The organism is Caballeronia sp. GACF4, assembly GCF_023631025.1.
In the GTDB taxonomy this organism is placed as follows: Bacteria; Pseudomonadota; Gammaproteobacteria; order Burkholderiales; family Burkholderiaceae; genus Caballeronia.
This window is the reverse complement of the sequence record NZ_JALQDW010000015.1, coordinates 56,773-114,443: the sequence shown is the minus strand read 5'-3', so window position 1 is coordinate 114,443 and position 57,671 is coordinate 56,773. Positions and strand designations below refer to the sequence as shown.

Annotated in this window: 48 protein-coding genes (2 of these 48 only partly in view); 15 read left to right on the top strand and 33 right to left on the bottom strand. The window is 62.0% G+C overall.

All coding sequences use genetic code 11. From position 1 onward, the window contains the following. Both NCR40_RS14465 and NCR40_RS14460 read right to left on the bottom strand, forming a co-directional pair. On the bottom strand, positions 1–3,250 hold the 5' portion of the coding sequence (locus NCR40_RS14465; RefSeq protein ID WP_250509795.1) for a DUF748 domain-containing protein. It extends 455 nt beyond the left edge of the window; the window shows 3,250 of its 3,705 coding nt (coding positions 1–3,250); its start codon is at positions 3,248–3,250; its stop codon lies off the left edge, out of view. A 97-nt stretch (positions 3,251–3,347) separates the two neighbouring features. Next, a complete protein-coding gene (locus NCR40_RS14460) occupies positions 3,348–4,811 on the bottom strand; it encodes a DUF1254 domain-containing protein (RefSeq protein WP_250509794.1) in 1,464 nt (487 codons plus the stop codon). A gap of 249 nt (positions 4,812–5,060) precedes the next feature. Here NCR40_RS14460 and NCR40_RS14455 point away from each other — a divergent pair, with 249 nt between their 5' ends. Both NCR40_RS14455 and NCR40_RS14450 read left to right on the top strand, forming a co-directional pair. Beyond that, complete coding sequence (locus NCR40_RS14455) at positions 5,061–5,708, top strand: FMN-binding negative transcriptional regulator (RefSeq protein ID WP_250509793.1); 648 nt, start codon at positions 5,061–5,063, stop codon at positions 5,706–5,708. 163 nt (positions 5,709–5,871) lie between these two features. Then, positions 5,872–8,046 carry a heavy metal translocating P-type ATPase gene (locus tag NCR40_RS14450; RefSeq protein WP_502800984.1) on the top strand — a complete coding sequence of 725 codons (2,175 nt, stop codon included), beginning with the start codon at positions 5,872–5,874 and terminating at the stop codon, positions 8,044–8,046. Here NCR40_RS14450 and NCR40_RS14445 read toward each other — a convergent pair. The 4 genes from NCR40_RS14445 to NCR40_RS14430 are packed head-to-tail and all read right to left on the bottom strand — an operon-like array spanning position 7,986 to position 11,378. Then, the gene (locus NCR40_RS14445) at positions 7,986–8,474 is read right to left on the bottom strand and encodes a thioesterase family protein (RefSeq protein WP_250509791.1); all 489 of its coding nucleotides are present in this window, start codon (positions 8,472–8,474) and stop codon (positions 7,986–7,988) included. The genes NCR40_RS14450 and NCR40_RS14445 overlap by 61 nt on opposite strands. 13 nt (positions 8,475–8,487) lie before the next feature. Beyond that, the gene (locus NCR40_RS14440; RefSeq protein ID WP_250509790.1) at positions 8,488–9,435 is read right to left on the bottom strand and encodes an L-carnitine dehydrogenase; all 948 of its coding nucleotides are present in this window, start codon (positions 9,433–9,435) and stop codon (positions 8,488–8,490) included. 30 nt (positions 9,436–9,465) lie between these two features. Beyond that, complete coding sequence (gene cdhC / locus NCR40_RS14435; protein WP_244829055.1) at positions 9,466–10,395, bottom strand: 3-dehydrocarnitine:acetyl-CoA trimethylamine transferase CdhC; 930 nt, start codon at positions 10,393–10,395, stop codon at positions 9,466–9,468. A gap of 23 nt (positions 10,396–10,418) precedes the next feature. After that, positions 10,419–11,378, bottom strand: a complete 960-nt coding sequence (locus NCR40_RS14430; RefSeq protein WP_250509789.1) for a choline ABC transporter substrate-binding protein — start codon at positions 11,376–11,378, stop codon at positions 10,419–10,421. Positions 11,379–11,600: 222 nt separating this feature from the next. Here NCR40_RS14430 and NCR40_RS14425 point away from each other — a divergent pair, with 222 nt between their 5' ends. Continuing rightward, on the top strand, positions 11,601–12,566 hold the full coding sequence (locus NCR40_RS14425) for a GlxA family transcriptional regulator (RefSeq protein ID WP_244829053.1): 966 nt from the start codon (positions 11,601–11,603) through the stop codon (positions 12,564–12,566). A gap of 11 nt (positions 12,567–12,577) precedes the next feature. On the opposite strand, the gene NCR40_RS14420 is transcribed toward NCR40_RS14425, so the two are convergent. After that, positions 12,578–13,762 (bottom strand): porin, encoded by a 1,185-nt coding sequence (locus NCR40_RS14420; RefSeq protein WP_250509788.1) that lies wholly within the window; start codon positions 13,760–13,762, stop codon positions 12,578–12,580. Positions 13,763–14,084: 322 nt separating this feature from the next. Between NCR40_RS14420 and NCR40_RS14415 the strand changes: the two genes are divergently transcribed. Next, a complete protein-coding gene (locus NCR40_RS14415; RefSeq protein WP_250493052.1) occupies positions 14,085–15,401 on the top strand; it encodes a glycosyltransferase family protein in 1,317 nt (438 codons plus the stop codon). 10 nt (positions 15,402–15,411) lie between these two features. Here NCR40_RS14415 and NCR40_RS14410 read toward each other — a convergent pair whose 3' ends face one another. Continuing rightward, positions 15,412–16,359, bottom strand: a complete 948-nt coding sequence (locus NCR40_RS14410; RefSeq protein ID WP_250509787.1) for a choline ABC transporter substrate-binding protein — start codon at positions 16,357–16,359, stop codon at positions 15,412–15,414. Positions 16,360–16,401: 42 nt separating this feature from the next. Beyond that, positions 16,402–17,937 carry a choline-sulfatase gene (gene betC, locus NCR40_RS14405; RefSeq protein ID WP_250509786.1) on the bottom strand — a complete coding sequence of 512 codons (1,536 nt, stop codon included), beginning with the start codon at positions 17,935–17,937 and terminating at the stop codon, positions 16,402–16,404. Positions 17,938–18,066: 129 nt separating this feature from the next. On the opposite strand from betC, the gene NCR40_RS14400 reads away from it, so the two are divergent. Together NCR40_RS14400 and purU are read left to right on the top strand one after the other, a co-directional pair. After that, complete coding sequence (locus tag NCR40_RS14400) at positions 18,067–18,975, top strand: choline sulfate utilization transcriptional regulator (RefSeq protein WP_250509785.1); 909 nt, start codon at positions 18,067–18,069, stop codon at positions 18,973–18,975. Positions 18,976–19,095: 120 nt separating this feature from the next. Further along, on the top strand, positions 19,096–19,971 hold the full coding sequence (gene purU / locus NCR40_RS14395) for a formyltetrahydrofolate deformylase (protein ID WP_250509784.1): 876 nt from the start codon (positions 19,096–19,098) through the stop codon (positions 19,969–19,971). A 59-nt stretch (positions 19,972–20,030) separates the two neighbouring features. On the opposite strand, the gene NCR40_RS14390 is transcribed toward purU, so the two are convergent. From NCR40_RS14390 to NCR40_RS14345, 10 genes are all read right to left on the bottom strand, one after another. Beyond that, positions 20,031–20,885 carry a glycine betaine ABC transporter substrate-binding protein gene (locus tag NCR40_RS14390; protein WP_244829046.1) on the bottom strand — a complete coding sequence of 285 codons (855 nt, stop codon included), beginning with the start codon at positions 20,883–20,885 and terminating at the stop codon, positions 20,031–20,033. 107 nt (positions 20,886–20,992) lie between these two features. Next, positions 20,993–22,192, bottom strand: coding sequence for an FAD-binding oxidoreductase (locus NCR40_RS14385; RefSeq protein ID WP_244829739.1), 1,200 nt, complete (start codon positions 22,190–22,192; stop codon positions 20,993–20,995). Between the two features lie 23 nt (positions 22,193–22,215). Next, entirely contained in the window at positions 22,216–23,511 is a 1,296-nt protein-coding gene (locus NCR40_RS14380) for an aromatic ring-hydroxylating oxygenase subunit alpha (RefSeq protein WP_250509783.1), read from the bottom strand. 73 nt (positions 23,512–23,584) lie between these two features. Continuing rightward, entirely contained in the window at positions 23,585–24,343 is a 759-nt protein-coding gene (locus NCR40_RS14375) for an adenine nucleotide alpha hydrolase family protein (protein WP_250466431.1), read from the bottom strand. Then, on the bottom strand, positions 24,340–25,500 hold the full coding sequence (locus NCR40_RS14370; RefSeq protein WP_250509782.1) for an electron transfer flavoprotein subunit alpha/FixB family protein: 1,161 nt from the start codon (positions 25,498–25,500) through the stop codon (positions 24,340–24,342). Before NCR40_RS14370 ends, NCR40_RS14375 begins: the two co-directional genes overlap by 4 nt. Before the next feature lie 4 nt (positions 25,501–25,504). After that, the gene (locus NCR40_RS14365; protein ID WP_250509781.1) at positions 25,505–27,418 is read right to left on the bottom strand and encodes a (Fe-S)-binding protein; all 1,914 of its coding nucleotides are present in this window, start codon (positions 27,416–27,418) and stop codon (positions 25,505–25,507) included. Between the two features lie 15 nt (positions 27,419–27,433). Then, the gene (locus NCR40_RS14360) at positions 27,434–29,497 is read right to left on the bottom strand and encodes an NADH:flavin oxidoreductase (protein WP_250509780.1); all 2,064 of its coding nucleotides are present in this window, start codon (positions 29,495–29,497) and stop codon (positions 27,434–27,436) included. A 36-nt stretch (positions 29,498–29,533) separates the two neighbouring features. Next, on the bottom strand, positions 29,534–30,073 hold the full coding sequence (locus NCR40_RS14355) for a DUF5943 domain-containing protein (protein ID WP_250509779.1): 540 nt from the start codon (positions 30,071–30,073) through the stop codon (positions 29,534–29,536). Between the two features lie 25 nt (positions 30,074–30,098). Beyond that, positions 30,099–31,070 carry a dipeptidase gene (locus NCR40_RS14350; RefSeq protein WP_250509778.1) on the bottom strand — a complete coding sequence of 324 codons (972 nt, stop codon included), beginning with the start codon at positions 31,068–31,070 and terminating at the stop codon, positions 30,099–30,101. A gap of 19 nt (positions 31,071–31,089) precedes the next feature. Continuing rightward, on the bottom strand, positions 31,090–32,364 hold the full coding sequence (locus NCR40_RS14345; RefSeq protein WP_250509777.1) for a serine hydroxymethyltransferase: 1,275 nt from the start codon (positions 32,362–32,364) through the stop codon (positions 31,090–31,092). Between the two features lie 447 nt (positions 32,365–32,811). Between NCR40_RS14345 and NCR40_RS14340 the strand changes: the two genes are divergently transcribed. Then, a complete protein-coding gene (locus NCR40_RS14340; RefSeq protein WP_244829037.1) occupies positions 32,812–33,813 on the top strand; it encodes a GlxA family transcriptional regulator in 1,002 nt (333 codons plus the stop codon). Positions 33,814–33,878: 65 nt separating this feature from the next. Here NCR40_RS14340 and fdhA read toward each other — a convergent pair whose 3' ends face one another. Continuing rightward, entirely contained in the window at positions 33,879–35,075 is a 1,197-nt protein-coding gene (gene fdhA / locus NCR40_RS14335; RefSeq protein ID WP_250509776.1) for a formaldehyde dehydrogenase, glutathione-independent, read from the bottom strand. A gap of 216 nt (positions 35,076–35,291) precedes the next feature. On the opposite strand from fdhA, the gene betI reads away from it, so the two are divergent. The 5 genes from betI to NCR40_RS14310 all read left to right on the top strand — a co-directional run bounded on the left by betI (position 35,292) and on the right by NCR40_RS14310 (position 40,754). Beyond that, positions 35,292–35,879 carry a transcriptional regulator BetI gene (betI, locus tag NCR40_RS14330; RefSeq protein ID WP_244829035.1) on the top strand — a complete coding sequence of 196 codons (588 nt, stop codon included), beginning with the start codon at positions 35,292–35,294 and terminating at the stop codon, positions 35,877–35,879. A 27-nt stretch (positions 35,880–35,906) separates the two neighbouring features. Further along, the gene (betB, locus tag NCR40_RS14325; RefSeq protein WP_250509775.1) at positions 35,907–37,367 is read left to right on the top strand and encodes a betaine-aldehyde dehydrogenase; all 1,461 of its coding nucleotides are present in this window, start codon (positions 35,907–35,909) and stop codon (positions 37,365–37,367) included. A 10-nt stretch (positions 37,368–37,377) separates the two neighbouring features. Continuing rightward, positions 37,378–39,120 carry a choline dehydrogenase gene (betA, locus tag NCR40_RS14320; protein ID WP_250509774.1) on the top strand — a complete coding sequence of 581 codons (1,743 nt, stop codon included), beginning with the start codon at positions 37,378–37,380 and terminating at the stop codon, positions 39,118–39,120. A 275-nt stretch (positions 39,121–39,395) separates the two neighbouring features. Further along, a complete protein-coding gene (locus tag NCR40_RS14315) occupies positions 39,396–39,533 on the top strand; it encodes a hypothetical protein (RefSeq protein ID WP_244829032.1) in 138 nt (45 codons plus the stop codon). A gap of 33 nt (positions 39,534–39,566) precedes the next feature. Continuing rightward, the gene (locus tag NCR40_RS14310; protein WP_250509773.1) at positions 39,567–40,754 is read left to right on the top strand and encodes a porin; all 1,188 of its coding nucleotides are present in this window, start codon (positions 39,567–39,569) and stop codon (positions 40,752–40,754) included. Between the two features lie 16 nt (positions 40,755–40,770). Here the strand turns inward: NCR40_RS14310 and NCR40_RS14305 are convergent, their stop codons facing one another. The 9 genes from NCR40_RS14305 to NCR40_RS14265 all read right to left on the bottom strand — a co-directional run bounded on the left by NCR40_RS14305 (position 40,771) and on the right by NCR40_RS14265 (position 51,448). Continuing rightward, on the bottom strand, positions 40,771–42,360 hold the full coding sequence (locus NCR40_RS14305) for a glycerol-3-phosphate dehydrogenase/oxidase (RefSeq protein ID WP_250509772.1): 1,590 nt from the start codon (positions 42,358–42,360) through the stop codon (positions 40,771–40,773). A gap of 198 nt (positions 42,361–42,558) precedes the next feature. Next, a complete protein-coding gene (locus tag NCR40_RS14300; protein ID WP_244829029.1) occupies positions 42,559–43,977 on the bottom strand; it encodes an MFS transporter in 1,419 nt (472 codons plus the stop codon). 126 nt (positions 43,978–44,103) lie between these two features. Beyond that, positions 44,104–44,367 (bottom strand): hypothetical protein, encoded by a 264-nt coding sequence (locus tag NCR40_RS14295; RefSeq protein WP_250509771.1) that lies wholly within the window; start codon positions 44,365–44,367, stop codon positions 44,104–44,106. An 11-nt stretch (positions 44,368–44,378) separates the two neighbouring features. After that, positions 44,379–44,813, bottom strand: coding sequence for a dihydroneopterin aldolase (locus tag NCR40_RS14290; protein ID WP_250509770.1), 435 nt, complete (start codon positions 44,811–44,813; stop codon positions 44,379–44,381). Further along, positions 44,810–45,463, bottom strand: coding sequence for a sarcosine oxidase subunit gamma (locus tag NCR40_RS14285; protein WP_250466411.1), 654 nt, complete (start codon positions 45,461–45,463; stop codon positions 44,810–44,812). Before NCR40_RS14285 ends, NCR40_RS14290 begins: the two co-directional genes overlap by 4 nt. Continuing rightward, positions 45,453–48,455: a sarcosine oxidase subunit alpha family protein gene (locus NCR40_RS14280; protein ID WP_250509769.1), complete on the bottom strand. Its 3,003-nt coding sequence runs from the start codon at positions 48,453–48,455 to the stop codon at positions 45,453–45,455. Before NCR40_RS14280 ends, NCR40_RS14285 begins: the two co-directional genes overlap by 11 nt. Continuing rightward, complete coding sequence (locus NCR40_RS14275; RefSeq protein ID WP_244829024.1) at positions 48,452–48,754, bottom strand: sarcosine oxidase subunit delta; 303 nt, start codon at positions 48,752–48,754, stop codon at positions 48,452–48,454. Before NCR40_RS14275 ends, NCR40_RS14280 begins: the two co-directional genes overlap by 4 nt. Before the next feature lie 23 nt (positions 48,755–48,777). Continuing rightward, a complete protein-coding gene (locus tag NCR40_RS14270; protein WP_250509768.1) occupies positions 48,778–50,022 on the bottom strand; it encodes a sarcosine oxidase subunit beta family protein in 1,245 nt (414 codons plus the stop codon). A 31-nt stretch (positions 50,023–50,053) separates the two neighbouring features. Further along, positions 50,054–51,448, bottom strand: a complete 1,395-nt coding sequence (locus NCR40_RS14265) for an L-serine ammonia-lyase (protein ID WP_250509767.1) — start codon at positions 51,446–51,448, stop codon at positions 50,054–50,056. A 395-nt stretch (positions 51,449–51,843) separates the two neighbouring features. On the opposite strand from NCR40_RS14265, the gene NCR40_RS14260 reads away from it, so the two are divergent. The 3 genes from NCR40_RS14260 to NCR40_RS14250 all read left to right on the top strand — a co-directional run bounded on the left by NCR40_RS14260 (position 51,844) and on the right by NCR40_RS14250 (position 54,173). Continuing rightward, complete coding sequence (locus NCR40_RS14260) at positions 51,844–52,158, top strand: hypothetical protein (RefSeq protein WP_250466403.1); 315 nt, start codon at positions 51,844–51,846, stop codon at positions 52,156–52,158. A gap of 113 nt (positions 52,159–52,271) precedes the next feature. After that, positions 52,272–53,360 carry a GlxA family transcriptional regulator gene (locus tag NCR40_RS14255; RefSeq protein WP_250509766.1) on the top strand — a complete coding sequence of 363 codons (1,089 nt, stop codon included), beginning with the start codon at positions 52,272–52,274 and terminating at the stop codon, positions 53,358–53,360. A gap of 48 nt (positions 53,361–53,408) precedes the next feature. Next, positions 53,409–54,173 carry a class II aldolase/adducin family protein gene (locus NCR40_RS14250; RefSeq protein ID WP_250493036.1) on the top strand — a complete coding sequence of 255 codons (765 nt, stop codon included), beginning with the start codon at positions 53,409–53,411 and terminating at the stop codon, positions 54,171–54,173. A 3-nt stretch (positions 54,174–54,176) separates the two neighbouring features. Here NCR40_RS14250 and NCR40_RS14245 read toward each other — a convergent pair whose 3' ends face one another. From NCR40_RS14245 to NCR40_RS14230, 4 genes are all read right to left on the bottom strand, one after another. Continuing rightward, positions 54,177–55,112 carry a choline ABC transporter substrate-binding protein gene (locus tag NCR40_RS14245; protein WP_250509765.1) on the bottom strand — a complete coding sequence of 312 codons (936 nt, stop codon included), beginning with the start codon at positions 55,110–55,112 and terminating at the stop codon, positions 54,177–54,179. A gap of 91 nt (positions 55,113–55,203) precedes the next feature. Further along, positions 55,204–56,196 carry a GlxA family transcriptional regulator gene (locus NCR40_RS14240; protein WP_250509764.1) on the bottom strand — a complete coding sequence of 331 codons (993 nt, stop codon included), beginning with the start codon at positions 56,194–56,196 and terminating at the stop codon, positions 55,204–55,206. Between the two features lie 7 nt (positions 56,197–56,203). Further along, entirely contained in the window at positions 56,204–57,106 is a 903-nt protein-coding gene (gene choW, locus NCR40_RS14235) for a choline ABC transporter permease subunit (RefSeq protein ID WP_250509763.1), read from the bottom strand. After that, on the bottom strand, positions 57,099–57,671 hold the 3' portion of the coding sequence (locus NCR40_RS14230) for a quaternary amine ABC transporter ATP-binding protein (RefSeq protein ID WP_250466396.1). 606 nt of this gene lie beyond the right edge of the window; 573 of the gene's 1,179 nt are visible here — the last part of the coding sequence; the start codon falls outside the window, past its right edge — the gene reads right to left on this strand; its stop codon occupies positions 57,099–57,101. The genes choW and NCR40_RS14230 overlap by 8 nt, the downstream gene beginning before the upstream one ends.

The following is a 57,671-nucleotide window of genomic DNA, read 5'->3' as shown; positions in this document are numbered from 1 at the left end:
TCGACGGCTTATCCGCGAGCGCCTTCGAAATCGTCTCCAGCTTCTTCTGCGCGGCATCGTTGAGCGTTGCCGAGCCTGCGTCGAATTCGACGTAATTCAGCTCCTCGCCACTGCCGCCGAACGCATGCGCGAGCAGCGAGAACGGCGCGGTCACCGCCTTTTGCACCAGATTCAATATGGCTTGCCAGACGAGCCCGCCAATAGAAAACTCCGGATTCGAAAGCGATCCCGAAATGGGAATGTTCACGTCGATCTCGCCGCGCGAATTCTTTAGCAACGACACGGCGAGCCGCACCGGCAGCTTCGTCGCCGTCGAATTGTCGACGTGATCGCCGAACGTCAACTGGTCGATGAACAGGTGATTGTTCGCCGTGAGTTTGTCGTCGCCGAGCATGTAATGCAGATCGACGTTGAGCTTGCCCTTCGTGATCGGATAGCCCGCATACTTCGACGAATACGGCGTGAGGTTGGTGAGCTCTACGTCGTGCGCGCTCGCGGTCAAGTCGAGGGCGGGCTTTTCGATGAGCGGATTCACCTGTCCCTTGATCGAAACCGGTCCGTTCGCGGCGAGCTTGGCGGCAACATCGACGGGCGCGGGCGTCGTCGAATGCGTGCCGAATGCGCCGATGGTCCCGTTGATCGACACGAGATTCGCCGTGAAGTTGGGCTTGATGAAGTTGTCGGTGTAGGTCACACGGCCGTTCTGCAATACGAGCTGGCCGAAGCGCATGTTCACCGGAGGACCGGAGGCCGCCGCCGTCTTGACCGGCGCACTCGCCGCGACCGCCGCGGATGCCGCCGCCAATGCCTCGGGCTTCGACTGATCGCGCGTCACCGATTGCCGCGGGCCGTTGTCGCTTGCCACGACGCTCTTCAGGTTCAGCTTGCCTTGCGCGTCGAGCAACACGCGGCCGTAGAAGTTCGCGAAGGTCACGCGCGCCGCGTCAACGTCCGTGCCGCGCTCGCCATAGTTCACCTTTACGTTAGTGAGGCCGAGCAGTTTCCAGCCGGCGAAACGGTCGGACGTCGCTTTGTCCTGCATGCGCACGTCTGTCAGCGAAACATCGCCCTTGTAGGAAGCCGCGAGCGTCTTGCCACTGCCCGACAAGCCCACATCGCCATTGGCGTTGAGGAACGCGCTTGCGATATCGACGTTGAGCTTGTCGCCGAAATACGGTTCGAAGGCGGCGGCATCGACCTGATCGCCCTTCACATGCAGCGCGAGCTTGAGCGGTGTGACCGTGACCGTGCCATTTATATCGAGCGCGCCACGCCCGTTGAGCGTGAGCTTGCCGGTAACATCGAGCGGTTTCGAGAGATCGTCGCTGAACTGCTTCACGGCTACCGACATCGGCGCAATGCGCAGCTTCACGGGCGTCGTGGGCGTCAAGTCGGTAACATTAGCCGAGGCGTTATCGAGCGCGATCTGGCCAATTTGATAGCGCCACGCCGGTCCCGCTTCCTGCGCCTTCTGAATCTTGCGCGTCGCGCTCGGCTCCGGCGCAACCTCATGCGCTCCAGCGAGCGCGGCCAGGTCGATACTGCCGTCCTTGCGGCGCGTGGCATCGAGCGAAAGTCCCTTCAACTGCACGCTGTCGAGCGCGACCTGACGCGCGGGCACATCCACCTTGACGATCTTCGCGAGCGCGGCATCGAGCTTGATGGGTGCGGCGGCATCCGCGCCATTCGATGCATTCGGCACGAGCGTGAGCGCGTCGAGTTTCACATCGCCCGCGCCGACCTGCACGTTGGCATCCGGCTTAGACCAATCGACCGACACCGGCAGATTCGCGCCGAGCGTGCCGCTCGTCACGCGCGCCGCCAGCGAATTCGCGATATAAGGCTGCAACGGCGGCAGCGCCAATGCTTCGAGCGCCAACTTGACGTCGGCGGTCTTGGCGGCGAGCGCGACGTTGCCGGAAGCGCCGAGCGAACCGCCGTGACCGAACGCCGTCTTGAGCGTGTAGCGCGCGGGCGCCTTGTCGAGCGTCGAAAAACCATCGAGCGTGACGGCTAGACCTGTCAGCGTTTCCTGCACGCGCTGCTTCATCAACTGGTCGTCGAACGCGATCTTGCCGTCGTCGATGGCAACGTGCTTGATGGCCAGATCGAGCGGCGGCGCGTCCTTCGCTTCGGGCTTCTTCACCTCGGCCTTCGCGGGCGGCGGCGCGAGTTTCTGCACGTTGAGCGTGCCGGACGGATCGCGCGCGAGCCGTACATCCGGGCCCGCAAGCGTCACTTCGTCGAGATGATAGATATCGCGCAACGGCTCGGCGTTGGCAATCTTCACATGCAACGCGCGCGCGGCGACGAGCGGTGCGTTCGCTTTATCGGTGACGGCGAGATCGGCCAGATCCGCAGTGCCGTCGATACGAATAGTCGGTGCATCGCCGGCAATGGCAAAGCGCACGTTGAGGTCGGTCGTGAGCTTGCCGCTCTTCACCGCGACGGGCACGGAAGCCGGCGCGTAAGACGCCATCTGCGGCACGTCGAGTCCGTCGAGCGTGAGCGCGATCTCCGACTCGCGCGACTCCGAAAACGGCTTCGTGCGGCCCTTCACGACGAGCGGCGAGCCGTCGATGTGCGCCTGCAATAACGGCGTCACGAAGATATCGGTGGCCGACGGCAGCGTCGCGATGAAGGGGATACCGAGCGCGAACTGGTCGATGGTGTGCTTCGCCTTCAGGAGCCGGTCGTCGAACACGATCCGGCCGTTCTCCACGCGAATGTTCGACACGGAGAAGCGCGCCGGCTTGTCCGATGGCGGCGACGAAGGCTTCGAGAATTTCTCGATCAGATCGGAGAAATTGAAATGCTCGCCGTCGAAACGCACGATGCTGATGCGCGGCGAATCGATCTTCAGTTCATTGACGACGGGCGCGAGCCGGAAGATGGACGACCACGACGTGCGCACGACGAGCCGCGACACATCGACGAAACCGGCCGCCGCGCCGGGCGCTTTCGCGAGATTCGCGGGCGCTTCGCCGATATGCACGTCATCGGCTTCGAAATCGAGCGAATAGGGATTGAGCCAAATGCGCCGGATGGTCACCGGCCGGTCGAGTTGCTTGCCAAGCTGTTGCTCGGCGATATGACGAATGACCGGCGGCGCGACGAAGAAGCCGAGAAGGCCGATGACCACCATGAAGACGATCAGGCCAATCGCGAATTTCCGCGTACGCCGTGCATGCACGACGCCGCGCAGGGTTTGCCCGGCCGAGGCCAGTGAAGACTTGGTGACGCTTGCCATTCGATGCGCGCTGCGACGCGCGGCGGCGCATCGCCCTGTCAGGTAGAGGATGCTTCGAGTATACGACGAGGCATCGCGCAAACGTTCATCAAATGCTTCACTGCCGTTCGACGGCCGGCGGCGTCCACGTGCCGTCGCTTGCCTGCGGTTTGGGCGCGTAGAGGCGCATCGTCAGCTGAAAGTCGCCGTCGGGCGCGGGCAGCCAGTTCGATGCGCGCGCACGCGGCGGTGCTTCGGCCGATACGGTGACATCGACCGAACCGTCGCGGTTTTTCTTGAGGCGGTCGTGGTCGCTTAGCGACAGACGCGGCAGCTTGCCGTTGGCGAACGCGCCATCCTTCGTGTAGGCCGCGAGCGTCCAGAAACCGCGCACCGGCGGCAACTGGTTCGGCGCGAAGTGCAGCACGTAGGTGTTCGCGCCGTTGAGCGGATGGCCGTCGCTGTCCACGCGCGCAACCGGCTTCGCTTCGCCCGCCTTCGTCCCCGAAAACGGCTGATGGCGCGCGAGATAAGCCCGCAGAATGTAATCCGTGCCGTAGTTGCCGACATCGTCGCCGAACCACGTCCAGCCGTTCTTCGTGATCGCGTTCGATGGCGCCGTCGCGAGATGCGCGCGGCCATCCGCGACACCGGACGCCAGAAGCGGCGCATCGGCCTTCTTGAACTGCACCGGTTCGCCCGGCTTCACGCCGAGATCGGCGAGGCGGGACATCGCGGGCGCATCGTCGGCGGCGGGCGGATTGTCGTCGAGCGAGCGGGCAAGGCGCGCGAAAAACGCGTTGGCATCGAGCGCTTCGGCCTGCGCGCCGGGCGATGCCGTCGGCGCCGCGCTCGGCAAAGGCGGCACGCTAGGCGTCTGGCCCGTGGCATTGCCCGGCCACGCGCCCGTCACGGTCGAAGTAGGATCGGCGAGCGAGCCCTTGGTGGGCGTAAGCGTATCGATGCGCATCGACGTCTGCAGCTTTCTGACTTCGCGCACGTCGCGCATGCCGTTCACCCGCACGCGCACCGAAAGCCAGACGTAGCGCGTGCGCGTTTCGACGCGCGTTGCACCGGCGGGCAGCGTGCCCGTAAAGCCGGCGGGCACGAAGGCGATGAGCTGCGCCTTCGGAAACGGCGTCGTGTCCGCGCTCGAATACAGCGCGTTGCTCCATGCATCGAACGCGCGGGTATCGAGATAGCGTGCGCGCGGCGCGGCGGGCACGGTCACGATCACGGGATCGGCGGAGACATCGAGCCACGCGGAGGAATCGAGCGTATCGACGCTCGGCCAGCCGGTCGCGCCCGCGGGCGGCAACGCGATGGCGTGGCGGAACGTGTTGAGCGGCGCCTGACCCGGCCGCGCCGCCCCGCTTGCACGTTCCCGCGCGATGTCCGACGCGACGAGCGGAAAGCCGAACGTGTAGGCATCGACGACCTGGTTTTTCACCCAGCCGCCCGTATTTGCCGCCTCGGGCGTCGCGGTTCCCGCGCAGCCGGCGAGCAAGGCCGCGGCAGAAAGGCTCGTGCTGACCCATAAAGCGGCGTTGAGCGGAAGCGTCCAGCGTCGGTGCTTATTCATTCGAATGGAAATCCGGTTTTATTTCGATGGGTTCGCAGACGAGCAGCCCGCCGCCGTCCTGATCCCCGAGGTAGCGCGCCGAAAATTCGATCTCGAAATTGGGGTTTTAACGTATCCGCTGATGATAGGCAAGACAACACGCATAAAAGGCGCTACTCGTCGCGCAAATACGTCTGACCACTCGTCGAGACTCGCTTCACGGCATCGCGTAACATGAATGTTTTGGAACCTTTCGAACGAGTCCGACGCATGTATATTCCCGCCCATTTCGAGGAAAACCGCCCGGAAGCCCTACGCGCGCTGATCGCCGCGCATCCTTTTGGCGCATTGGTCACGCATGGCCCGAATGGGCTCGACGCTAATCACATTCCTTTCGAACTCGATCCCGCCATCGGCGAACACGGCACCTTGCGCGCGCACGTGGCACGTGCAAATCCCGTGTGGCGCGAAGTCGGGGCGCGCGAGGACGTGCTGGTGATCTTTCAGGGCGCGGAAGGTTATATCTCGCCGACTTTCTATCCGAGCAAGCAGGAGACCCACCGTCAAGTGCCGACGTGGAATTACCTCGTCGTGCATGCGCATGGCCGAATCACCGTGCGTGACGACGAAGCCTACGTGCGCGGCGTCGTTGCGAAACTCACGCGCAAGATGGAAGCGGGCGAAGCAATGCCGTGGAAAATGGGCGACGCTCCGCGCGATTTCATCGATCAATTGCTGGGCGCGATCGTCGGCATCGAAATCGAGGTGACGCGGCTGGTCGGCAAGGCAAAGCTTTCGCAGAACAAGGCTGAAGCAGACCGCATCGGCACGGTCGAGGGCTTGCGTCAGCGCGGCGGTGAGGAAGCCGGCGCGCTCGCCGACGCCATGTTCGGCTCGATCGAACCGCCTCGCGACTGAAATGCGCTCTTGACCTTCCAATCGTTGGAAGGTCGATACTGGCTTCATGCGTGGCCAGAAGGAGCGTTTCATCATGTCATCGGCACCAGTCAATCAAACCAGAACCGCGGTATTCGCCGTGAGCGGCATGACGTGCGCGTCGTGCGTCGCGCGCGTCGAGAAAATGCTCGGACGCGTGCCGGGCGTGGAATCGGTCGCCGTGAATCTCGCGACCGAAAAAGCCACCGTCCATACGAACGATGCCGTCACCGACCAACAACTGGTCGCGGCCATTACGAAAGCCGGTTACGAAGCGGCGAAGGTCGAGCCAGACGCGCCGCCTGTCGATGCGAAAACGCCGCAAGCGCTCGATGCCGAACTCGTCGCGGTGGTCGCGAGCGCGCTCGTCACGCTGCCCTTGCTTGCGCCGATGTTCGGCGCAGCGCTCTCGCCGTGGCTGCAACTGGCGCTCGCGAGCATCGTCCAGTTTGGCTTCGGCGCGCGTTTCTACGTCGGCGGTTATCGCGCGCTGCGGGCGTTCGCGGGCAACATGGATTTGCTCGTGGCGCTGGGGACATCGGCGGCGTGGGCGCTGAGTGTCTATCAGATGTTCGCGCACGGCGGCATGCCGATGCATCTGTTCTTCGAGGCATCGGCGGTCGTCATCACGCTGGTGCGCTTTGGCAAATGGCTGGAGACGCGCGCCAAACGCCAGACCACCGACGCCATCCGCGCCCTGAACGCGCTGCGTCCGACCACGGCGCGCGTGCGCGATCGCGCCGATCCTTCGCATGAAAGCGAGATTGCGCTCGCCGATGTGCGCGTGGGCGACATCGCCATCGTGCGGCCGGGCGAGCGCGTGCCGGTGGATGGCATCGTGCGCGAGGGACGCACGCATGTCGACGAATCGCTGATCACGGGCGAGAGTCTGCCGGTTGCGAAAGAGCCGGGCGCGCGCGCGACGGGCGGATCGATCAACGGCGAAGGCGTGATCGCGATCGAAACGACGGCCATTGGCGCGGAAACGACGCTCGCGCGGATCATCCGGCTGGTCGAATCGGCGCAAGCGGAAAAAGCGCCGATCCAGCGCCTGGTCGATCGCGTGTCCGCCGTTTTCGTGCCGGCAATTTTGGTAATTGCGCTCATCACGCTGGCGGGCTGGCTTCTGCATGGCGCGGATGCCGAGACCGCCTGGCTCAACGCGGTCGCCGTGCTCGTGATCGCCTGCCCGTGCGCGCTCGGCCTCGCCACGCCGACCGCCATCATGGCCGGCACGGGCGTCGCGGCGCGTCACGGCATCCTGATCAAGGACGCGGAGGCGTTGGAACAGGCGCATGCCATTAGCGTCGTTGCGTTCGATAAGACCGGCACGCTGACGGCCGGCCAACCGAGTCTCGTCGCGTTCGAAGCCGCGCCGGGATTCGAGCGCGCGGAAGCACTCGCGCTGGCGGCGGCGGTGCAAAGAATGAGCGAGCATCCATTGGCGAAAGCGGTAGTCGGTTTCGCCGATAGCACGCCGGACATTGCGCGATACGAGGCGACGTCGGCGAAAGCAATTGCCGGACGCGGCGCGGAGGCTTTCATCGGCGCGCGCAACGTGGCGATAGGCAGTGCGCGCTGGGTCGAGGAATTGCATGCGGCCGTGCCCGAAGCGCTTGCCGTCGAGGCGCGCAACCTCGAAGCGCAGGGCAACACGGTGTCATGGCTCTTGGACCGCGCTGACGGCAAGGCGACCGTCCTCGCCCTGCTCGCGTTCGGCGACACGATCAAGCCGACGGCGCGGGCCGCCATCGAAAGACTCGCGCAACTGGGCGTGAAGGCCGCGCTCGTTACGGGCGATAACGCGGGTAGCGCGCAGGCGGTTGCGCGCGCGCTGGGCATTCCGTCGGCGCTGGTTTTCTCGCAGACCTTGCCCGCGGACAAGGCGCGCGTGATCGCGGAATTGAAGGCATCGAACCACGGCATCGTGGCGATGGCGGGCGACGGCATCAACGACGCACCCGCGCTCGCCGCCGCCGATGTCGGCATCGCGATGGGCAGCGGCACGGACGTGGCGATCGAAGCGGCGGGCATCACGCTCATGCGTGGCGACCCGGCGCTCGTGGCGGATGCCATCGACATTTCGCGCCGGACGTATCGCAAGATTCAGCAGAATCTTTTCTGGGCGTTTGTGTACAACCTGATCGGCATTCCGCTTGCCGCATTCGGCATGCTCGACCCAATGTTCGCCGGCGCGGCGATGGCGTTTTCGAGCGTGAGCGTGGTGGCGAACGCGTTGTTGTTGCGGCGCTGGCGTGCTCAGGCGGGAACCGAGGTGCCAGCGGAACGCGCGGGCAAACCAATCACCCGCCCCGCATAACGCGCATCGCACGGGGCAATCACCGCGTGCATATCGATACTTCGCGCCACGTCTTCATCGAACGAAGCCGACTTCGGCGCGCCGCTCGAATCGATGTGCATCATCATCTGCTCGCATGCCGATACCGGCGCCGCCTCGTCCGCTTCGAACATCTCTAGATAAAGATGCACGCGCTTCTTGTCGCGCGCGACAACCCACGCGTCCACTCGCACCGCCGCGCCTTCCTTGATCTCGCGCAGATAGCTCACATGGGCTTCGAGCGTGTAGAGCGTGCGCTGCCGCGCGCGTCTGCCCGCGTCGTCCAGACCGATGCCGTCCATGAACGCATCGGTCGCGAGGCTAAAGATCAGCATGTAGTACGCGTCACGCAGATGGCCGTTGTAATCGACCCATTCGGCCTTCACGGTGTCGCGATAAATCGTGCTCATGAATCTCGCCCCGTTAGTCTTCGATACCGTGCCGTGCCTTCGCCTGCGCAATCGCCTCGATCACGCTCGTGATGCAGTCGTCGCGATACCGCTCCAGTTCCTTGATGCCGCGTCCGTTCGTCTGCCGCGACGTGCCGTCCACCACGCGGTCGATGAGTTCATCGGTGAGCGTCGGCGCAACGAGCTTCGTCCATGGCAATTCGAGCGCGGGGCCGAATTGCTGCATGAAGTGTCGCATGCCCGCTTCGCCGCCCGCCAGCGTATAGGTCAGGAACGTGCCCATGAACGACCAGCGAATGCCCGCGCCGTACCGAATTGCATCGTCGATCTCGCCGGTCGTCGCCACGCCTTCGTTCACCAGATGCAACGCCTCGCGCCACAACGCTTCGAGCAATCTGTCCGCGATAAAGCCCGGCACTTCCTTCTTTACGCGAAGCGGCCTCATGCCGATGGATGCGTAGAAGCTCATCGCGGTATCGAGCGCGTCGCCGGAAGTCAACTCGCCGCCAAGCACTTCGACGAGCGGCAGAAGATAAACCGGATTGAACGGATGCCCGACCACGCAGCGCTCGGGATGTACGGCGCGTGCGTAAAAATCGCTGGGCAGAAGGCCCGAAGTGGATGACGCGATAATCGCATCGGCCTTCGCCGCGCGGCTCACGCGTTCGTGCAGCGCGAGCTTCAGTTCCTCGCGTTCGGGCGCGCTCTCCTGAATGAAATCCGCATCGGCGACGCACTCCTCGACAGTTTCCACCACGCGCAGGCGATCCTGCGACGCGCCTTTCGCCAGTCCCACGCGTTCCAGCGCCGGCCACGCATTGGCGACGTTCGCGCGTAACTGCGCTTGAGCGCCAGGCGCCGGGTCCCACGCGGTGACATCTAGCCCATGCGCAAGCGCGCGCGCCACCCAGCCGCTGCCGATCACACCCGCGCCGAGCGCGGCGAATTGCCTGACTTGCATATCGTCCATCCGATTGTAGTGATCCTGATCCTATGCCAACTGCCCGAGCGCGCGACGCTCCAGCAAGCGTTCGCCGCGCGCCGGCAAACCGAGCTTGCGACGCCCTTCCGCCGGCGTGAGCGCGCGTCCGCCAAGACGTTCGATGATCTCCACCGCGCGCTGCACGAGCGAACCGTTGCTCGCATGCACGCCGCGATCGAGCCACAGATTGTCTTCGAGACCCACGCGCACATGACCGCCGAGTAGCATGGCTTGCGCGACCATCGGCATCTGCATGCGGCCGATACCGAAGCCCGCCCAATGCGCGCCAGGCGGCAAGTTATCGACCATGGCCTTCATGGTGCCCGTGTCGGGCGGCGCGCCCCAAGGAATGCCCATGCAAAGCTGAAAAAGCGGCGGCGCATCGAGCAGGCCTTCCTTCAGCAACTGATTCGCGAACCAGAGATGACCGGTATCGAAAATCTCGAGTTCCGGCTTCACGCCAAGCTGCTGGATGCGCTTTGCCCCGGCTCGGAGTTGCGCGGGCGTCGAGACGTAGATGTAGTCGCCATCGCCGAAATTGAGGGTGCCGCAATCGAGCGTGCAGATTTCCGGAAGCAGTTCCTCGACATGCGCAAGACGCGTGAGACCGCCGACGAGATCGGTGCCCTTGCCGAAGCGCATCGGCTCTTCGCCCGCGCCGATTTCCAGATCGCCGCCCATGCCCGCCGTCAAGTTGATGATGACATCGACATCCGATGAACGAATGCGATCCACTACTTCGCGATACAGCGCCGGGTCGCGGCTGCCGCGCCCGGTTTGCGGATCGCGCACATGGCAATGCGCCACGGTCGCGCCCGCACGCGCGGCCTCGATAGCCGCTTCGGCAATCTGCCTGGGCGTGACGGGTATTGCCGGATGTCTGGCCGTTGTGTCGCCTGCTCCCGTTACCGCGCAGGTCACGATCACGTCATGGTTCATGGTGGCGCTTGTCCTTATTCAGTTCAAAGTCCGAGGTATTGCTTCACCGCTGGCAGACCATCCTTGCCATCGACGGTCTTCACGCCCGCAAGCCATGAATCGAGCACCTGCGGATTCTTCTTGAGATACGCCTTTGCCGCTTCGGCGGGGCGTTCCTTGTTCATCACCGGTTCCATGAGACGGTTTTCGAGATCGGTATTGAACTTGAGATTCGATACGAACTTGCCGGCGTTCGGGCAGCGTGTGAGAAAATCGGTATTCGTGAGCGTGTAGACGCGCGCTTCGCCATAGTTGGGGCCGAAGACTTCATCGCCGCCAGCGAGATAGTTGATCTTCATCTGAATGTTCATGGGATGAGGCTCCCAGCCCAGAAACACGACCGGCTTCTTGTCGCGAATGGCGCGTTCCACCGTCACCAGCATGCCCGCCTCGCTCGATTGCACGAGCTTGAATCCGCCGAGCCCGAACTGATTCGTGTCGATCATCCTCTGAATCTTGGCGTTTGCGCTGCTGCCCGGTTCGATGCCGTAGATCTTGCCGTCGAGCTCATCGCGATGCTTGGCGATATCCGCGAACGACTTGATGCCCGCGTCATACGCATAGCTCGGCACGGCAAGCGTGGCCTTCGCGCCAGAGAGATTCGGCGGATCGAGCTTCTGAATGCTCTTCGATTCGAGGAACGGCTCGACCGCCTTTTCCTGCACCGGCCACCAGTAGCCGAGCGACACGTCGATCTGCTTGCTCTTCAGACCCGCGAGCGAAATGGGCACGGAGGCGACCGTGGTCTTCGGCGCATAACCGAGCCCTTCGAAGACGACGGAAGCGAGCGCGGTCGTCGACGTGATGTCGGTCCAGCCGATATCCACGAAGCGCACGTTGCGGCAGCTCGCATCATCGGCGGCAAGCGCGAAGGCGCCGTGAGTCAGTGCGGTCGCGGCACAGACGCCGGTCAGGAGCAGTTTCGAAACCAGGCGATGTCTCATGGCGTGCTGTTCCGGTGAGGGTTCATTGGATGCCGGTTCGTCGTGCCGGCGTGCATCAAAAGTAACGCCGCATAAAGGCGAACGAACGACCGCTTGCGACCGCGACTTGACCGCATGCGACGTGCTAGAAGAAAGGCCTGCGAATACGGGCCACGCCGGATTGCGCGGGCTTTTTGTGCTTGCTAGCGTGGAGCGTTCGTCCAAAGCGCCACACGCCATTCGATGCCCGTTCCCCAAGACTTCCACTTCCTGCTGCTGCCCGAGTTCTCGTCCATTGGCTTCATGTCGGCGATCGAGCCCTTGCGGGTTGCGAATCGCTTCAGCGGCGAGTTGTATCGCTGGCATATCCTGTCGCCCGATGGCGGGCCGGTGGCCGCGAGCAACGGCATCTCGCTGAATGCGGAAAGCGCGTTCGACAGCGTGACACATGCGGATACCGTGTTCGTCGTATCGGGATTCGAGCCGCTCGCGCGCTATACACGCGGCATCGGCGAGTGGTTGAAGCGGCTGGATCGCGCGGGCGCAACGCTTGGCGGCATCGATACGGGCAGCTTCATACTCGCCGAAGCCGGCCTGCTCGCGGACAAGCGCGCGACGTTGCACTGGGAAGCGGCGGCGGCCTTCGCCGAGCGCTATCCCGCGATAGAAACGAGCCAGGAGTTGTTCGAGATCGACACGCGGCGCATTACGTGCGCGGGCGGCACTGCGTCCATCGACCTCATGCTGGATCTGATCGCGCGCGATCATGGCGCGGAACTCGCGGCGCAAGTGTCGGAGCAGTTCGTGCTGGGGCGCATCAGGCAGCGCTCGGACCATCAGCGCATGAAGATCGCGGCGCGCTATGGCATTCACAATCGCAAGCTGATTCAGGTGATCGGCGTGATGGAGCAGCATATGGAAGAGCCGCTCTCGCCCGATGAGCTCGCGCAATCCATCAGCGTCACGCGACGTCAGCTCGAACGCCTGTTCTGCACCGCGCTAAAGGACACGCCGACGCATTTTTATCTCGGGCTGCGTCTCACGCGCGCACGCGAGCTGCTGCAGCAAACCGATATGTCGATACTCGCCGTGTGTGTCGCGTGCGGATTCGAATCGCCGTCGCACTTTTCGCGGACGTATCGCGCGCGCTTCAATGCGAGTCCGCGGCAGGACCGCAGCGCGTTGCGCGCCGTGCCTGCCGCCGCATGATCTTCGTCTCGCTAGAACGAGTGCCGCATGCCGATGCGCACATCCGACTGCGTATTCGAAGTCGACGGCGTGAAGCTATAACCGATGACGGCATCGATCGGACCCGACGCACGCAGATAATCGCCGGAAACATAGACGTCGGTACGCTTCGAAAGCAGATAGTGCAGTCCGAGCGAACCCTGGTTCCAGTGATTGCCTTCGAAGCGCGTGTGCTGATAACCGCCGTAAAGCGCGAGATCCGGCCTGAACGAATACGACGCGCCGCCTTCGTAGACTTGCATATGCGAGGTCACGCCGAGGCCCTTGATGGTCGTGTACGTGACGTTGCCCGAGAGCATCAGGTCGCCGAGCGTCCACGCGCCGCCGACTGCAAAGGCGCCTTGTTTGTCGACGGGAAACGAATTCGTGCTGTAGAGGTCCGTGACTGCGCCCGTGGCCGGATCGACCGATACCGTCGGCTGGCCCAAGAACGTGCGCGCGCCGATCATCGCGTAGGGATCGAACGCGTAAATGCCGAACGGGTTGTTCAATTGCGTATAGGCCGCGCCCACGTTGAAGGTGTTGGCCGCATAGTGCGCGCCCACGCTCCACGCGCTGTTGCGATGAAAGTCGCCCGCGTTATTGCCGAACGAATACATGCCCCCGAAGGTAAAGCCCGCGATATTGTTCGAGAGGAACTTGACCGAGTTCGGCAAGCGGTCGCCGTTCATCCGATCGAAGTCGCCCTGGTGGATGGCATAGCCGCTTCCCCATGCCGAGATGTTGTAGAGGTAGACCATCTCCTCGGTCATATCGAGCTGATTACCGAACGAGATTTGCCCCCACGGGTTCTTGAGGCCCACATAGGCTTGCCGTCCAAACTCCGCGCCGCCGAATGCATAGCGCCCGGTCCCGAGGCGGAAGCCCGATTCCAGCGCGAAGATCGCCTGCAGTCCGCCGCCCAAATCTTCCACGCCACGAAAGCCGATGCGGTTGCCGTAGGACACGCCATCGTCGAACTTCACGACATGCGAGCCACCGGTGTTGTTCACATAGGTGATGCCTGCATCGAGAATGCCGTAGAGCGTCACGCTGCTCTGCGCGTGCGATAGGGCCGGCGCGCCTGCCGCGCTCGCCGCGAGCGCGAGTCCCGCAAGACTGGCACGACGGCCGCGGGCGAGTCTCGAAACGCTTCGTGCGGCATGTCCTCTTCTCATCTGCTGCTCCTCTTCTTGTGGATTGTCGTGTCGTTGAAGGTTGCTGATCGTTCGTCGTGTCCTGCTGAAAGTGCTGAAAACTGCCGCTGAAACGCTGCATTTCGAAGCATCGGCGTGCGTGCGCCAACGTCGTAAAAGTAAGGCCACATATAAGCCACGGCTCGACCCGGTGCGACGCAAACATGTCCAGTTGCGACTCGCGCTCATTTGCAGCCCTTCTATTTCGGACATGCCCGATATCGGATTCCTCTGTCCCTACCCATACTTCTGAATCTGTAAAAAAGCGCTACATCGCAACATCTGCATCAACCACTGATCGAACATGACCACTCGCTGCCTGAGCATCTTCCACGTCGACGCCCCTCACGTTCTTGCCAATCACAAGCACTACAGCTCTCGCATGGGCTATGAGCACACCGCCGTTTCCATGGCGGGTATGCAGGGCAAAGCCCAACGAACGCTTCTCAAGTACGAACTCGTGCTGCATCACTTGCGGCAGATGCCTGAAATGGCTTTGCTCGTCTGCTTCAGCGAAGACTGCCTCGTGCTGAACATGTATCCCGTCGAACCCATGGCCGAAGGAAGGCAACATCTGCTTCCTTCACTCAACGGCAACACGGGCAGTCATCAGGCCGCCGTGCAGGTCTGGCGTAACACGAAGGACATTCGCAACTTCATCGTTCGTTGCATCGGCGAATGCAAGATCGGCGGCGCAACCGATGACGAAGAAACCTTGCTCGCCCCGCTCGACGTCATCGAACCGATGGGCGAGCGCGGTGGTGTCACGTGCGCCATGTTCTGCAATCCACGCTTCACGCCTGTCTGGGCTACGTATCCGAATCTGTGGACCATCGTGATGGACGAAGAGAAGATGTACGGCTACATTCATCCGAGCTTTCGCAACGCGCTCGCCGAGCACATCAACGATTGCCAGCAAAAAGGCGCGCGCCTGCTCGATTTTTCAGCCCATGCGAATGTGCCCGCCGAACCCTTCAGCGTCTACAACCCCGGCCAGCCCATCGCGCTCGTGACCTACTACACGGCTAACGTGCGCGAGTACGGCGCAATCGCCGAATTGAACTTCAAGCGTTATTGCGAGCGTCACGGCTACACGCTCTACGTCTATCGCGATACGCCCGCCGAGGTGGAACCAGGCACGACGGGCACCTGGCTCAAGCCATGGTTCCTGCGCAAATATCTGCCGCATCACGAATGGGTCATGTGGGTCGATGCCGACATTCTTTTCGTCGATCAATCCAAGCCGCTCGAACCGCTCTTCGCGAATCGCGATCTGCTCGCCGCGCACGACATCGGTCCTTGGATCATCAATGCAGGCGTGCTCGGTTTCAAACGCACGGACCACAATGTCGAGTTCGTCGAAGAGATTTATCGCGCCGTGAGCGCCGCGCCCGACAAGTCGAGCACGTATGCGAACGGCGGCGATCAGACGATCATTGCAAACCTCTTGCGCGAACGTCTCGACTGGGCGCTCGAGGACGGACTGGACTGCATCGGCATCAATACGCCGTGGTATTTTCAGCAGCCTTCCAGCCTGATGGTCCACTTCCTCGCCATCCAGTCGCCCATGCGCGCCATGCTGATGTCGCAGCAGGAACGCGTCAGCTTGCAACTCAACTGATCGCTTTCGATCACTTCACCCCGAGCGCGGTCTGAACGGCTTCCAGGCCGTTCCCGCCGCTCGCAGTCGTCACACCATCGAGCCACGTCTTCAGCAGTTCCGGATGCCGTTTCAATGCGTCCGTGGCGGCTGTATCGACGCGCGTCTTCTTCTCCAGCACGTCGGTTATCACGCCGTTTTCCAGATCTACGTTGAACGCCATCTGCTTGAACAGGCGGCCGACGTTCGGGCATTGCTGCTCGTAGCCGTTACGAGCCACCGTGTTGACCGTCGCGCCGCCGAAGTTCGGGCCGAAGTATCGATCCCCGCCATCGAGGTAGGCGAGCTTGAACTTGGTGTTCATGAGATGCGGCTCCCAGCCCAGAAACACGATCCACTTCTTGTCCCGCACCGCGCGATCCACTTGCGTGAGCATGCCCGTCTCGCTCGATTCCACGAGCTTCCATCCGCCCAGCCCAAAGGCTTTGTCGTCGATCATGCGTTTGATGTTCTGATTCGCGGGCGCGCCCGGCTCGATACCGTAGACGCGGTCATCGAACTTGTCGGCGTTCTTCGCGAGATCGGCGAACGAATGCACGCCGGCTGCGGCGACATAGTCGGGCACGGCCAACGTGAACTTCGCGTTGGATAGATTGGCGCGCAACACCTGCACCGATTTGTCGTCGATGAACGGCTTCACGAGCGGCGCCTGCGCCGGCATCCAGTTGCCAAGGAACACGTCGATCTGGCCGTTCTTGAGGCCTTGATACGTGATCGGCACAGACAGGTTCGCCACGTTCTGCCTGTAGCCGAGCGCTTTCAGAATGACGCCGCTCATCGCATTGGTGGCGTCGATGTCGGTCCATCCCGGACCTGCCATGCGCACCTGCGTGCAGGTCGAGGAATCGGCGGCGAATGTGGGCGAGACCACGGCGACGAGCGCGGCAACAATGAGCGCATGAAACAAGGGCTTTTTCATGGGGCGTTCCTGTCGTTGGAGTTGCTGGTGACTAGCGCGGGACTAGCGCTCGACCGCTGGAAAGCGCGCCATGGCTTCGAGCGTATCGAGGTCGATGTGATTGCGCATGTAGCGCTGGCTCGCATCGACATGCGGCTGCCAGTCCCACGACTGGATCGCACCTTGCGTGGTCGCGGCGAAATGGAAATGGCGGCGGCGCTGACTCTTGAGCACATCGCGATGCAGCGCTTCCAGGTCCCAGCGTCGCGCGATCTCATCGCGGAACGCGGTGACCTGCGACGCGTGCCGCGCATCGCTCGCGAGGTTATTGCGTTCGAGGGGATCGGCGGCGACATCGTAGAGTTGATCGGGATCGACACTCGTATGGATGAACTTGTAGCGCCCCCGCCGGATCATCACGATAGGCGCGATTGCACCTTCCGCGAGGAACTCGCCGATGGCTTCGTCATGGCCGTCCGCGCCCGCGAGATGTGGCACGAGGCTTTGCCCGTCGATGCTATCCGGCCACGCTGAAGGCGCATCGCCGCGCGCAAGTTCGACGAGCGTGGGCAACACATCGAGATGCGATACCGAAGCGCTCACGCGATGCGCATCGAAACGCTTCGGCGCATGCACGATCAAGGGCACACGGCAGCCGCCCTCGAAAAACGTCATCTTGTACCAGAGGCCGCGCTCGCCGAGCATCTCGCCGTGATCCGACGTCACGACGATGGTTGTGTCATTTGCGAGACCCGCCTGTTCCAGCGCTTCGAGTATCGATGCGAATTGATCGTCCACGTACGACACCGCGCCGTAATACGCACGGCGAGCATTGCGAATCTGTCTCTCGGTTGGCGGCGTGCGATCCGTCTCGCAGACATGACGCAGGCGCTGCGAATGCGGATCGCTGGCTTCGAGCGAATCGCGATACGAAGGCATGTCGATGTCGTCATCGCCATACAGGTCCCAGTATTTTTTCGGAATGGCATACGGGTCATGCGGATGCGTCAGCGACGCGACCATCATGAACGGTCGTACGTCTTTGCCCGCATTGCGCTCGCGCGCGATATCGAACAGCTTCTGACGCGTGGTGAAGGTCACTTCGTCGTCGAAGTCGAGTTGATTCGTGCGCACGCACGGACCTGCGTCGATCACGGAACTCATGTTGTGATACCACGAGGGACGCGCCTCGAAATTCTCCCAGTCGGGCGTCCAGCCGAAATCGGCGGGATAGATGTCGGTCGTCAGCCGCTCCTCGAAGCCGTGCAACTGGTCCGCGCCGCAGAAATGCATCTTGCCGGAAAGAATCGTGCGATATCCCTCGGCACGCAAGTAGTGCGCGAACGTGAGCGTCTCCGAAGGGAACTCGGCCGCGTTGTCATAAGCGCCGATTTGCGAAGGCAGCTTACCCGCGAGCAACGAAAAGCGTGACGGCGCGCAGAGCGGACTCGCGCAGTAGGCCGATTCGAACACCACGCCTTCACGCGCGAGCGCGTCGATGCACGGCGTCTTCGTCACTCCGTTGCCGTATGCCGCAAGCGCGAACGGCGTGAGCTGATCGGCCATGAGAATAAGGATATTTTGTTTTGTCTCAAGCATGAATGCATACCTCGAATAGAATCGACAGCGGACACGCGCATGGCGATGCGGGTTCGCTTCATGTGACTATTGCCGTTCAAATGGCCGCTGTGAAGAGAGCAAATCGTTATGCGCCCATAAGGGGGATTTATGCCGCGCCAGGACCGTCTACCGCCCATGCAGGCGCTCTCGATGTTCGAGTCCGCCGCGCGTCTCGCGAGCTTCACTGCCGCCGCGCGTGAACTAGGCTCGACACAGCCCGCCGTGAGCCAGCGCGTGGTGCAACTCGAAGAAGCGCTCGGCGTGCCGCTTTTCGAGCGCGGGCACCGGGGCGTCACCTTGACTGAAGACGGCGTGCGTCTCTTCGAAGCGGTCCGTCAAGGTCTCGATATCATCCGCACGGCTACCGGCGAGATTCGCGCGCGTAACGCTCAGCGCACGCTCACGCTGTTGACCGATTTCGGCTTCGCGACTTACTGGCTCATGCCGCGCCTGCCGCAATTCAAGGCGCTGATGCCCGATGTCGACGTGAAGATCGTCACCTCGCAAAATGTATCGGATGCCGACGGCGAACCGGCGGACGTGGTGATCGCATTCGGCAGCTCGCGCGCGCAGTGGAGTTCGCCGCACGCCATCCGGCTCTTTCCTGAAAGCGTCGTGCCGGTATGCAGCCCGGCGCTCGTGGCACGCAACAAGCCGTCGAGGGCGGCCGATCTGCTCGACTTGCCGCTCTTGCATCTGCAGGCTACGTTGCCCGAACGCTGGCTTTCATGGGCCGGCTGGTTCGAGGCGCATGGGCTGAGCGCGCCGCCGGCGCAAGGCGGCTTCACCTTCAACAGTTACGCGCTCGTCACGCATGCGGCCGTAATGGGCCAGGGCGTCGCGCTTGGCTGGGCGCCGCTCGTCGATGACCTCATCGCCAAAGGCCACCTCATCGCGCTAGACGATACTCCGCTCGTCACTGATCGCGGCTACGTGCTCGTCACGCAACGCGAGCCGTCTGCCGTCGTGCGCGCGTTCAGCAACTGGCTGCTCGATGAATGCGACGTGATCGCCTGACGCTTGCATACCAGCGCGACGGCGCTTCGCTTCTATCCGTCGTGCCCGCGCATTTGCTCTACTAGCGATAACGTTCGCCGCACGAGCGGCGTGGCGACCTTTATCGAATGTGGAGCGTGCATGTCCGCTGAAACCCGTCCCAATCAACTGGTGCTGACCGTTGCGTGTCCGAGCGCGGCGGGGCAAGTCGCCGCCATCGTCGGCTTTCTCGAACGCCATCATGGTTATATCGACGAACTCACCGTGTTCGACGACGACCTGAGCGAACGCTTCTTCGTGCGCTGCGTGTTTCATGGCGCAAGCCGAGACGACACGCTCGATCTGCCGATGCTGCAGCGCGAGTTCGAACCCATCGCCCAACGCTTCTCGATGGACTGGTCGATGCACGATCTCAACGCGCGGCCCAAGGTGCTCATCATGGTGTCGAAGCTCGAACACTGCCTCGCGGACCTGCTGTTCCGCTGGCGCATGGGCGAACTAAAGATGGATATCGTCGGCATTGCGTCGAATCATCCGGACCTGGCGCCGCTTGCAGAACAACACGGTCTGCGCTTTCATCATCTGCCGATCGCGGCCGATACCAAGGCGCAGCAGGAAGCGCGTCTGCTCGATCTCTTCGAGACATCCGGTGCGGAACTGATGATTCTCGCGCGCTACATGCAGATTCTTTCCGGCGATACGAGCCGCAAACTCAAAGGCCGCGCGATCAACATCCATCATTCGTTCTTGCCTGGCTTCAAGGGCGCAAAGCCCTATCACCAGGCGCATACGCGCGGCGTAAAACTGATTGGCGCCACTGCGCACTTCGTCACCGACGATCTCGACGAAGGCCCGATCATCGAACAGGAAGTGGAGCGCGTGGATCACTCCTATAGCCCCGAGCGCCTGCTTGCAACGGGACGCGATGTCGAATGCATCACGCTTGCGCGCGCCATCAAGGCGTTCACGGAACGGCGCGTGTTCATCAACGGCGAGCGCACTGTCGTTTTAAGGTAAGCACAAAAAAGGGGTGCCGCGGATTCGCGGCACCCCTTCTTGATCCAGGCGCTGAGACCTTACTTCACCCAGCTGTCCACGCGATCGCCATGCGCGCCGATCCATGCATCGGCGGCGGCTTGCGGCTTCTCACCGTTTTGCGTCGCGAGCATCACGCTGTCGATTTCACCCGGTTTCCACTGGAATTTCTTCAGGAAGGCCACGACCGGCGGGGCCTTCTTTTCGAGTTCCGGATTCACCACGCTATCGACGTGTTCCGCTTCGCCGAAGACCTTCTTCGGATCTTCGAGGAATTTCAGCTTGTACTTCGCGAACATCCAGTGCGGCTTCCAGCCCGTCACGATGATCGGCTTCTTCGCCGCTTCCGAACGCGCAAGTTCAGCGGTCATCGCGCTGCCCGAACTCGGCATCAGCCTGTAGTCGAGGTTATAAGCCTTGATGGCTTCGCTCGTCTTTTGCATCACGCCCGCGCCCGCATCGATACCGACGATGCGCGAATCGAATTCGGCCTTCTTCGCTTCGAGGTCGGTCAGGCTGTTGGCATCGACATTTTCAGGAACGATCAGACCAATCTTCGCATCATTGAAGTTGGGTCCGAGGTCGACGACCTTCGTCTTGAAGTTGTTCCAATACGCACCGTGCGTCACCGGCAGCCACGCGGACAGCGTCGCATCCAGATCGCCGCGCGCCACGCCCTGCCACATCACGCCTGCCGCCACCGGCACGAGTTGCACCTGATAGCCCAGCTTCTTTTCGATGATGCGCGCCGCCACGTTCGACGTCGCCACGCTGTCGTCCCAGCCTTCGACGTAGCCAATCTTGATGGTCGGTTTATCTTCGGCGTTTGCGCCCATGCTCGTGGCCAGTGCCGCAGCCATGGCGCTCAGCACGAACAGTCTTCTCATCGCTTTCATTTGATTTCCCCTTTGCGGCCCCACGCCGTAGCGTCCAGAATCACCAGCCAGAATTGGCCAGTAACGCACTTTTCCGACACTCAATTGTCCAGAAGCGACGCCGAGTTTTATTTATCCACCACGAGGTCGCTCAAAGGCTTGCTGCAGCACAACAGCACCATGCCCTGATCTATTTCGCGCTGACGAATGCCGCCTGCGTGCTTCATGCTCACTTCGCCCGATACGAGCTTGACCTTGCATGTGCCGCACATGCCTTGCGTGCACGATGAGGGTAAACGCACCCCGGCTTTCTTCGCGGCATCGAGCACGTTCTCGTTGCTACCGCATTCGATGTCGCGCCGGATCTTGGCGAAGCTGACTTTGTATGTCGTATCGACAGGCGCCGCTGGTCGAGGCGCAAAGCCAACTGCCTCTTCACGCGCTTCGACGAAATCGGTCTGTGTGGCGATGGCGTCGGCCACGTGCGCGGTCGTCAACTGCGATGCGACCTCCGCAATGGTCTCGAACGAGAAGCTCTCTTCGTGATAATGCTTGCGATCGAAACCGCCTTCATCGAGAAGATCGCGGACCGCCTTCATATAAGGCGCTGGACCGCACGTGAAGATTTCGCGTTCGAGATAGTCCGGTGCAATCAGCTTCAGTAGCGGCAAGCTGAGAAAGCCCGTCACACCGGCCCAGTTCGTGCGCGTGCCCACGCGCTCGCAAACGAAGGCCGTGCGAAAGTTCGTCTGATTCGATGCAATGAGATCCAGCTCGCGCGAGAAGATGATGTCGTCGGGCGTGCGCGCGCTGTGCACGAAGACGATATCCGCGTCCTCGCCGAGTTCGTGATGCGCGCGGCTCATCGACATGAGCGGCGTGATACCCGACCCCGCCGAAAGAAACAGGAACTTGCGCGCCGGATGCCGCGCGCAGGTGAACTCGCCCGAAGGTCCGAGCACACGCACGCGCGATCCCGCAATTACGTTGTCATGCAGCCAGTTCGATACCTTTCCGCCCGGTACACGCTTGACCGTGATCGAAATGGTGTGCGGCCGCGTGGGCGAAGAGGAAATCGTATAGCAGCGATTGATCTGCTCGCCGTCGATATCGAGTTCCAGTGTAATGAACTGCCCCGGTTCGAACACGAAGCTGCGTTCGCTCGGCGCCTTGAAGAAAAAACTCTTCACGTCGTGCGTTTCCTGCCGGACGTGACAGCAGACGAGTGTGTCGTCGGTATCGCTATTCCAGCGCGCGGGCAGCGTCCCCCAGAAGCGCGGCTGGGTGACACGGCTTGCAGTCGGCTCGAACGTGGCCTGATCGCGCATCATGTTTTGCCTCTCGAACGCGCTTAGCGCATGAAGGAAACGACTTTCTCGCCATGCGTGACCACGTCCTTGTCGGGCGTGTTCGCATAGTTGTCGAGGCGGCCGATATACCACTCGCAGAACTTTTCCACGAGCCCTTCGGTGAACGGCGAATACGGGCCCGGCTCGTAAGCGCTGCTCGTTGCACCCAGCTGCGAATACTCGACCAACGTGCGGTCCTGTTCGTTCGTTGCGCGCCACACGGCGGTGAGATTGTCGACGTCGTAATCGATACCTTCGCGCGCGTCCTTATGCACGAGCCACTTGGTGCGCACGAGCGTTTCGCCCGCAGACAGCGGAATCACGCTGAACGTGACGATGTGATCGCTCATGAAGTGATGCCACGAATTCGGTTGCGTCCAGAACGACAAGCCGCCCAGGTCCGCGCGCTCGAAGCCGCCAAGCAGCTTCTTCGATGCCACCTTCGCGTCGAGCGTCTGCGATTCGCCATCGCGGTCGAGTGGCAGACGTTGCGTGCGAAAACCGGTGACGAGATCCGCCAGACGTTCGATCTCGGCGGAAGGCAGGTTCATTGCTTCCCATTGCTTCGTGCGTTCGCTCACCGTGCGTTCGAACGCGGCCATGCCGTCCTCGTTCGCAGGGGTGCGTTGATAACCGAAGCCGTATTCATAGAGCGAAATGGTCAACTCGGGATGGTTTGCCACGCAGTGATAGCACTCGCGGTTGTTCTCCATCGTGAGCTTCCAGTTGCCCTTTTCCACGATGTCGATGTTCGCCGCGATCTTGCAATCGGCGAGACCGTGCGGCAAAAGATACGGCTCCATCGACTCGCGCAGCACGGAGAAATCGGCGGGCGGTTCATCGGCGAGACAGATGAAGATCAGGCCCGCGAGGTTCTGCACATGAACCTTCTTGAGGCTATGTTTGCAGCGGTCGAACTGGTCGCCCATGTGTTCGGCGAACATGAGGTCGCCGTTGAGGTTATAGGTCCAGCTGTGATATGGGCACACGATATTGCCGAGCGAGCCTTTCTCCTGATTGCAAAGACGCGCGCCGCGATGACGGCAGACGTTGTGGAACGCGCGAATCTGCATGTCGTCGTCGCGCACGATCAGGATCGAATCGTGGCCGATATCGACGGTCGTATAGTCGCCCGGCTCCGGCACGTCCGGCTCGATCGCAACCTGAATCCAGTGCTGCCGGAAAATCGCGTCCAGGTCGAGCGCGTGAATCTCGTCGCTCGTGTAGAACGGCGCTTCGAGCGTGTGGCCCTTTTTGCGGCGTTCGATCATTGCGCGAACGTCTGCCGAAACTTTCATCGTGTGCTCCGTTGTGCGTCACGTCTGGTGCCCCGCCAACACCCCTGAAATGCGGGCTTGCTGCGCTTTGAACTTAATAATCCACCAGTTGATGCTCGCGCAAATACGCCAGGATCACTTGTGCTTTTTCGACGGAACTCCCTTCAATTACGACGCTTCCGCCACGGCTTTCGGTCGTGGTCGCGGAAAGCATGCGGGCATGGCCGGTGCGCTTTTCGGGCGCGGCGAGGCGCTTGGGCTTCGCGCTCACGGGGCCGACGCTCCATGCGCTCGCTTCCGGATCGACAGGCGCGGCCGCTGCAACCGGTGCGACGCGTCCTTCGCGCATACGCGCATACGCGTAGCGCGGTGTCGCGTTGGCGAGCGGATGCACGGCGATGAGCGCGGGCAACTGCACGCGCACACGGCGACGCAAGCCCTTCGGCATGAACTGGCGCACTTCGACGCCTTCGTTCGTCACGTCGATATCGACAGCCGAGCCGACTAGCGCGACGTTCAACGCATCGGCAAGCCGATACGGCAACGTGCCGCTATCGAACGCGCCTTCGGCACGCGTGCCGGTCAAGACGAGTCGATAACCCGCGAGACGTTGCGCGAGTGCCGCGCAGGCATCGCCCGGTGTGTTGAGCACTTCGACGCGCGGCGCGCCCAGTGCGAGATATTCGGCAAGCGCGGGATTGGCGGGGTCGCCTGCATGCAGCACATCGAGTTGCGCGCCGTGTTCCTTTGCAATGTCGATACCGAGGGCGAGCGCGGCCGCGTCGTTGCGGCTATAACGCGCCGTGCCGCTAATAGGATGCCGGCCAGTAGAAACGAGAACGGCTATTTTCATGCGTACGCTCCTTCGGCAAGCGTCGCCGTCTGCAGGATCGGGCTGCCATTGGTACGCGATGCACGCGCGGCCGACGCCGCGTCCGTCAGCGCCTTGATGGTCTCTTGCGTATCCGCGACGATGGTCAGATCCGCACGCTTGGCAATGGGCGCGCTCGCATCGAGATTGACCGCGATGACATGCCGGCAATCCTTGATGCCTTGCAGGTGCTGCACCGCGCCCGAGATGCCGAACGCGATATACACGCTAGCTTCCACCGTCTTGCCCGTGGCGCCGATCTGCTTGTCGCGCGAGAACTTGCCGTCGTCGACAGCCACCCGGCTCGCGCCGATAGCCGCGCCCAAGGTGCTTGCCAACGCTTCGAATGCGGGCACGTCCGTCACGCCGTTGCCCGCCGAGATGATGAAGTCCGCTTCTTCGAGCGCGACTTGGGCCGCGTCCATTTCCTCGATGCCGAGATCGACATACGCGCTCGGCATCGTCGCGGGCACGACGTCTTCGCTATTCACGCGCGCGCCTGCGCCGACGTAAGGCAGCTTGGCATCGACCGCATTCGGTGCGAGCAAGATCACATCGGGTCGCGCACGCAATGCCACCGCGCGGCCAGCATGTGCATACGCAGCGACGTGCTGAAGGTCGAGTTCCACCACGTGTGTGGCGATACTCGCACCGGCGCGCGCCGCGTAACGCCGGCCGAGATCGCCGTCGCCGGTTGCGTTGTCGGGCATGAAGACATGCACGGGCGTGAAGGCCGCGACGCAGGCAGCGAGCGCGCGCAGTTCTTCATCCGGTGCGAAATGGCGGCGATCGAAGCCGGGCAGCTCGATATAACGATCCGCGCCGAGCGACGCCGCATCGTCACTGAACGCGCCGAACGCGATCAACACGACTTCGGTTTCATCGTCCGCGAGCAAGGCGGCGGCGGCCAGTGCCTGACGGCCGTGATCGTCGAGCGCGCCGCGATCCGTATGCGCCGCCACCAGCACCGCGCGACGCGACGCTTTCGCCGTGCGGCGCGGCTTCGCTGCATCATGGTGTGTTGCAACGAAGTCAAGCAGCGCGCCGCTGCCGATCTCGCCGAGCGTGATGCGCTTGAGCCCCGCGCTCGTGACGATAAACGGCCTGCGCGGATCGATTCGTTTGATGTTGTCGTTCATCGTGTTACTCCAGCGCCGCGGCGACCAGCTCCGCCACGTCGAGCACTTCGGGACGCGCGCCGACCACGCCTTCGAGCATCGCGGTGCAATTCGGGCAACCCACGGCGACCACTTCCGCGCCTATCGTGCGGGCATCGGCAATGCGGATATCGGGAATGCGCTGCTTGCCGGGAATGTCGGTCAGGGGCGCGCCGCCGCCACCGCCGCAGCACCGTCCGCGCATGCCGTTACGCTCCATCTCCACCACCTTGATGCCGATGGACTTCAGCAGCTTGCGCGGCGCTTCGGTTTCGCCGTTATAGCGGCCGAGATAGCACGGATCGTGATACGTGATCTTCTTGTCGGCGAGCACGGTCGCGGCCTTCGGCGAGAGCTTGCCGTTCGCGACGAGTTCTGCCATCAACGCCGTGTGATGCTGCACTTCATAGAAGCCGCCAAGCGCGCGATACTCGTTGCGCAAGCTATGCAGCACATGCGGGTCCGCCGTCACGATGCGCCGGAACGAATACTGCGAAAGTGTGCCTATCAGCTTCTTCGCGCATGCCTGAAAGGTAGCTTCGTCGCCGAGACGACGCGCCGTATCGCCGGTGTCCGTTTCAACGCCGCCGAGCACCGCGTAATCCACGCCTGCCTTGTTCAGCACCTTCGCCAACGCACGCAGCGTGCGTTGATAACGCATGTCGAACGCGCCTTCGCCCGCGATCAACAAGACATCGACGGGACGACCCGGTTGCGCGACCTGCACTTGCAGATCCACCGACCAGTCGTAACGCGCGCCGATGTCAAACCCGTTCGCGCTGCCCGTTTCACGCAGATTCGCAAGCGTGATCGGACCTTTCCCCGGGACGTTGCCTTCCACGAGCGTCTGATTGCGGCGCATATCGACGATGGCATCGACGTGTTCGATCAGCATCGGGCATTCTTGCACGCAGGCGCGGCACGTGGTGCAGGACCAGATGGTATCGGCTTCGATCATCGTGGAGATGAGCGGCTTGCCCGGTGCGCCCGAATGCCTGCCGACCGGAATGCCGGGGGTCGGGCTGCCGGCGTAGAGCGCATCCGAACCGCCGACCATGCCGACGACGAGATCCTGAATCAGCTTCTTCGGATTGAGCGGTTGTCCCGATGCGAACGCGGGGCACGCCGCTTCGCATTTGCCGCATTGCACGCAGGCATCGAAACTCAGCAACTGGTTCCAGCGAAACTCGATGGGCTTGCTCACGCCATATTCCTGCGCATCGAGTACGGGCACTTTGAGCGCGGTGGGCGGCACGACATCGTGCTCGTTTTTCGCTGCAAAGCGCTCCTGACGCGGATGAAACGCGAGATGCAGCAAGCCCGCCATCGCATGCTTCATCGGGCCGCCTTGCGCTGCGCCGAAGGTCATCGTGTATGCGCCCGCCGCGATCAGCAATGCAACGATGATCGCGAGTGCACCCGACATCCACGAAGCCGGCAACAGCATGAACAATGCAAGACCAAGCGCGAATGAACCGAGCAGCAAAGGCAGGCTGTCCCACGGTCCGCGTGACAAACGCGCGGGCACTTCCTTCGCGTCGTGTCTGCGACGGTACACGAACACTGCGCCCACCAGCATGACGATAGCCGCGAGGAAGATCAGCTTGTCGAGCCACGGCGAATAGATGGCGAGGCCGTAGTTGAGGAATACGAGCGCCATCGCGAGAATGGCGCCGCCAGCGGTTGCAACGTGCGTCTTCGCGATATACGGATCACGCGCCACCACATGATGCAAATCCACGAAGTAACGCTTCGGGATGGTCAGCAGGTTAGCCCAGCCATAAGCACCGGCAGTCGTGGCGCGTCCTTCTCGCCAATAGGCCGCGCGCTTCATCACGGCGAAGGCGAGACCCGCCACCGATACCCACAGCAAGACGGTGATGACAAACACGGGGTTCATCGTCTAAAGCCCTCGTCAGAAGTCTTTGCAAAGACGCAGCGCGTCGTAGATCGCGCCGTGGATGTTGTGCATGGAGATGCAGTCGCCGACGCGGAACAAGAGAAAACGCCCGTTTCCAAGCTCTTCCGAAAGACACGGCTGCGCTTCCGATGCAAAGAGCTTGTGCACATCCACCTGGCCGCGATTGAGCGATTCGGGTTTCAGCTTCCAGTACAGGCAATCGTTGGGCGTGCTGCCGTTCTCAATCACGACCTGATCCACCGCGCGCTCTTCCTGTTCTTCCGTGTACTCGTTGCGGATCACGGCAATCTTCTTCCCGTCTTCCTCGTACACCTTGTCGAGCCAGTAGTTCGGCGTATGGATCACGCCTTGCGCATAAAGCCTTCTATAAAAGATGGGGAACGTGGTGCCGCCGACGTCATCGGCGACCTTCACGTCCGGCGTCACGATCTCGACATTGCCGCCACGGCTCGAGATGAAGTCCGCGACGCCCGCGCCCGCATGCGTGCTCACGCCGTCATAAACGAGCACGTTCTTGCCCGGCTCGACCTTGCCCGAGAGAATGTCCCAGGCGCTCACCGCGAGACCTCGTTCGACGCCCCATGCAGGCACTTGATCCGTGAACGACGAGCCGCCCGTCGCGAGCACGACGATGTCCGGCTTCTCGGCCATGATGGCCTTGTCGTCGGCGGCGACACCGAGACGACGATCCACGCCGAGCCGCTTCGTTTCCATGTCGAACCAGCGCACGATGCCCGCCATCTGCTCGCGCTGCGGCGCCTTCGCGGCAAGCATGATCTGGCCGCCGACGTAATCGTTCTTCTCGAACAGCACGACATCGTGACCGCGCGACTTCGCCACGCGCGCCGCTTCGAGTCCCGCGGGCCCTGCGCCGACCACCACGACTTTGCGCTTCGGCCCGCGCGTCTTTTCGATGACATGCGGCATGGTCGCTTCACGCGATGTCGCCGCGTTCTGCACGCACAACACATCGAGTCCGTTGTACTGCCGGTCGATGCAGTAGTTCGCGCCGACGCACTGCTTGATCTCGTCCTCGCGGCCATCGCGAATCTTGATCACCATATGCGGGTCCGCAATCTGCGCACGCGTCATGCCGACCAGATCGACCATGCCGTTGGCGAGCAGACGTTCCGCCTGACCCGCATCGCGAATGCTTTGCGCATGCATGATCGGCAGCTTCACGACCGACTTGATGCCCGCCGCGAGATGCACGAAAGGCTCGGGTGGCAGCGCCATCGGCGGCATGCAGTTGGCGAGCGTGTTATGCGTATCCGCGCCCGAACCGATCACGCCGATGTAATCGATGAGGCCCGTTTCAGCCATCGCTTGAGCGATCTCTTTCAATTGTTCGTGATCGAGACCGTCTTCATGGAATTCGTCGCCGCACATGCGCAAGCCAATTGCGAAGTCGGCGCCCACGGCTTCGCGCACGGCCTGCAGCACTTCCTTACCGAAGCGCAGACGGTTTTCGAGCGAACCGCCCCATTCGTCCGTGCGAAAGTTGGTGCGCGGACTCCAGAACTGATCGATCAAATGCTGATGCGCCGCCGAGATCTCGACGCCATCCATGCCCGCATCCTTCACGCGCTTCGCGGCCGCCGCGAAATCCTGAATGATGCGCTTGATCTCTTCCACTTCGATGATCTTCGCGTTGCCGCGATGCACCGGCTCCCGCACGCCCGAAGGCGACATCAGATGCGGCCAGCTCTCTCCGTGCCACGCCGAACGCCGGCCCATGTGCGTTGCCTGGATCATGATCTTCGCGCCATGCCGATGCATCGCTTCGGCCAGCCGCGAGAGCGGGTCGATGACCTTGTCGGTCGACAGGTTCACCGACTTCCACCAGCCTTGCGGGCTGTCGATCGACACCGGGCTCGAACCTCCGCAAACGGCTAGCGCCACGCCGCCCTTCGCCTTCTCTTCGTAATAGCGGATATACCGGTCGCCGGGCAGACCGCCTGGCTCGGCATAGACCTCGGCATGCGCGGTACTGACGATACGGTTACGCAAGGTCAGTTTGTTCAGCGTGAGTGGCTTGAAAAGGTTCGGGTAACGCATTGCGGGCGACCTCGGAAAGGTTTTGCTTTGAAGCCTTTATTTCGATGCGAGCGGCGACACTTCGAACACACAATGCTCGCAGCCTTCCGCGGCGCATTGCGTTTCGACCGAGTGCGAACGCGGCCCCTTCTTCGTGCTGTCGGGTGCGGTGTCGTTGACCCAGTCCAGCGCGCCGGCGAACCATCCGGCGAACATGTAGCAGAGCTTGCCGTGCTTGCCCGGTTGCGCGAGCACGAAGGACGAGTGACGCAGATGCACACGCGCCATGGCGCTCTGCGGGTCGGATTCGACGATATCGAAGAGACCCCAGCCGCGTTGCGACAGGCGCTTCAGGTAATGCTCGAACACCGCCATGCCCGCTATGCCGTGCTTGTCCGCCTCCTTGTCGCACCAGTGATAAGCGGACTTGTAGCCCGCCTTGTAGAGAATCGCGGCGTACGCTTCGCGGCCGAGCGCTTCTTCCACGGCCACGTGGTTATTGGTGAAGAAATGGCGCGGCACATACAGCATGGGCAGCGCGTCGGTAGTCCAGACGCCCGTTTCTTGATCGACGTCGATAGGCAGTTGCGGTTGCATCGCGGGTTCCCTGTTCTTGTTGGAGTCAGACGTTCCAGACTTCGCCGAAGAAGCGCATCCAGTTCTCGCCCATCACCTTCTTGATACGCGTCTCGCCCCAGCCCGCTTTTTCCATCGCGGCCGTGAGGTTCGGGAACTCGCCGATCGTGCGAATGCCTTCCGGATTCACGACCTTGCCGAAGTTCGTCAGACGGCGATAACGGCCCTTGTCGTGCGTGATCCAGTCGAAGAACTCGGTGCTGTAGCCTTGCGTGAAGTCCGTGCCGATGCCCACCTTGTCTTCGCCGATCACGTTGATCACGTAGTCGATGGCTTCGAGATAATCGTCGACGGTCGCGTCCGGGCCTTTCTTCAGGAACGGCGAGAACATGGTCACGCCGACGAAGCCGTTGGCGTCCGCGATCTCTCTCAGCTGATCGTCGGTCTTGTTGCGCGGATGGTCCTTGAGTCCCGAGGGACAGCAGTGCGAGTACGTGACAGGCTTCTTCGAGCAGGCGATGGCATCGGAAGAAGTCTTCGCGCCCACGTGGGAAAGATCGACCATGATGCCGACGCGATTCATCTCGTGGATCACTTCCTTGCCATAACCCGAGAGTCCGCCGTCCGGTTCATAGCAGCCCGTGCCGACCAGGTTCTGCGTGTTGTAGCAGAGTTGCACCACGTTCACGCCGAGCTCCTTGAACACTTCGATATAGCCGACATTGTCCTCGAACGCATACGAGTTCTGGAAGCCGAAGATGATGCCTGTCTTGTTTTCCTTCTTCGCGCGCAGGATGTCGTCGGTCGTGCGCACGAGCGTGAGAATCTCGCTGTACTCGCGAATCTGTTGCTTCATCTCGGCGATGTTGTCGATCGTCTTCTGGAAGTCCTCCCAGACCGAAACCGTGCAGTTCACCGCGGTGACGTTACCTTTGCGCATGTCCTCGAACACGGAGCGCTCGAACTTGGAGATGTTCAGGCCGTCGATGATGATGCTGTTGTCGTGCAGAGTGCTCATCGTTGATAACTCCGTGGGCTTAGTAGATGGGGAAGCGTTCGCACAGCGCGAAGATCTCGCGGCGCACGCGTTGTTCGGTTTGCGGATCGCCTTCCGGATGCTCGCGCAGCGATTCGAAGACTTCGAGAATCAGGCGGCCGGTTTCGCGGAACTCGTTGACGCCGAAGCCGCGCGTCGTGCCTGCCGGCGTGCCTAAGCGAATGCCCGAGGTGACGGTCGGCTTTTCGGTATCGAAGGGTATGCCGTTCTTGTTGCAGGTGATGCCCGCGCGTTCCAGCGCATGCTCGACCTGATTGCCCTTGAGGCCTTTCGGGCGCAGATCGACGAGCAGCAGATGGTTGTCCGTGCCGCCGGTGACGAGATCGACGCCGCCTTCCTTGAGCACTTCGCCGAGCGCTTGCGCATTTGCGAGCACGTTGTCGATATACGTCTTGAAGTCCGGCCGCAGCGCTTCGCCGAAGGCCACCGCCTTGCCTGCTATCACATGCATCAGCGGGCCGCCTTGCAGGCCGGGGAACACGGCCGAGTTGATCTTCTTGGCGATGTCTTCGTCGTTCGTGAGGATGAAACCGCCGCGCGGACCGCGTAAGGTCTTGTGCGTGGTGGACGTGACCACGTGCGCATGATCCACGGGGCTATAGTGACGCCCCGCCGCGATGATGCCCGCGATATGCGCCATATCGACCATGAGCTTCGCATCGACGCTATCGGCGATCTTGCGCAGACGCGCGAAGTCCAGCTTGCGCGGATACGCCGAGAATCCCGCGATCAGCAATGACGGCTTGTGTTGCTTCGCGAGTTCCTCGATCTGCTCGTAATCGATCAGCATGGTGTCGCGGTTCACACCGTATTGCACCGCGTTGAACCACTTGCCCGAAAGCGCGGGCTTCGCGCCATGCGTGAGGTGACCGCCCGCATCGAGCGACATGCCGAGAATGGTGTCGCCGGGTTTGGCGAGCGCAAGCATCACGGCGCCGTTGGCCTGCGCGCCCGAATGCGGCTGCACGTTGGCGAACTTCGCGTTGAAGAGCTGCTTGATGCGATCGATGGCGAGCGCCTCGACTTCATCCACGAATTCACAGCCACCGTAATAGCGCTTGCCCGGATACCCTTCCGCGTACTTGTTCGTGAGCACCGAGCCTTGCGATTCCAGTACGGCGCGCGACACGATGTTTTCCGACGCGATCAGTTCGATTTGCGATTGCTGGCGCTCCAGTTCTTTCAGGATCGCGCCGCGCACCGAAGCGTCGCTGGATGCAAGCGGGGCTTCGAAGAAGGGATTCGAGTTCGACATTGGCAGGTCCGTGGGTCAAGTGTGACGGTCGTTCGACGGCGGTGCGGGTGGCTCTTCGGATGATTTTCCGTTTGCCGTCGCGGCCGTAATCGTTGCGTCTATTCTTGACTTTCGTCCTGCCGGTCAATTTACGAATTTAGACGTGTTCTTGGCCTTTTCCGACATGCGCGTCTTTTTTCGACAAGTGGCGCGATGGTTTTCGGTGTAGCGATTTATTCGGTGCGCCGCTGCACTGTCGCGGAACGCCCGTGCGCTTCGAAGGTGCGCGCCCTTGCTCGTGGAGGGTCGGCGAGGAAATCGCGTCTATATGAAGCATGCACGATGCCTCGTGAGGCTCAGGGTTTAGCCTGATGGCATGGTAGTTGCAAACGAAACCAAAATGCAAAAAGTGGCAAAGCGCCGCATCTGACGGCGTCAAACAATAGATTCGAAGGAATCATTCCTCACATGTCCCCCGATCGCACGGCGTCGCTGTCGCACTTCGCTTTCATGCCGCTTCCCAACTTCACCATGATCGCTTTCACCAACGCGATCGAAGTCCTGCGCATGGCGAACTATCTGACGGGGCAGCCGTTGTATCGCTGGTCGATCGTGAGTCCCGATGGCGGTCCCGTCACCGCGAGCAACGGCTTGTCCGTCGACACAGGTCCGGTGGAATGCGTGGGACAACCCGATATCGTGTTCGTGGTCGGCGGCATCGATGTGCAGCGCGCGACCACGCCCGCACATCTCGCCGCGCTGCGCCGCTTCGCCCGCATGGGCAGCGTGCTCGGCAGCCTCTGCACCGGCACTTATGCACTGGCTCGTGCGGGCTTACTCGCGGGCTATGCGTGCGCCATCCACTGGGAGAACATGTCGGCGCTCAAGGAAGAGTTTCCCGACACGCGCTTCCTGAAGGAACTGTTCGTGATCGACCGCGATCGCGTCACGTGTACCGGTGGCGTCGCGCCGCTCGACATGATGCTCAACCTCATCGCATCCCGCGTGGGTACGGCGCGCGTGACGCAGATCGCCGAGCAATTCATCGTCGAACATGTACGCGATACGAGCGCGCAGCAGCGCATGCCGCTCGTTGCACGACTCGGATCGGCCAACAAGTCGCTCTTCGAAGTGATCTCGCTCATGGAGAACAACATCGAGGAGCCGCTGTCGCGCGAGGAACTGGCGCGCCTTGCCGGCATGTCGCAACGGCAATTGCAGCGGCTCTTTCGCGAGCATCTCGGCATGACGCCGACGCACTACTATCTCACGCTGCGTCTGCGGCGCGCGCGCGAACTGCTGCTGCAAACCGATATGTCGATCATGCATATCACCATGGCTTGCGGCTTCCAGTCGGCGTGCCACTTCTCGAAGAGTTATCGCGATGCCTTCGGAACCGCGCCCACGCGCGAACGCCGCAAGCAAGCGCCTTCACTTGCGGCGGTTGCACCTTCGGCGCTGGTTGCCTGATACCGGTTCGAACAAAAAGAGCCGTTGGCTTGCAACAGCCAACGGCTCTCTTCATTCCAGGCCGATTACGCCGCTTTCAACAATCCGTGCGGATCGAGCACGAACTTCCTCGGCGCGCCGCCATCGAACTTTCTGTAGCCTTCGGGCGCTTCATCGAGCGAAATCACGGACACGTTGACGATATCCGCAATCGGCAAACGATCCCACAAGATGGCCTGCATCAGATTGCGGTTGTACTTCATCACGGGCGTCTGTCCCGTGTGGAACGAATGCGACTTCGCCCAGCCAAGGCCGAAGCGAATGCTGAGACTGCCCTTGCGCGCGGCGGCATCGGCGGCGCCGGGGTCATCGGTGACATAGAGGCCGGGAATGCCGATCGCGCCCGCTGCCTTCGTGATCTCCATCAGCGAATTAAGCACGGTGGCCGGTGCTTCCTCGCCGCTGCCGCTGCCGTGACCGTGTGCCTCGAATCCCACGCAATCGACCGCGCAATCCACTTCCGGCTTGCCGAGAATCTGCTCGATCTGCTCGCCGAGCGTCGCGTCCCTTGAGAGATCGATGATCTCGAAACCCATCTTGCGCGCGTGCGCCAAGCGCTCTTCGTTCATGTCGCCGACGATGGTGCACGCTGCGCCCAAAATGCGCGCCGATGCCGCCGCCGCCATTCCAACCGGTCCCGCGCCCGCGATATAAACCGTCGCGCCCGGTTTCACGCCCGCCATCACCGCGCCGTGATAACCCGTCGGCAAGATGTCGGAGAGACACGTGAGGTCGCGTATCTTCGACATGGCCTGTGCCTTGTCCGGAAACTTCAGCAGATTGAAATCGGCATACGGAACCATCACGTATTCCGCCTGGCCGCCTATCCAGCCGCCCATATCGACATAACCATACGCGCCGCCAGCACGCGACGGGTTCACGTTCAAACATACGCCCGTATGTTGCGCCTTGCAGGTCGGGCAGCGCCCGCATGCCACGTTGAACGGCACCGAAACGAGATCGCCAATGGCAAGCGTCTCCACATCGCGGCCGATTTCGATCACTTCGCCCGTGATCTCGTGCCCGAGCACGAGGCCGACTTCCGCCGTCGTGCGGCCGCGCACCATATGCTGATCCGAGCCGCAAATGTTGGTACTGACTACGCGAAGAATGACGCCGTGGCCGATGTCGCGCCCGCGTGGATCGACCATCTTCGGATAGTCGATGGACTGCACTTCCACCTTGCCCTGCCCCAGATATACGACGCCGCGATTGCTGCTCATTGATCGTCTCCATGTCTCGTGGACGGCTCGCGCGATGCACCGTCACGGTTCATCGCGCCCGTTCGTCGAGCGTAGCGCCGCTAGTCGCGCACGACCGATCCCCAATGCGACGCGGGTTTGACTCAAACCGACATGACGCTCTTCGGCGGTTTTTATTGATTGACCGTTCAATATAAAACCCCCTAACATCGAATCGAACTGACAGCCGAAGCGACCATGCCCAAACTCGGAATGCGCGAGATTCGTCGCGCGCAACTCATCGACGCGACCTTGCAGACCATCGACGAAGCGGGCCTCGGCGGTGCGACGCTCGCCTCGGTGGCGCAGCGCGCGAGCACATCGACGGGAATCGTCAGTCACTATTTCGGCGACAAGGACGGGCTGCTCGAAGCCACCATGCGTCATGTGCTGCGCAATCTCTGGCAGGCCACGTCGCGGCGCCGCAAGGCCGCGAAAGCCGAGCCGCGTGCGAAGTTGCGCGCAGTGGTCGCCGCGAATTTCGATGTCGAACAGGTGAACGGCCCCGCCATGAAGACATGGCTCGCGTTCTGGTCCGAGAGCATGCACAAGCCCGAGTTGCGGCGTTTGCAGCGTGTCAACACGCGGCGACTCTATTCGAATCTATGCGCGGACTTCTCGCGCGCCTTGACGAAGCCTGCCGCGCGCCGTGCGGCCAGCGGTCTTGCCGCGCTTATCGACGGTCTCTGGCTGCGCGGCGCGCTTGCAGGCGAACCGTTCGATACGAAGTCGGCGTTGCGCCTCGCTTACGACTACATCGACCTGGTGCTCGAAGCGCGCGGCTAAAACTTTCCATCCTCAAAGGAGCACGACATGGAAGAGCAACGCCTTTACATCGGCGGCGCATACGTCGATGCCACGAGCGGCGAAACCTTCGTCACACTCGATCCCGCCACCGGTGAATCCATCGCGCATGTGCAGCAGGCGTCGCAAGCGGATGTCGATCGCGCCGTGCACGCAGCACACGAAGGGCAACGCGAATGGGCCGCGATGACCGCGATGCAGCGCTCTCGCATCCTGCGACGCACCGTCGACCTGCTACGCGCGCACAACGACGAACTCGCCGCGCTCGAAACGCGCGACACCGGCAAGCCGATTGCGGAGACGCGCGCCGTGGATATCGTCACCGGCGCGGATGTGATCGAGTATTACGCGGGACTCGCGACGGCCATCGAAGGCACGCAAATACCGCTGCGCGAATCGTCGTTCGTCTATACGCGACGCGAGCCGCTTGGCGTGTGCGCGGGCATCGGCGCATGGAATTATCCGATACAGATAGCTTGCTGGAAGTCTGCGCCCGCGCTCGCGGCCGGCAACGCGATGATCTTCAAGCCAAGCGAGATCACGCCACTCACCGCGCTGAAGCTCGCGGAGATTTATACCGAAGCGGGCGTGCCCGCCGGAGTCTTCAACGTGGTTCAAGGCGATGGCCGCGTGGGCGCCATGCTCGCGGAACATGCGGGTATCGAGAAGATATCGTTCACGGGCGGGGTGCAAACCGGCAAGAAGGTCATGGCGCATGCGGGCGGCTCGACGCTCAAGGAAGTGACGATGGAACTGGGTGGCAAGTCGCCGCTCATCGTATTTCACGACGCCAATCTCGAACGCGCCGCCGACATTGCCATGAGCGCGAACTTCTTTAGCTCGGGACAGGTATGCACGAACGGCACGCGCGTGTTCGTCGAGCGCGGCGTGATCGAACGCTTCGAAGCGCTGGTGCTGGAGCGCGTAAAGCGTATTCGCATTGGCGCGCCGGATGATCCGCTCACCAACTTCGGCCCGCTTGCAAGCGCGGCGCAACTGCATAAAGTGCTCGGCTTCATCGAAAGCGGCAAGCGCGAAGGCGCGCGACTCATCGCCGGCGGCGCGCGCATGAGCGATGGTGCATTCGCGCGCGGCCAGTATGTCGCACCGACCGTGTTTGCCGATTGCCGCGACGACATGCGTATCGTGCGCGAGGAAATCTTCGGACCGGTGATGAGCATTCTTGCCTTCGACGACGAAGACGAAGTCATCGCGCGCGCGAACGATACCGAATACGGGCTTGCGGCGGGCGTGGTCACGGAGAACATATCGCGTGCGCATCGCGTGATTCATCGGTTGCAAGCGGGTATCTGCTGGATCAACACATGGGGCGAATCGCCCGCGGAAATGCCCGTGGGCGGCTACAAGCAATCGGGCGTGGGGCGCGAAAACGGCATCGTGACGCTCAATGCCTACACGCGCATCAAGTCCGTGCAGGTCGAGCTCGGGCCTTATCAGCCCGTGTTTTAAGGAGCTTTCGATGAGCGCGATGGAATACGACTACATCATCGTGGGCGCGGGATCGGCGGGCAACGTGCTTGCCTCGCGTCTCACCGAAGACGAGGACGTGACGGTGCTGCTGCTCGAAGCGGGCGGCCCGGATTATCGCTTCGACTTTCGCACGCAGATGCCGGCGGCGCTTGCGTATCCGCTGCAAGGGCGGCGCTACAACTGGGCGTATGAAACCGAGCCCGAACCGCATATGAACGATCGTCGCATGGAATGCGGACGCGGCAAGGGACTCGGCGGATCGTCGCTCATCAACGGCATGTGCTACATACGCGGCAATGCGCTCGACTACGACAACTGGGCCATGCGGCCGGGTCTTGCAAACTGGAGCTATCTCGACTGTCTGCCGTATTTCCGCAAAGCGGAGACACGCGATATCGGTGCGAACGATTATCACGGTGGCGACGGTCCCGTTCATGTCACGACCAGCAAACCCGGCAACAATCCACTCTTCGCGGCGATGGTCGAAGCAGGCGTGCAGGCGGGTTATCCGCGTACGGACGATCTCAACGGCTATCGGCAAGAAGGCTTTGGACCGATGGATCGTACCGTCACGCCGAACGGAAGGCGCGCGAGCACGGCGCGTGGTTATCTGGATCACGCGAAGCATCGCGGCAATCTCACGATAGTTACGCATGCAACTACTGACCGTGTGTTGTTCGCGGGCAAGCGCGCGTCTGGCGTGGCTTATCTGCATGGCGCGCAACGCGTGCGCGCGCATGCGCGGCGTGAAGTGCTCATATGCAGCGGCGCCATTGCTTCGCCGCAATTGCTGCAGCGTTCCGGTGTCGGGCGTTCGAGCTGGCTCAGGGAACTCGAGATTCCCGTGGTGCACGATCTGCCGGGAGTCGGTGAGAATCTGCAGGATCACCTCGAGATGTACATGCAATACGAATGCAAGGAGCCGGTCTCGCTTTATCCCGCGCTGCAACTGCGTAATCAGCCTGCTATCGGGCTCGAATGGCTTCTGAAGGGCACGGGCATAGGCGCGAGCAATCAGTTCGAGGCGGGCGGTTTCATCCGCACGCGCGATGACGATCCGTGGCCGAACATCCAGTATCACTTTCTGCCGGTGGCGATCAATTACAACGGTTCGAACGCCATCGAGATGCATGGGTTTCAGGCGCATGTCGGTTCGATGCGCTCGCCCAGCCGTGGACGCGTCAAGCTCACGTCACGCGACCCGCACGCGCATCCGGGCATCCTCTTCAACTACATGGCCGATCCGCTCGACTGGCGCGAGTTCCGCGATGCGCTTCGCATCACGCGCGAGATCATGCAGCAGCCGGCGCTCAGCAAATATCGCGGACGCGAGTTGAATCCCGGCGCAAAGCGCATGAGCGACCGGGATCTGGATGCCTTTATCCGCGCGAAAGCGGAGACCGCATATCACCCGTCGTGCTCGTGCAAGATGGGTTACGACGATATGGCCGTGGTCGATGCCGAAGGACGCGTGCACGGCATGGAAGGCTTGCGCGTAGTGGATGCGTCGATCATGCCGCAGATCACGACGGGCAATCTCAACGCGCCGACCATCATGCTCGCGGAAAAGATCGCGGATCGCATTCGCGGGCGCGAAGCCTTGCCACGCGTCGAGACGCCGTACTTCGTGGCGAACGGCAAGCGCGCGCGCGACAGCGGCTGGTTGCAGAAGGAACTGGTCGAGCGTGCGAAAAGTGACGTGACGAGCGACTCCGCCACCTCGCGCATCTGAGCATTTCCAGAGAAACCTCCTCCGAGCCGAACTCTTCGGTTCGATAACCGGCGGCGACCTTTGCATCCGACGCATGGTTTTCCCTAGTGCCTCGTCTTCATCTCAATTATTACGATCGCAGCCCATTCGTATTCCGAAGCGTTCCCGTCGCCGTACCGAATGGAAATAAATGTGACGGCTAAAGCGAAGGGCGTCGCGGCGAACAAGGCCGCTGGCGCGTGCGAATACACAGCGACCACGAAACGTTGCGAATCGCCGTCGAACGAGCAGGTAACATGCCGCGCTCGCAGAACGAAGTGCGCATCAGCGTGCCCGCTTCCGACGCGCGCCGTGCTTCATGCACGAATGGCACGGTGATCAGTGAGCGCACCGAACAGGGTTGGCTACATCTGACCTTGAACATCAACATTTGATCAACACTTTTAAACTGAAGGACCGAAGTAGCAATGCAAGTCTCAAAGCTTCAATCCACGCGCGCGCTTGCCATCGCGTGTCTGCCGCTCGCAGCGGCGGTCGTGTCCGCATCGGCGGCAGCGCAGAGCAGCGTCACGTTGTACGGCGTAGTCGATAACGCCTTCGCCTATGCCAGCAATCAGCGCGGCTCGTCGAACGTGTATATGTCGCAAGGCAGTTTGCAGGCGAGCAAGTTTGGCCTGCTGGGCGCGGAAGATCTCGGCGGCGGCACAAAAGCCGTGTTTCGTCTGGAGAGCGGCTTCAATTCCCTGAACGGCGCAGCGGCAAGCTCCGCGGGCATGTTCAATCGACAAGCCTATGCCGGTCTCTCCAACGACCGTTACGGCACGCTGACGCTCGGGCGGCAATACACGCCCTACTTCAATCTCGTCGGCGCGCTCGGCCCGACCAGCGCGCTCACGGGCGCGACCGGCGCACATCCCGGCGATGTCGATGCGCTCGACACCACACTGCGCTTCAATAACTCGGTCTCGTATGTCTCGCCGAACATCGCGGGTCTGACGCTCGCCGCACAAGCCGGACTCGGCGGCGAAGCCGGCAGCATTGCGAGCGGCTCCAACCTCAGCGCGGCGTTGCGCTACGACTTCAAGCCCGTCTCGATCGCAGCGGGTTATGTGCACCTTAAAGACGTCGCGACGAGCAGCGCCATCGGCAGCTTCGCCAACAATTCGCCGGTCAACAACGGCTACGCCACGTCGGGCGGCGTGCAGATGATCGCCGCTGCCGCGCGCTACACGCTCAAGGACCTGATGGTGGGTCTGAACTATTCGAACGTGCAATACACACCGGGCGCGCACTCATTGTTCTCGGACGAAGCCGTGTTCAACTCGTACGGCGCGATTGCGTCGTATCGTTTCACGCCTGCTTTCGCCGCAGCGGCGGGCTACAGCTACACACGGGCCAGCAAGTCGAACGGCGTGAATGACCCGGCGCGTTATCAACAGATTTCGCTGGAGCAGACTTATGCTTTGTCCGCGCGCACCACGTTCTACGCGTTGCAGGCTTATCAGCACGCGAGCGGTCAGTCTTTGATCGCGAATGGCGCGGGCGGTGTGAGAATTTCGGATGCAGTCGCGGTGGTCGGCGATTCGCAGAACACCACGCCGTCGTCCGGGCCGTCGCAGTTCATCGCGATGATCGGCATGCGGCACGCGTTCTGACGCTCACTTCAGCGCATCAACGCAAGGTCCAGTTTCGGGCGAAGGCTTCGAAACTGGCAACTTGCGCGGACTGCCACGCAGCGTCGCGGCCGAGTTCCTGAGCCATGATGCGCGCCACTTCGGGCGCCGCCGCACGTGCTGCGGCGGCATCCAGAAAGAGCGCGCGATTACGGCGCGCAAGCACGTCTTCGACCGAACGCGCCAGCTCCGCGCGCACCGCGAAACGCGTTTGCGCTTCGGTCAGGCCGCCTGCTTCGACGAGCAACGTGTCCGCGCCCGGCAATTGTTCGATGATCCCCGCATCCGAACCGTAGTACCCGCTTTGCACGCCCGTTGCGCCATGCAAGGGCAACGAGCGCGTGCGGCATGGCGCAGCCGCCAACAGACCGTTTGCAATGGCCAGATCGACCACTTGTTCCGCCATCAGTCGATACGTCGTCCACTTGCCGCCCGTCACCGTGATCATTCCGGTGGAACTCGATTCGATCGTATGCTCGCGCGACAGCGCCGCCGTCGACGCGCCGCTATCGCCCTTCACGAGCGGACGCAGGCCGGCCCACACGCTCAAGACATCGTCGCGCGTCGGTTTGAGCGAGAGATAATCTGCCGCCGAACTCAGGATGAAGTCGATCTCCGCGTCGCTTGCACGCGGTTCGAGCGGCACGTCGCTCTGCGGTGTATCCGTCGTGCCGACGATAGTCTGCCCATGCCACGGCACCACGAACAGCACACGGCCGTCTTTCGTCTTCGGCACGAGAATGGCGTTATCGCTTTTGAGGAAGCGGCCGGGCAACGTGAGATGCACGCCCTGACTCGGCGCCACGATGGGACGCGCGCGGGGATCGTCCATTGCGCGAATGGCATCCACCCAGACGCCGGTTGCGTTGACCACGCAGCGGGCACGCACTGAGAAGGCATCGCCCGTTTCGGTGTCTTCGAAGGCAATCCGATGCGTCCTGTCCGCGCGATCCACCTCGATACCGCGCACTGCCGCATTGTTCAGCGCGATGCCGCCGAGATCGAAAACCGTGCGCGCGAGTGCGATGGCGAGGCGCGCGTCGTCGAACTGGCCGTCATAGTAGAGCGTGCCGCCACGGAGCGCGCGGCCCTGCAGATTGCCGGCGAGCATGGGCGCCTTGTCGTGCGTTTCGCGCAGACCGAGACCACGACTCGGCGCGAGATTCAATGCGCCCGCAAGCCAGTCGTAGACCTTCAGGCCGGCGCCGTAGAACAGCTTGTCGGTTAAGCGGTAAGCGGGCACGACGAAACCCAGCGCGTTCACCAGATGCGGCGCATTGCGTGCAAGCAGCCCTCGTTCATGCAAAGCCTCGCGCACGAGCGGGATGTTGCCTTGCGCGAGATAACGCACGCCGCCGTGCACCAGCTTGGTCGCCTTACTCGACGTGCCCTTCGCGAAGTCCCGCGCTTCGAGCAGCAAGGTGCGATAGCCACGCGACGCGGCATCGACAGCCGTGCCTAGACCGCTCGCGCCGCCGCCGATCACCACGATATCCCAGCACGCGGTCCGGTCGATTTCGCGCAGGAGCGTCGCGCGATCGGGCGGCGTGATCGCCTGCATGTCAGGCTGCGCGGGATGCTTTTTCATCGGGGAAATCCCGCGCGCGTGGCCGATCGAACAACATGGCGCGGGACTGGTTGCCGCTTGGGTCCGGGCAAGAATAAACGTGTCATACGCTGGCTTTGTCCCGTCTCTCGCCGATTTTCGTTTTGAAGTGAGATGTTCGTTTTTTTACATCGTACCATCGGCCTTCGGGATCATCGGTGTGGGCCACGCCGCGATCCCTCACTCCCGAGCCGAAACCAGCACCCCGCTCCCTTCCACCACCTCTGCCTCCGAAACCAGCGTCTCCAGCGCGAGCCCGCGCGTCTCGATCCCAAGAATCCAAACCGCCGACGCCGCCACCACAAAACAGGCGGCGCCCAGCGAAAAGACTCCGCCCTGTCCGAAGACCGGCAACACGACGCCAACGACATAAGGCCCGATCAACGACCCGACACGCCCGATCGCCGATGCAAACCCCGACCCCGTCGCGCGCGCGCCGGTCCCATACAACTCGGGCGTATAGGTATAAAGCACGGCCCACATCGCGAAGAGGAAGAACTGCATGGCAAGTCCCGCGCAGATCAGGAGCGTCGGCGTTTCGGCATGCAACGCGGTTTGGCCATACAAGTACGCCATCAACCCGCTACCCAAAAGCGATGCGATGCAAGTCGGCTTGCGTCCCCACCGTTCCACGAGCCACGCCGCACACAAGAAACCCGGCACGCCGCCAAGCGAGATCAGCACCGTATAAAGCACGGACTTCGTGACGGCAAAACCGGCCTGTTGCATCAACGCGCCGAGCCACGACGTCAATCCATAGAAGCCAAGCAACGCAAAGAACCAAAGCGCCCAAACCATGATCGTGCGACGCCTGTATGCCGCACTCCAGATCTCACGAAACGCTCCAGATCCCTTCCTGACAGGCGGTTCCGCCAGCATCGAAGGCGCAGGCAACGCACGCAAGCCGCTAGCCCTCATGACCTTCGCCTCGACTTCATCGAGCACGCGATCCGCTTCTTCGATACGTCCGTGATGTTCGAGCCATCGCGGCGACTCGGGCACCACGCGCCGCACGATCAGCACGAACACCGCGGGTATTGCGAGCAACGCAAACTCGGTGCGCCAGCCAAACTGCGGCAACACGAAGTACGACACCACGCCCGACGCGATGAATCCCAGCGGCCAGAAGCCATCCATCAACGCAATCAGTCTGCCGCGTGAAGCCGTCGGCACGAACTCGGAGAGCAACGTCTGCGCGATAGGAAACTCCATTCCCATGCCGATACCAAGCAGCACGCGATAGAAGATCAACGCATCGACGGAATGCGCCGTCGAGCACAGGTACGACGCCAGTCCCCACAGCACCATGCTCCACTGGAACACGGGCCGGCGTCCGAAGCGGTCCGCAAGCAAGCCCGCGACGGCCGCGCCGAGCACCATGCCGAAGAAGCTTGCGCTTGCAACGAGGCCCGCAGTCGCGGTCGACAAACCGAACTCCGTCTTGATCGAACCGAGCACGAAGGTCATCGTGCCGAGGTCCACCGAATCGAAGAAAAACGCAACGGCAATGATGATGAAAATAGTGCGGTGATACCCGGAGAACGGCAGGCGTTCTAGCCGTGCAGCAGCGCTCGCGCGCGATTGCGTGGCGGTGGACATGTCATCCCTCTCTCGATGCGGCGCTAACCGCGTGGACGTGGCGTACGGAAGTCAAAGCGTTTTCAGTAGACGCCGACATAAATCCGCAACATAGAAGATTCGCGTCATCGGGATGGAACGTACGCGTCATGCGTCATAGCGTGCGCGCGCCGCCGCGGCAATACGCATGAGCGCATCCACGCTGAGCTTTGCAGCGATGGCCTTCACGTAGTCGTGGTGACGCGCATCGAGCGGCGCGTCGAGATACTGCGCATGCAGATAGCGAATCAACGCAATCCGCCGATGCTTCAACGCAATGCTGCGTTCGAGAAGCGCGAGCGCCGCGTTCGCATCGCGCTCCTTGACCGCGCGCTCGGAAAGCAACGCCGCCGTGTCGCGCGATGAAGTCATCGTCGTGAAGGTCAGGAAGCGTGAAGCGCGGCTGCGTTCTGTGCGCGCCACGCGTCGAAATCGGCACGACGCCAGTCGAGTTCCAACGCAAGACGGCGCGTGCCTTCACGAATCTTGGGCTTATGCAACGCGAGCGTGAGACCGTCGAGCGCGGGCCATTCATCGAAGGAGAACGCGGCGATTTCCATCGCGAGCGTTTCGAGCAAACGCGTATGCGGCTTCGTTTCGAGAAACGCACTCACGCGATCGCACCACGCTTCGTAATCGATAAGACCATCCGTCGATTCATGGGGCGTGCTTCGATAACGCAGGCTTGCATCGATAGCAACCGGCTGCGGCGCACGATGCTCATGTTCGTACAAGCCGACGCGCGTCGTCACCATCAGTTCATCGACGACGACGCGCCAGCCCTGTCCGCCCATGGCAAGCGGTTCGAACGGCTTCATGCGAGCAAGGGCTCGGCGGCATCGAGCATGATCTTCACGAAGTAGTCCGCGAAGCTGCGGCGGATGATCAGTTCGAAGCGGTCACCGCCCAACGGCACGAGCGTGAGCGAAGCCTTGAAGTAATGACTCTGCGCGCACTGGCCTTCGCCGAATACTTTCGGATGCAGGTCGAGCGGGCATCCGCGTGAAAGGACATCGCGCGTGCGCGGCCCATCGATTTCGAGCACCGTATAGCCGCTGCCGATATCCACCGCTGCCGCGAACGCGCCCTTGAACGCGTCGCGCAACTTCGCTTCGAGCGGCGCGGGGCGTGCGGCATCGTGCGCGGTCAGTGAGCGCACGAGCCATTCATCGGGGCCGAGCCACAGCATGTCGTAGCCATTGCCGCGCGCGGTGGTGTTCGGTTTGTCGGGCGGCGCGCAGCCAATCACGCTTTGCACGGCCTGCACGAAGGCCGCATCGCGCGTATCGCCACGCACGTTGACGAGTTGGAGAAACGGCCGCTCGGAAAGACGAAACGCTTTCGGCGAGCCCGCCTGATGCGCCTTCAGCAACGCATCCGCGCCGACGAGCGGTGACTCCTGCCACACCCCTTGTCCAACCGTGACGCGATCGACGACCGTCGAGGAACCTCTGGTTTCATTCCACATGCTGACGTGCTCCTTCGCTGTCGTAGAACACCGAACTGGTGATTTTTGCGTTGATCTGCTTGCCGCTCGAAAGCGGAATGGTGACCGCCTCGCCGATCTTGTCGAGACCGCCCTTCACCACGGCAAGCGCAATCGAGCGCTTCAAAATAGGGCTGAAATAGCTCGATGTGACATGACCGAGCATTGGCGCCGAGTCGCCCTGGAACGGACCCGCGACGATCTGCGAGCCTTCCGGAATGACAAACGAAGGATCGTCCGAGAGCAGACCGACGAACTGCTTGCGTCCCGGCTTGGCGGTGTCCGAACGCGTGAGCGAACGCTTGCCGATGAAGTCCTTCGACTTCGCGACTAGCCCGCCCATGCCGAGGTCGTAAGGCGTCATCGAGCCATCCGTATCCTGGCCGACGATGATGTAGCCCTTCTCCGCACGCAACACGTGCATGGTTTCGGTGCCGTAGGGCGTGATGTCGAATTCCGCGCCCGCTTCCATGATGGCTTCCCACACCGCGCGTCCGACATTGGCCGGCACGTTCACTTCATACGCGAGTTCGCCCGAGAAGCTGATGCGCATCACGCGCGCCGATGCACCCGCCACCGTGCCCTCGCGATAGCTCATGAACGGGAACGCGGAATTCGCGAAGTCGATGTCGTGACACACCTTCTGCAGCACCTTGCGGCTGTTCGGTCCCACGACCGCGAACGTGGCCCAGTGATCCGTCACGGAGGCAAGCCGCACGCGCATGTCGGGCCATTCGGTTTGCAGCCAGCGTTCGAGCCACGTGAGTACGCGCGCCGCGCCGCCCGTGGTGGTCGTCATCATGTAATGCTGATCGGCCAGGCGCACGGTCACGCCGTCGTCGAAAATCATGCCGTTTTCGTCGAGCATGAGACCGTAGCGGCACTTGCCGACTTCGAGCTTGCTCCACGGATTCGTATAGACCCAGTTCAGCAACTGAGCCGCATCCGGGCCTTGAATGTCGATCTTGCCGAGCGTCGATGCATCGAGAATGCCGACGCTTTCGCGCACTGCGAGCGATTCGCGCGCGACTGCCGCGTGCATGTCCTCGCCCGCCTTCGGGTAGTACCAGGGACGCTTCCAGTTGCCGACATCCTCGAACGCGGCGCCGTTCTGAACGTGCCATTCGTGAACCGCCGTCTTGCGCACCGGATCGAGAAACTCGCCCAGTTCGCGGCCCGCGAACGTGCCGAAGGAAACCGGCGTGTAGTTCGGGCGGAAGGTCGTCGTGCCGGTCTCGGGAATCGTCTTGTTCAGAGCTTGCGCGAGAATCGCCATGCCGTTGATGTTGCCGAGCTTGCCTTGATCGGTGCCGAAGCCCATCGCCGTATAACGCTTCACGTGCTCGACCGATTCGAAGCCTTCACGCGCCGCGAGAAAGATGTCGGCAGCAGAGACGTCGTTCTGGAAGTCGATGAACTGCTTGGGGCCGCGCGTCGCGAGTTCGCGTCCACCGACGAGCCACAACGGCAACAACGGCGCTTCCGTGATCTCGGCCACTTGCACCGGATTCGGCCGCGCGACGATAAGCCCTGCCGCGCGCGCTGCGTCGGCGCCCGCATCGAGTGCGAAGCGGATGCCGCGCGCCAGCGAGAACTCGCCCGCGCACGCGCCCACGCTGCTTTCCAGTTGCATGGCCTTGCCGGGGACGAAGCAGGCTTTATCCTCGTGCCAGTGCGCCTTGCCGCCCGATTGCGCGAAGAGATGCAACACGGGACTCCAGCCGCCCGACATCGCCACGAGGTCGCATTGCAGGTCGGACTGCTTCGCGCCGACTTGCCCCTTCGCATAAGCCGCGACTTCCACTGACGACACGCGCAGCTTGCCGTGCGCCGCCGTGATGACCGCATCGTTGATGACGCGCACGCCATAGCGACGCGCGGCAGCAGGCAACGCGCCGTTCGTTTCCGCCGGGCGCGGATCGACGACCGTGACGTCCGCGCCGGCCGCCTTCAGATCGAGCGCGCATTGATACGCGTCATCGTTGTTGGTGAACACGACCGCGCGACGTCCCGGCAACACCGCATAGCGATGCAGATACGTCGATATGGCGGAGGCCATCATCACGCCCGGCAAATCGTTGTTGCCGAACACGATAGGCCGCTCGTGCGCGCCCGTCGCGAGAATCACGCGCTTGGCGCGCACCTTCCACAGCAGTTCACGCGTGCCCTTGCGCAACGACACCGGCAGATGCTCGGTCAGACGCTGCGTGATGGTCACGAGGTTGTGATCCTGATAGCCGAACGCCGTGCTGCGCGAAAGTACCTTCACGTCGGGCATTTTGCGCAGTTCGGCTTCGATCTTCTGCACCCATTGCAGCGCGGGCTTGCCATCGATCTCCGCGCGGCACGAGAGCAACGAGCCGCCGAGTTCGCTTTGATCGTCGACGAGAATCACGCGCGCGCCCGACAAACCCGCCGCATGCGCCGCCGCGAGTCCCGAAGGACCGCCGCCGACCACGAGCACGTCGCAATGCGCGAAGCACTTGTCGTAACGATCCGCGTCGCGTTGCTCGGGCGCCTTGCCAAGACCCGCTGCATCGCGAATCACTTCTTCGTACTTCGGCCAGAATTTGCGCGGCCACATGAAGGTCTTGTAGTAGAAGCCCGCTGGAATGAAGCGCGCGATCTTCTGATTCACCGCCATGCGATCGTTCTCGATGTTCGGCTTCGCATTCACACTCGTCGCGACGAGTCCCTGATACAGCTCGATTTCGGTGGCACGCGCATTGGGCACCGTGTACGCGCCGGTTTCCAACTGCACGACGGCATTCGGCTCTTCCACACCTGCCGTGACGATGCCGCGGGGCCGGTGATACTTCCAGCTACGCGCAACGAAATGCTGGCCGTTGGCGAGCAGCGCGGAGGCAAGCGTATCGCCTTGAAAACCCTGATACGTCTTGCCGTTGAAGGTGAACGTCAACGCAATCGCGCGGTTGATGCGTCCACCCGCGCCGAGTCGGTCTTTCTGGCTCATTTCGACGTGCCTCCGTTATTCGTGTCCATCACGGCAAGCGGACGGTCGAACGTCTCGTAGCCCTGAATCTCGTATGAAACCGTATCGCGTTGCGCCTTGAACCAGCGGCGGCAGCCTTGCGCATGCATCCATTGTTCGCGATGCTTGCCGCGCGAGTTCTTGCGCATGAAGAGGTAATCGCCCCATTCCTTGTCGGTGAGCTTGTCCGTTTCGAGCGGGCGCGCGATATCCGCTTCGCCGCCGCAGGAAAATTCGCTTTCGGCGCGCGGGCCGCACCAGGGGCATTCGATCAGCAACATGTTCCTAACTCCCTAAAGTGCGATTAGTGCGCCACGGCAGCCGCGCCGTGTTCGTCGATCAGATGACCCGTATAGAAGCGCTCCAGCGAGAACGGCGCATTCAGCGCATGCGGCTCGTCTTTCGCGATGGTGTGCGCGTACGCCCAGCCCGAGCCCGGCGTCGCCTTGAAGCCGCCCGTGCCCCAGCCGCAATTGAAATAGAGGCCCTTTACATCCGTCTTGCTGATGATCGGGCAAGCATCCGGCGAGACATCGACAATGCCGCCCCACTGGCGATTCATGCGCACACGCGAGAACACCGGGAACATTTCGACGATAGCCTCCAGCGTGCCTTCGATAATCTGAAAACTGCCGCGCTGCCCGAAGCCCGTGTATTGATCGACGCCCGCGCCGATCACGAGATCGCCCTTGTCGGACTGGCTGATGTAAGCGTGCACCGCGTTCGACATGACGACCGTGTTGACCACCGGCTTGATGGGCTCGGACACGAGCGCCTGCAGCGGATGGCTTTCGAGCGGCAGACGCACGCCGGCCATATCCGCAAGCGATGTCGTATTGCCCGCCGCGACCACCGCGACCTTCTTCGCCTTGATGAAACCCTTGGTGGTATCGACGCCTGTGACTTGACTGCCGTCGCGCCGAATTCCCGTGACTTGACACTTCTGGATGATGTCCACGCCCGCCTGATCCGCGCCGCGCGCGAACCCCCACGCCACGGCATCGTGACGCGCGACGCCGCCGCGCCGTTGAATCGACGCACCCAACACCGGATAGCGGCTATTGAGATTGATAGTCGGCTCGATTTCCTTGATCTGCGCGGGCGTGAGGAACTCGGCATCGACGCCATTGAGACGGTTGGCGTTCACGCGGCGTTCGGTATCGCGCACGTCCTGCAGCGTATGCGCGAGATTCATCACGCCGCGCTGGCTGAACATGACGTTGTAGTTGAGGTCTTGCGAAAGGCCTTCCCACAGTTTCATTGCCTTTTCGTATAAAGCCGCAGATTCGTCCCACAGATAGTTCGAGCGCACGATCGTCGTGTTGCGCGCGGTATTGCCGCCGCCTATCCATCCCTTCTCCAGGATCGCGACATTCGTGATGCCGTGTTCCTTCGCCAGGTAATACGCCGTCGCAAGACCATGCCCGCCGCCGCCGACGATCACCACGTCGTATTCGCGCTTGGGCTCGGGGCTTCGCCACTGGCGCTCCCAGTTCTCGTGATACGACATGCCGTTGCGCAAGAGGCTGAAGATCGAATAGCGGGTCATGGTGTTTCCTTTCCTTCGTGACGTACTGAATTCAGCATTCGATGACGTTGACGGCCAGTCCGCCGCGCGACGTCTCCTTGTATTTCGTTTTCATATCGGCGCCGGTTTCGCGCATGGTCTTGATGACCGAATCGAGCGAGACGTAATGCTGGCCGTCGCCCTTCATCGCCATGCGCGCGGCGTTGATGGCCTTGATCGCGCCCATGGCGTTGCGCTCGATGCAGGGAATCTGCACGAGGCCGCCCACCGGGTCGCAGGTCATGCCAAGGTTATGTTCCATGCCGATTTCGGCGGCGTTCTCGACTTGCGCGGGCGTGCCGCCCATGACCGATGCCAGCGCGGCGGCGGCCATCGAGCAGGCCACGCCCACTTCGCCCTGGCAGCCCACTTCGGCACCCGAGATCGAAGCCGTTTCCTTGTAGATGATGCCGATGGCGGCTGCCGTAAGAAGGAAGCGCACGATGCCATCGTCGTTCGAGCCGTGCATGAACTTCACGTAGTAGTGCAGCACGGCGGGGATCACGCCCGCTGCGCCGTTGGTCGGCGCGGTGACGACGCGGCCGCCCGCCGCGTTCTCTTCGTTGACGGCCATTGCATAGAGGTTGACCCAGTCGAGCATCGAAAGCGGATCGCGCAACGACTCTTCGGAACGAAAGCGCAGTTGCGACGAAAGATCCGCCGCGCGACGCTTGACGTGCATCGGTCCCGGCAACTCGCCGCGCTCCTTGCAGCCGCGCTCGACGCATGCCGCCATCACGCGCCACACGGCGAGCATGCCCTCGCGCACTTCCTGTTCGCTGCGATTCGCGCATTCGTTTTGCAACGTGATCTCGGCGATAGACAGACCTGTCTCCTTGCACACGCGCATGAGATCGTCGCCGGTGCGAAACGGATACGGCACGCTGCCGCCCGCGCGCAGTCCGTTGACGCGATCGCCTTCGCGATTCACGACGAAACCGCCGCCGACCGAGAAGTATTCTTTCTCGACGAGCAGCTGGCCGTTCTCGTCGAACGCCTGAAAGCGCATGCCGTTCGGATGCACGATGCTCGATCCCGGCGCACCCGGCATCAGCTTGCGATAAAAGCCTATGTGTTCGCGCTCTTCGAATGCGACCGCATGCTTGCCGAGCAACATCAGGCGCTTCGTCTCGCGAATTTCTTTGAGGCGCGGCGCGATCAGGTCGGGATCGATCAGATCGGGCAGATTGCCTTCCAGGCCGAGCAGCACGGCCTTGTCGGTGCCGTGGCCCTTGCCGGTGGCGCCGAGCGAGCCGAACAGTTCAGCGCGCACCCGCGTGACGAAGCCAAGCAGATTCGCGTCCTCGATGTGCGAGGCGAAGCGGCACGCCGCGATCATCGGCCCGACGGTATGCGAGCTGGAAGGACCGATGCCGATCTTGAACAGATCGAAAACGCTGACGTTCATGTGCATTCCTGGTTGGATCATGGGCCGCTTGCCCACCTTTCGCGACTGTGCTCATTGCACCAAACCGCAAATCCGTCCGATAGAACAAAAGCGGCATCGAAATGGGATGGCGGCGTCAGCGCGCGGGAACGCTCGCCCCAATGACGGATTTACCAAGGTTCATGACGTTTGATCGAAAGTCGCCGCATGAGTCCGCCACGCGAACGCGCGCGGTAGCAGAGCATTTCGAGGTTGGCGCGTTTTTGCGCAGCTTCGTTGCAGATCGCGGGATTTTTGAGACTGATCCTACGGGCCGAAAGAGGACGTCTCGGTATATTCCCTAAGTCCGTGAGCGGCCACCCTTCAAGGCTTGACGCGTCGCTCGTTTCTCTGTTGTTCCTTCGTCTTCTGTATCCATGCAAAGCTCTGCTCTTCCCGATCAGTTCTTCAAATCCTGGACTCTTGCTTTCATTGTCGGCGCCGCGGTGGTCGGCTTGCTTCAGGCCATCGACATCATTTCTCCCGAACACGTTCTCACGCGCGAAGCGCCCACCTGGGCCGCGTTGATGATCGCGTGTTGCGTCGATCCCGCCTTGCGTTACTTCGGCGTATTGAAGGCCGAAGTCGAACAGCGCTGGGCCGACTACACCGTCGCAAGCCTGCTCGGTCGAACCACCGGCGCACTCGTCGGCTCGGCGTTCGCCTGGGCCATCGCCGTGCTGGGCAACTAGTCTTCCTTCAGGGCCGCCGTATTGCGGCCCTTCTCATTTCTGACCATGCGCCCGTGCTCCACGCACGAGTGATATGCTCGCGGCATACTTCCAGGCCGCCGCACTTCACGCGCATGAACCCCGCAGAATCGCTTCCGCCGCTTTCCATCGACGGTCAATCCAAATCGCGTATTCGCTTCGGCATCGTGCTGTTGCCGAACTTCACGCTGACCGCGTTCTCCGGTTTCGTCGATCTCTTGCGCCTTTCCGCCGATGAAGGCGATTTCAGCCGCCCCGTGCGCTGTTCGTGGAGCGTCATCGGCGAGACGCTCGCACCCGTGCGCGCAAGCTGCGGCATCCTGATCACGCCGTGGGAGACTTTCGATCAGGCCGAGCACTTCGATTACGTCGTCGTGGTCGGCGGTCTCTTGCACTCGGGGCCCTCCGCAAGCGATGCCACCTTGCAGTTCATCCGCCGCGCCGCCGCGCTCGATGCAACCATCGTCGGCATGTGCACGGGCGTGTTCTCGCTGATGCGTGCGGGCGTGCTGGAAGGGCATCGAATCTGCGTGAGCTGGTTTCACTACTGGGACTTCGTCGAACGCTTTCCGCACGTGGATGAGCAGGCGCTCGTGGCGGACCGGCTCTTCGTGATCGACAGGCGGCGCATTACGTGTTCGGGCGGACGCGCATCCATCGATGTCGCGGCGGCCATCCTGCTGCGTCACTTCGAGACCGCGACGGTGCAAAAGGCATTGCGCATTCTCCTCGTCGACGACATGCAGAAGGGCAACGCGCCGCAGCCGCATCCGCCGGGACTTGCGCCGGCGACGCATCCCAAGGTCAAGCGCGCCATTCTGCTGATGGAACAGCACGTGGGACGCTCGCTCACGCTCGACGAACTCGCGCACAAGCTGGACCTTTCCACGCGTCAACTCGAACGTCTGTTCAAGGCCGAAACCGGCAAGGCGCCGCAGGCCTACGCAAAGCAAGTGCGTTTGCGCACGGCGGCGTGGCTGCTCACGAGTTCGGACAAGACGGTAGCGGATATTGCATCGAGTTGCGGCTTTTCCGATGCCTCGCATCTCGGCCGCGAATTCCGCAAACAATACGGTCTTCCGCCGATGATGTATCGTGAACAAGGCGGCTCTGGCAACGCCGAAGAAGAGAATCAGACGCTGGACTACGACGAGACTTTCCCGGGCCGCGCACAGGCGATCTAACACGATCTATCCACGTTATCCGCGGCTTACAACCCAAGGAGGAACGGCATGGAGAACCACGGTTATTCGAAGGAAGAATGGGCGCTGCGTTGCGATCTGGCGGCGCTCTACCGCGTGATTGCGCATTTTCGCTGGACCGACATGATCTTCACGCACATCAGTGCGCGCGTGCCGGGGCCGGAGCATCACTTCCTCATCAACAAATACGGCGTGCTCTTCGACGAGATGCGCGCGTCGGACCTTGTTTTGATCGATAGCGAAGGACGCGCGGTGGATCCGGCGGCGCGGGATTATCCGGAGCAATTTCTCGTCAATCCGGCGGGCTTCACCATTCACTCGGCCATTCATATGGCGCGTCACGATGTCGTGTGCGTCGTGCATACGCATACGGCGGCGGGCGCGGCGGTATCGGCGCAAAAACAGGGGCTTTTGCCGATCAGCCAGCATGCGCTCAAGTACTACGGGCACATTGCTTACCATGACTATGAAGGCATTGCGCTCGATCTCGCGGAACGTGACCGGCTCGTCAACGATCTCGGCCTGCATAACGCGATGATCTTGCGCAATCACGGGCTGCTCACTTGCGGCCCGTCGATTCCCTCGGCGTTTCAAGAGATGTATTTCCTCGAACGCGCCTGCGAGATTCAATTGCGTGCGCTCGCGGGCGGCGGCGAGCTGAATCTGCCTTCGCAGAAGGTTTGCGAAACGACTGCCGCGCAGTATCGCAGGGACGAGTCGGAAGGGATCATCGCGCTGCAATGGCAAGCCGCCTTGCGCATGATCGAGGGCGGCAAGACGGACTATCGCACCTGACCTTCAGTTGCCGGCAACATAAGCCTTCACCGCCGGCAACCCGTCCTTGCCATCGAAGGTTTTGACACCTGCGAGCCATTTATCGAGCACCGCGGGATTCTGCTTCAACCACTCGCGCGCGGCCTTGTTGGCGTCGGTTTTGTTCACGATCGGCAGCATGACGTGATTCTCAATGTCCGTCGTGAACCGCAGATTCGATACGAGCTTCGCGACATTCGGGCAACGTGTGTCGTAATCGGTCGGCGTCACGGTCAGCACGCGCGCTTCGCCGTAGTTGGGGCCGAAGACATCGTCGCCGCCCGAGAGATAATCGATCTTCATCTGCACGTTCATGGGATGCGGTTCCCAGCCCAGAAACACAATCGGCTTCTTGTCGCGAATGGCGCGATTCACTTCGACAAGCATCCCCGCCTCGCTCGATTCAACCAGCTTGAACTTTCCGAGCCCGTACTGATTGCTGTCGATCATCTTCTTGATGAGCGCGTTACCGTCGTTGCCCGGCTCGATACCATAGATCTTGCCGTCGAGCTTGTCGTAGTTCTTCGCGATATCGCTGAACGTCTTGATGCCGCCGTTGTACGCGTATTCCGGCACCGCGAGCGTGTACTTTGCACCGATGAGATTCGGCGTCGGCAGCACCTTCACCTGATTCGCTTTTTTGAACGAATCGATCATCGGATCCATGGTCGGCGACCAGTAGCCGAGGAACACGTCGATCTGCTTGCTCTTCACGCCGGCGAAGGTGATCGGCACCGATGCGATCGTTTTCGTCGGGCTATAACCAAGTCCCTGCAGGACCGTCGATGCAAGCCCGGTGGTCGCGGCAATGTCGGTCCATCCGACATCGGCGAAACGCACGTTCTTACATGCAGCGGGTTCGGCCGCATTCGCAGCGCAAGTTACCGCGAAAGCAAACGATGCGATCCACGAACGATTCATGCCTTATCTCCCGTTGCTGTTTTCAATTGACGATGAGAGGCTCACGCGCGGTCCATGAAGAACGCGCGAAGCCAGAACGATGTCGATTAGGTCAAGCAGACAGACGCCGCTCCACACTCGGCGCGTGCCCGAATTGCGCGCGATACGCCTTGCTGAAATGACAAGGCGAATGGAATCCGCAGATGCTGGTGACGCGCGCAATCGATGCATCCGTGTTGCGCAACAACTCGCGTGCGCGCCGCAAGCGAAGCGTCAAGTAGTAATGCGTCGGCGATACGTTGAGGAACATCTTGAACATGCGTTGCAAGTGTCGTTGCGACAGATGCACGAGCCGCGCGAGTTCTTCGAGCGAAAGCGGCTCTTCGATATTCGCTTCCATCAGGCGCACCACTTCGACGAGTTCGGCACGCGAGAAGCCGACGCGCGCATCGACGGGAATGTGCTGATAGTCCGTCGAAGAGCGAATGCGTTCGACGATGAACTGCTCCGACACTTGCGCCGCATGCGCCTGGCCAAGCCGCAAGCTCACGAGATTGAGCATGAGATCGAGCGGCGCCGTGCCACCCGTGCAAGTCATGCGGTCGCGGTCGATCACGAAGAGCTCATCGGCAAAACGCACATGCGGGAAGCGCTTGTTGAGCGGCGACATGTCTTCCCAGTGCACGGTGCAGCGATAGCCGTCGAGCAGCTTGGCCGCGAGCAACGCATAAGGCCCGGTGCAAATGCCGCCGAGCGGAACGCCCGCTTCGTGCACGCGCTGCAATAGCTCGATGATCGTATCGTCCACGTGATCCGTCACGTGCCAGCCCGCGCAGACGATGAGCACATCGGGCATGCCGGCTTCGTCGAGCGTCGTGGTTGGCTTCACGGTGATGCCATTGCTTGCTCGAGCAGGCTCGCCATCCGGTGTGATGACCGACCACGTGTAGTGCTGCGCGCGGCCGACGTAGTTGGCCATGCGCAGCACTTCGACCGCGCTCGTGAACGCGATCATCGAGAAATTCGGCAGCGTGAGGAAGCCGAAGTGCGCGAGGTTGGACAACGGCGATTCCGAGGCAGCCGGAACGAGCGCGTCGCGTTTCATGAGTGCATCAGCCTTGTTGCGCGGCCGGTGCGCGGCGCACCTTCATGACGCTGCGAATGCCCGAAAGAAGCGGGGCGCGCGCCGTACCGGGCGAACGGCCGAAGCTCTCGGTGATACGGTCCAGAATGATCGCCAGCAACACGACGGACAAGCCGCTCTCGAAGCCGAGGCCGATATCCAGACGCTGAATGCTCGCGAGCACGTCGTTGCCAAGACCGCCCGCACCCACCATCGACGCGATGATGACCATCGACAGCGCCATCATGATCGTCTGGTTCACGCCGGTCATGATCGAAGGCAGCGCGTTGGGAATCTGCACCTTGTAGAGCAGTTGCCACGGCGTGCAGCCGAACGCCTGACCCGCTTCCACGATCTCGCGGTTCACGTGCTTGATACCGAGCGACGTAAGACGCACGGCGGGCGGCATCGCGAAGATCACGGTCGAAAGAATGCCGGGCACGCGGCCGAGGCCGAACAGCATCGCGGCGGGAATCAGATACACGAAGGCGGGCATCGTCTGCATCAAGTCGAGCACGGGACGAACGGCCATCTCCACGACCTTGCTCTTCGCCGTCCAGATACCGAGCGGTATCCCGAGCAACAGGCTGATGAAGGTCGACGAGAGCGTGAGACCGAGCGTGATGACCATCTGATCCCAGAAGCCGGTCGCGTAGATCAGCAACAGCGAGAGCAACGTGAAGGCGGCAAAGCGCCAGCCCACGCGCCACAAGCCGATGCCGACGAAGATGGCCATGAGCGCCCACATCGGGACGGCCTGCAGGCTGTGTTCGATGAAAGCGGCGAAGCTCTCGATGACTTTGCCGATTGAATCGAACGTCTTGGCGTCGTGGTCGAGCAGGTAATGGACGCCGTGATCGACCCAGCTACCGAGCGGAATGATTTCAGACATGGGAACCTCGATGGCGGGTTAAGACTTTCAGGACGTTCGACTTGTTGACCGAACCGCAATAGAAACCCTCGGCGTCGACCACCGGCAGCGGCGCGGGACTCGCGACCACGCGGTGCACGACGTCATCGAGCGTCATGTTGCGCTCGATACACTCGATGTGATTGATCTGCGGCACCGGATTGCCGTTCGAATCGCGGCCGACGAAACCGCGAATGCGCCGCTCGCCGTCGAGCACGAACGCATAGTCCGCGCTGCCGTTGAGCGTCTCCGCCACGCTCGATGCGTCGATCTGCGGCGAATGCTTCATGAGCGGCACGACATCGGTCTGCATGAGGTCGCCGGCGGTCAGATAGCGGCTGGTATCGATGCCGTCGAAGAACGCTTGCACGTAGTCGTCGGCAGGGTTCTGGATGATTTCCTGCGGCGTGCCGATCTGCACCACGCGGCCGCCTTCCATGATCGCGATGCGCGTGCCGATACGCATGGCTTCTTCGAGATCGTGCGAGACGAAGAGAATCGTGCGCTGCTGCTCACGTTGCAAGTCGAGCAGGACGTTCTGCATTTC

Coding starts and splice junctions, on each gene's coding strand:
- NCR40_RS14460 (WP_250509794.1), bottom strand. CDS start 4,811: ATGAATAAGCACCGACGCTGGACGCTTCCGCTCAACGCCGCTTTATGG.
- NCR40_RS14455 (WP_250509793.1), top strand. CDS start 5,061: ATGTATATTCCCGCCCATTTCGAGGAAAACCGCCCGGAAGCCCTACGC.
- NCR40_RS14450 (WP_502800984.1), top strand. CDS start 5,872: ATGCTCGGACGCGTGCCGGGCGTGGAATCGGTCGCCGTGAATCTCGCG.
- NCR40_RS14445 (WP_250509791.1), bottom strand. CDS start 8,474: ATGAGCACGATTTATCGCGACACCGTGAAGGCCGAATGGGTCGATTAC.
- NCR40_RS14440 (WP_250509790.1), bottom strand. CDS start 9,435: ATGCAAGTCAGGCAATTCGCCGCGCTCGGCGCGGGTGTGATCGGCAGC.
- cdhC (WP_244829055.1), bottom strand. CDS start 10,395: ATGAACCATGACGTGATCGTGACCTGCGCGGTAACGGGAGCAGGCGAC.
- NCR40_RS14430 (WP_250509789.1), bottom strand. CDS start 11,378: ATGAGACATCGCCTGGTTTCGAAACTGCTCCTGACCGGCGTCTGTGCC.
- NCR40_RS14425 (WP_244829053.1), top strand. CDS start 11,601: ATGCCCGTTCCCCAAGACTTCCACTTCCTGCTGCTGCCCGAGTTCTCG.
- NCR40_RS14420 (WP_250509788.1), bottom strand. CDS start 13,762: ATGAGAAGAGGACATGCCGCACGAAGCGTTTCGAGACTCGCCCGCGGC.
- NCR40_RS14415 (WP_250493052.1), top strand. CDS start 14,085: ATGACCACTCGCTGCCTGAGCATCTTCCACGTCGACGCCCCTCACGTT.
- NCR40_RS14410 (WP_250509787.1), bottom strand. CDS start 16,359: ATGAAAAAGCCCTTGTTTCATGCGCTCATTGTTGCCGCGCTCGTCGCC.
- betC (WP_250509786.1), bottom strand. CDS start 17,937: ATGCTTGAGACAAAACAAAATATCCTTATTCTCATGGCCGATCAGCTC.
- NCR40_RS14400 (WP_250509785.1), top strand. CDS start 18,067: ATGCCGCGCCAGGACCGTCTACCGCCCATGCAGGCGCTCTCGATGTTC.
- purU (WP_250509784.1), top strand. CDS start 19,096: ATGTCCGCTGAAACCCGTCCCAATCAACTGGTGCTGACCGTTGCGTGT.
- NCR40_RS14390 (WP_244829046.1), bottom strand. CDS start 20,885: ATGAAAGCGATGAGAAGACTGTTCGTGCTGAGCGCCATGGCTGCGGCA.
- NCR40_RS14385 (WP_244829739.1), bottom strand. CDS start 22,192: ATGCGCGATCAGGCCACGTTCGAGCCGACTGCAAGCCGTGTCACCCAG.
- NCR40_RS14380 (WP_250509783.1), bottom strand. CDS start 23,511: ATGAAAGTTTCGGCAGACGTTCGCGCAATGATCGAACGCCGCAAAAAG.
- NCR40_RS14375 (WP_250466431.1), bottom strand. CDS start 24,343: ATGAAAATAGCCGTTCTCGTTTCTACTGGCCGGCATCCTATTAGCGGC.
- NCR40_RS14370 (WP_250509782.1), bottom strand. CDS start 25,500: ATGAACGACAACATCAAACGAATCGATCCGCGCAGGCCGTTTATCGTC.
- NCR40_RS14365 (WP_250509781.1), bottom strand. CDS start 27,418: ATGAACCCCGTGTTTGTCATCACCGTCTTGCTGTGGGTATCGGTGGCG.
- NCR40_RS14360 (WP_250509780.1), bottom strand. CDS start 29,497: ATGCGTTACCCGAACCTTTTCAAGCCACTCACGCTGAACAAACTGACC.
- NCR40_RS14355 (WP_250509779.1), bottom strand. CDS start 30,073: ATGCAACCGCAACTGCCTATCGACGTCGATCAAGAAACGGGCGTCTGG.
- NCR40_RS14350 (WP_250509778.1), bottom strand. CDS start 31,070: ATGAGCACTCTGCACGACAACAGCATCATCATCGACGGCCTGAACATC.
- NCR40_RS14345 (WP_250509777.1), bottom strand. CDS start 32,364: ATGTCGAACTCGAATCCCTTCTTCGAAGCCCCGCTTGCATCCAGCGAC.
- NCR40_RS14340 (WP_244829037.1), top strand. CDS start 32,812: ATGTCCCCCGATCGCACGGCGTCGCTGTCGCACTTCGCTTTCATGCCG.
- fdhA (WP_250509776.1), bottom strand. CDS start 35,075: ATGAGCAGCAATCGCGGCGTCGTATATCTGGGGCAGGGCAAGGTGGAA.
- betI (WP_244829035.1), top strand. CDS start 35,292: ATGCCCAAACTCGGAATGCGCGAGATTCGTCGCGCGCAACTCATCGAC.
- betB (WP_250509775.1), top strand. CDS start 35,907: ATGGAAGAGCAACGCCTTTACATCGGCGGCGCATACGTCGATGCCACG.
- betA (WP_250509774.1), top strand. CDS start 37,378: ATGAGCGCGATGGAATACGACTACATCATCGTGGGCGCGGGATCGGCG.
- NCR40_RS14315 (WP_244829032.1), top strand. CDS start 39,396: ATGCCGCGCTCGCAGAACGAAGTGCGCATCAGCGTGCCCGCTTCCGAC.
- NCR40_RS14310 (WP_250509773.1), top strand. CDS start 39,567: ATGCAAGTCTCAAAGCTTCAATCCACGCGCGCGCTTGCCATCGCGTGT.
- NCR40_RS14305 (WP_250509772.1), bottom strand. CDS start 42,360: ATGAAAAAGCATCCCGCGCAGCCTGACATGCAGGCGATCACGCCGCCC.
- NCR40_RS14300 (WP_244829029.1), bottom strand. CDS start 43,977: ATGTCCACCGCCACGCAATCGCGCGCGAGCGCTGCTGCACGGCTAGAA.
- NCR40_RS14295 (WP_250509771.1), bottom strand. CDS start 44,367: ATGACTTCATCGCGCGACACGGCGGCGTTGCTTTCCGAGCGCGCGGTC.
- NCR40_RS14290 (WP_250509770.1), bottom strand. CDS start 44,813: ATGAAGCCGTTCGAACCGCTTGCCATGGGCGGACAGGGCTGGCGCGTC.
- NCR40_RS14285 (WP_250466411.1), bottom strand. CDS start 45,463: ATGTGGAATGAAACCAGAGGTTCCTCGACGGTCGTCGATCGCGTCACG.
- NCR40_RS14280 (WP_250509769.1), bottom strand. CDS start 48,455: ATGAGCCAGAAAGACCGACTCGGCGCGGGTGGACGCATCAACCGCGCG.
- NCR40_RS14275 (WP_244829024.1), bottom strand. CDS start 48,754: ATGTTGCTGATCGAATGCCCCTGGTGCGGCCCGCGCGCCGAAAGCGAA.
- NCR40_RS14270 (WP_250509768.1), bottom strand. CDS start 50,022: ATGACCCGCTATTCGATCTTCAGCCTCTTGCGCAACGGCATGTCGTAT.
- NCR40_RS14265 (WP_250509767.1), bottom strand. CDS start 51,448: ATGAACGTCAGCGTTTTCGATCTGTTCAAGATCGGCATCGGTCCTTCC.
- NCR40_RS14260 (WP_250466403.1), top strand. CDS start 51,844: ATGCAAAGCTCTGCTCTTCCCGATCAGTTCTTCAAATCCTGGACTCTT.
- NCR40_RS14255 (WP_250509766.1), top strand. CDS start 52,272: ATGAACCCCGCAGAATCGCTTCCGCCGCTTTCCATCGACGGTCAATCC.
- NCR40_RS14250 (WP_250493036.1), top strand. CDS start 53,409: ATGGAGAACCACGGTTATTCGAAGGAAGAATGGGCGCTGCGTTGCGAT.
- NCR40_RS14245 (WP_250509765.1), bottom strand. CDS start 55,112: ATGAATCGTTCGTGGATCGCATCGTTTGCTTTCGCGGTAACTTGCGCT.
- NCR40_RS14240 (WP_250509764.1), bottom strand. CDS start 56,196: ATGAAACGCGACGCGCTCGTTCCGGCTGCCTCGGAATCGCCGTTGTCC.
- choW (WP_250509763.1), bottom strand. CDS start 57,106: ATGTCTGAAATCATTCCGCTCGGTAGCTGGGTCGATCACGGCGTCCAT.